We start from the raw sequence: 57,671 nt of genomic DNA, 5'->3' as shown, positions 1-57,671 counted from the left end.
ATCGACGCCATCGTGCAGCAAGCGACGGTAGGTGAATTTGCCGTGATGAAGCAGCACCGTAAATACGAGCCCATTGGCGAGCACACGCCCAATACTGGCGATCGCCATCGGTTGCAGGCCGGCGCCGCGACCGGCCGACCAGATGATCGAGTTCGTCACATACTCGACCATGTTCAGCACGACGACGATAAAAAACGCTTCCAGCAGATTCGGGAAGCAATAGCGGCTTGAATCCGGTTTCATGTCGTTCTATACGGTTTCGCAGGCGGCATATGCGGTGATCACGCACTCGGATGCCTGCGGCCGATCTCGTCGCGATCGGCATTGTTATTTATTGGAGCACCCGGCCGACGCGACTCATCGCGCCTTCGTTCTCCGATATCCAGTGACGGCACAAAAGTAACCGTTTGTTACGGAGCGAAATCGTCGCTCACCGCAGGCGCCGTGACAAGCGACATTGACCATTTTTTGCGATGGAAAAGACAAAACTTTCGATTCAGGCTGCGCGGTCGGAAATCGACAATATCGAGATATCGGCCGGATTTTTAAAATATTGAATGATTTGCGGCCCGCCATGGCCTTTAAAGCGCCGGGTATTGAATCCACCCGTCACGCGTGACCCGCGCCCACCCGCTCCGCGATCGCCGACACCACCCGCAACATCGGCTCGAACGCATCCGCGGACGTATTGCCGAAACCGAGCACGAGCCCGTTGCCGGCGCGCCCCGCATCGATCGCGAAACCCGACAGCGGAAACGGCCCGATGCCGTGCGCGCGCGCCGCTTCGACGATCGCGCGATCGCGATAACGCGCCGGCAGCCGCAGCGCGAGATGCAGCCCGCAGGGGCCACCCTCGACCTGGTGCGGCACGCTCAGGCTGCTGTCGAGCGCGGCGAGCAGCACACGCCGCCGGTCGCGATACAGCCGGCGCATCCGGCCGAGATGCCGGCCGTACTCGCCCGTCTCGATGAAATCGGCGAGCGCGAGCTGCACATGGCGCGTCCCGCCGCGCAGCATCTCCGGCAACGCGGGCCGCACGGCGGCCAGCAACGTGTCGGGCAGCACGAGAAAACCGATCCGCAGCGCCGGAAACATCGTCTTGCTGAACGAGCCGAGATAGACCACCGGCGAATCGGCCGCGAGCCCCTGCATCGCGCCGATCGGCTCGCCGGTGTGACGGAATTCGCTGTCGTAGTCGTCCTCGATGATCCACGCGCGATGGCGGCGTGCCGCATCGATCAGCGCGAGCCGGCGCGAGATCGACAGCACCGCGCCGGTCGGGAACTGGTTCGACGGCGTCGTGTAGACGAGGCGCGGCGGCCGCTCGCGCCAGTCGTCCGGTTCCGCGCGCAGCCCTTCCGCGTCGACGGGCATCGGCACGACGTCGAGGTCGGCCGCCTGCATCGCGGAGCGCGCGCCGCGATAGCCGGGCTCCTCGACCCACACCGTATCGCCCGGATTCGTCAGCAACTGCGCGCACAGCGCGATCGCGCCCTGTGCGCCTTCGGTGATCACGATCTGCTCGGGATCGCAGCGCACGCCACGCGTGACGGCCAGGTGGCGCGCGATCGATTCGCGCAACGCGGGCTCGCCGAGCGGATCGCCGTACGCGAGCAGATCGCGGCCGGCGCGGCGCAATGCGCGATCGATCGCATGCCGCCACGCGTCCACCGGGAAATGCGACAGCGCGGGCACGCCCGGCCGGAAGCCCTCCGATTCGCCGGTGCCGACGAGGCTCGGGCGAATCCGGCCGAGCCGCTGCGCGACGGCTGGCGGCGCGGCACGCCGGCGCGGCGGCGCCGGCCGCGACAGCCCGACGACCCGCGTGCCGCGACGGTCCGACTGCAGGAAACCTTCGGCGACGAGCTGCTCGTATACCGCGGCCGTCGTATTGCGCGACACGCCAAGCGTGTCGGCCAGCGCGCGCGTGCCGGGCAGCCGCGTGCCGGCCGGCATCGCGCCGCCGAGAATCGCGTCGCGCAAGCGGCGCAGCAGCTGGCGCTGCAGCGACGGGGCGCCGGGCGTACGCGCCAGCGGCGCATCGAGCGGCAGCAACGGCGTGTCGCCGGGAGGAAAGGCAGTCGTCATCGGAACATCGCGGCGTGAAGAGGTCGGAACGGGACGGATGGTGAGCGGCGTACGGCTGGCGGCTACCGACCGTGGCACCATAAATTTGCCGCACGCTGGCGCTTCTCATGGTACCTCGCCGGGACTACGATCGTCTGCATGCCGGCATGTCGCCGGCCGCCAACCGAAGCGAGATCGACCTTGCCCACGCTCACCAACGCTTTCCAGCAGCCCATCGGCCAACCCGTTCCCGACTGGTCCGCGCGCCCGCGCCCCGAGCGCATCGCGCTCGAAGGCCGCTACTGCCGGCTCGAACCGCTCGACGCCGAACGCCACGCGGCCGATCTGTACGCCGCGTACGCGCAGGCGCCCGACGGCCGCGACTGGACCTATCTGGCGCACGGCCCGTACGCCGACGCGTCCAGCTATCGCGACTACGCGCGCGGCGCGCAGGCGAGCGCCGATCCGCTGCACTACACGGTGATCGATCGCGCCACGGGCCGCGCGGTCGGCACGCTCGCGCTGATGCGCATCGATCCGGCGAACGGCGTGATCGAGGTCGGTTCCGTCACGTTCTCGCCGCTGCTCAAGCGCACGCCGGTATCGACCGAAGCGCAGTTCCTGCTGATGAAGTATGCGTTCGATACGCTCGGCTACCGCCGCTACGAATGGAAGTGCGACGACCTGAACGCGCCGTCGCGCAAGGCGGCCGCGCGCCTCGGCTTCCGCTACGAGGGCACGTTCCGGCAGGCGATGGTCTACCGCGGCCGCAATCGCGACACCGCGTGGTTCTCGATCATCGACGGCGAATGGCCGGACGTCCGCGCCGCGTTCGAAGCCTGGCTCGCGCCGGAGAATTTCGACGCCGAAGGCAACCAGCGCCAGTCGCTCACCGCGATCCGCCACGCGCAGGCCAGCGCGCGCGACGCGGCCAGCCGCGCGAACGACGCGACGCGCGTCACGGTGCGCCCGCTCGTCGCCGCCGACGAAGCCGCATGGCGCCCGCTGTGGCAGGGTTACCAGACGTTCTATGACACCGCGCTGAGCGACGCGGTGTTCGCGACCACATGGGCGCGCCTGATGGATCCGGACGAGCCGATGTTCGTGCTCGGCGCGTTCGATGCGTCGGGTGCGCTGGTCGGGATCGTGCACGCGATCTACCACCGCTCGTGCTGGACCGAAGGGCCGTACTGCTACCTGCAGGATCTGTACACGGCGCCCGACGCGCGCGGCCAGGGCGCGGGCGGCGCGCTGATCGAGGCCGTGTACGACCGGGCCCGCGAAGCCGGCGCGAGCCGCGTGTACTGGCTCACGCACGAGACCAACACGACCGCGCGCGCGCTGTACGACAAGCTCGCGAACAACGCCGGCTTCATCCAGTACCGGCACGATCTGAAGAAATGACGTCGCTCCCTGGCGGCCGATGTTCAGCCATGAACATCGGCCGGATGGCGTGGGCCACCGTCTTCCGGCGCGCCATCGTGCGCCGCACCGGCCACGCCCGGCACCGCGGCCGGACAGATCATCTCGTCGCCGTTGGCCGGCACGGGCCGCCGCACCGGCCGGAACACCGGTTCGCCCGGCTCGATCGGCTGCCCGGACAGCGCGCAGCGCCCGGGCTGCAACGCGACGCGCAGGCGCCAGCGCTGCTCGCCGTAATGACACCGGCCGCTGTCGACCCAGCGCACCAGCAGCGCGTCGTCGCCCGCCTCCAGCACCGTGACGAACAGTTGCGGGCGCAACGGCGACGCCGCGGCGGTCGCCTGCTCAGGAATCGGCGTACGGCCGATCGTCACGAGCGGATGCGCGACCGCGCCGCCGCGCGACGGCATCGCATCGTCTTCGTCCAACGCCGACGCGTCGCACGACAGGTCTTCTTCGCAGATCGGGCTTTCCATGGTGTTGAGCATGCTTGGCGGCCGCGTGCAACGGGATGCCGCACGCGAGCGCAATCGGACTGGCGCACATGATACAAATTGAAGTTAACTTCAAGTAAAGGGGTAGCGTGCGCAACGATCCGTTTCGGCGATCGCGGCAATGGCCGGCGCGACACGCGACGGCATCCTGGTCTAAGCTGGCGCCTTCGCCCTGACAACGCCGCGCCCCTACGCATGCCGACCGCCTCCCCCGCCCCGGCCACGCTGTTCCCGCTCGACGAAGCCTGGTCCGATTTCCCCCGCCGCAAGGCGGCCGTACGCGCGTTCATCGCCGGGTACTGCGCCGCGCGCGACCGGCGCGACGCGCCGCTGCACGACGGCCCGGACGGCCATGTCGTGCAGTTCGACCGCGCGATGGGCCGGCCTTTCGAGCATTTCATGATCGAGGGTGCGCCCGAATCCGGCGCCGGCCCGTTTGCCGTCGGCGCGTGGATCACGCGCTACGGCGCGGCACCGCTGCCGCCCGCGCTGCGAGGCAGGACGCGCCGGCTGACCGACGAGCATTTCATGGCCGCCGATATCGACGGGCTGTCCGGCGACGACGCGCTCGCGCAAGCGCTCGCCTGCGACACGCCGGACGCGATCCAAGCGTTCAACACGAGCGGCGCCTTCCCGCCATTCCAGCCGAATCCCGCCGCGTTCCTGTTCGCGCACCGGCTCGACGGGCAGATCGCGGCCACCGCGCGCTACGGCTTCGCGTCGCCCCGCGATATCGTCGTCGACCGCGTCGGGACGGCGGACGCATACCGGCGCCGCGGCCTCGCGACGCAACTGCTCGCCGCGATCGTCGCGCACGCGCGGCACCGCGGTGCGCGCCGCGCGTGGCTCATCTCGACCGAAGCCGGTCAGCCGCTGTACCGCGCCGCCGGATTCACGTCGCTCGCCGCGGTTGCCGTGGACGAAGTGCTCGCCTGAACGCGAAGCAGGCAACGCCCCCGTCACGTTCGTCTCGCGATTCGTCTCATCACGGTGAGACGAACGTCCCGCCGTCTCACCCCGCCCGCCGTTTCGCTATCGCAGCAGAGCCGACGCTCCGTTTCTTCTGAATCGTTGCCGGCCGCCGGAAAGCGACATGGTGCAACGCACGCCACGCGTGCTTCCGCTTGCCACGCACCGCCCTGATTCACGCTGGCCCCGTTCCTGCATACCGGTCGATCGCGCAATCGCGCGACGGGCGCACCGGCAGCATTGCCGCGCACCCGACGACAACCCGACGGAGACAGCAACGTGAGTACACCGGCATCGATCACCCCGCCCAGCATGAAGGCCGCCGTCTGGCATGGCCGCCACGACATCCGCGTCGAAGAGGTTCCCGTTCCGCAGCGCCCGCCCGCGGGGTGGGTGACGATTCGCGTGCATTGGTGCGGCATCTGCGGCTCCGACCTGCACGAATACGTCGCCGGGCCCGTGTTCATCCCTGTCGACGCGCCGCACCCGCTGACCGGCCTGAAGGGCCAGTGCATCCTCGGCCACGAGTTCAGCGGCGAGATCGCCGAGTTGGGCGCGGGCGTGTCGGGCTTCGCGGTCGGCGACCGCGTGACGGCCGACGCGTGCCAGCATTGCGGCACCTGCTGGTACTGCCGGCACGGGCTGTACAACATCTGCGAGAACCTCGCGTTCACCGGGCTGATGAACAACGGCGCATTCGCCGAATACGTGAACGTGCCGGCCGAGCTGCTGTACAAGCTGCCCGACGATTTCCCGACCGAGGCCGGCGCGCTGATCGAACCGCTCGCGGTCGGGTTGCACGCGGTGAAGAAGGCCGGCAACATCGTCGGGCAGACCGTCGTCGTGGTCGGCGCGGGCACGATCGGCCTGTGCACGATCATGTGCGCGAAGGCCGCGGGCGCCGGGCGCGTGATCGCGCTGGAAATGTCGGCCGCGCGCAAGCAGAAGGCGCTGGAGGTGGGCGCGAGCGTCGTCATCGATCCGAAGACGTCCGATGCGATCGCCGAAGTCAGGGCGCTGACGGGCGGCTACGGCGCCGACGTGTCGTTCGAATGCATCGGGCACACGGCCACCGCGAAGCTCGCGATCGACGTGATCCGCAAGGCCGGCAAGTCGGTGATGGTCGGCATCTTCGAGGAACCGGCGCCGTTCAACTTCTTCGACATCGTGTCGACCGAGAAGGAAGTGATCGGCTCGCTCGCGTACAACGGCGAATTCGCGGACGTGATCCGCTTCATCGCGGACGGCCGCATCGACGTGCAGCCGCTCATCACCGGGCGCATCGCGCTCGGCGACATCGTCACGCGCGGCTTCGAGGAATTGGTGAACCACAAGGACCGCAACGTGAAGATCATCGTCCAGCCGGCCGTCTCCTGACCGCACGCGCGCGCCTGCGGCATCCGCGGCATCGATTCGCGCCGCGGCGCGCAGGCCGCCGCTATGCCGTCGTAGCGTCGCCCCTGCGCGGGCGGCGCGTGATTCCGCCTCCCTTTCCCGCGTGGCGCGGCGCGCAACCCTCATCACCCCGGTCCGGGGCTGCCGCCATGCCGCGTTCCATCCGGACGCGGCACGCGGAAACATTCACAACCCCGAGCCCCGCGCGATTCTTCGATATACTGGACCGAACCCTTTTCAGGGCATTGTCGAGGCAACCGGGGGCGACCACGCCTTTCGCGCGTTCGCCCCGACCTGCGTGGGATGGCGCACCGTGAAACCGCGAGCCGGACTGATACTCGAACTCTTCGTCAACCTCGTGCTGCCGTGGGTAGCCTATCGGGTCGCGCATCCGTATTTCGGCGAAACCGGCGCGCTGTACGCGTCCGCGGTTCCGCCGATCGTCTGGTCGATCGTCGAATTCATCCGCTCGCGCCGCATCGACGCGGTGGCGGCCATCGTGCTGCTCGGCATCACGCTGTCGATCGTCGGGATGGCGTTCGGCGGCAGCCCGCGCACGCTGCTGATGCGCGAATCGATCGGCTCGGGCACGATCGGCATCGTGTTCCTGCTGTCGCTGTTGCGCGAACGCCCGCTGATCTACTATCTGGCCCGCGCCACCGTGGCCCGCGAGATGGACGGCGGCGCCGCGCACTTCGAAGCCGTCTGGGACGCGCAGCCGGGCCTGCGGCAGATGCTGCGGCTGATGACGTTCGTGTGGGGCGCGATCATGACGCTCGAGATGCTGCTGCGCTGGTGGATGGTCGCCAACTGGCCGGTCGAACGCGTACTCGTCGTGTCGCCGGTGATGGGCTACACGGTGTTCGGCTGCCTGCTGCTGTGGACGTTCTGGTATCGGCGGCGGATGCGCGTGCGCAACAGCGTCGACATCCCGGGCCGCGGCGGCGTCACGGAAACCGCCGGCCGCTGACACGCGGTGCGCCGGCTGCCCGGCCGATGCCGCCCGGCCGCGTTTCACGGCGCCTGCTGTATGATGCGCGGCGTCTCGTCCGCCCATCCGTTTCCCGTCATGTCCCTTTCGCTCCTTCCGTGTGCCACGATCTGGATCGCCCTGTTCGCGGCCGCCGCATTCGCATGGCACCGCCCGCTGCACGGCCTGAGCATCGGCCTCGCCGTGCTCGGCTATGCGGGTGCGCTCGCATTCGGCCAGCTTGCGCCGATCACGCTGGCGCCCTTCGCGCTGCTGATCGCGGCCGCGTGGGGCGTGCTGCCCGAGCGCCCGCTCGCGGTGCGCATCGTGGCGCACCTCGTCTTCGCCGCGCTGGCGATCGCGCTGAGCCTGCACCTGATTCCGGGCTTCCACAATCCGCGCGTGATCGGGCCGATCCGCTTCACCCCGGACGCCGCGCCATTCACGATGTACCTGAACTTCGACAAGCCGCTCGTCGGGCTGTGGCTGTTGTGGGTGCTGCCGTGGGTCGCCCCCGGCGTCGCGCTGTCGCGCGCGCTGCGCACCGGCGTCGTGGCGGCCGTCGCCACGGCCGCCGCGTGCCTGGCCGGCGCGCTCGCGTTCGGGATGGTCGGCTGGGCGCCCAAATGGCCGCCGGCGGGCTGGCTGTGGCTCGTGAACAACCTGTTGCTGGTGACGCTCGCCGAGGAAGCGCTGTTTCGCGGCTACGTGCAAGGCGGGCTGACACGCATGTTCCGCGCGTACTCGTGGGGCCCGTGGGTCGCGCTCGCGGCCGGCGCGGTGCTGTTCGGCGCCGCGCACGCGGCGGGCGGCTGGCAATGGATCGTGCTCGGCACGGTGGCCGGCGTCGGCTACGGCCTCGCGTGGCGGCGCGGCGGACTGCTCGCCGCCGCGCTCGCGCACGCGGGGCTGAACGTCGTCCACTTCGGCCTGTTCACCTACCCGATGCTCGCCGCCGCGCGCTGAACGCGGCGCAGGTACCGCCGCCGCCGTCGCTCAGTTGAACCCGGCGACCGCGTGCGGCACGTACGGGCGTTCGAGCGTGGCGATTTCATCGTCGGTCAGCTTCAGCGCGAGCGCGCCGAGCGCATCGTCCAGTTGCCGCGGCTTCGAAATGCCGACGATCGGCGCGGTCACGCCGCGCTTTTGCGCGACCCACGCCAGCGCGACCTGCGCCCGCGGCACGTTGCGCGCGGCGGCGATCGCCGCGACGGCCTCGACGACCGCCTTGTCCGCATCGGCCGTGGCGTCGTACAGCCGCTGGCCGACGTCGTCCTTCTGCTGCCGTTCCGACGATTCGTCCCAGTTGCGCGTCAGGCGCCCGCGCGCGAGCGGGCTCCACGGAATCACCGCGATGCCTTCGTCCTCGCACAGCGGCAGCATTTCGCGCTCTTCCTCGCGATACAGCAGGTTCAGGTGATTCTGCATGCTGACGAAGCGCGTCCAGCCGTTCTGCTTCGACGTGTGCAGCGCCTTCGCGAACTGCCACGCGAACATCGACGAGGCGCCGATATAGCGCGCCTTGCCGGCCTTCACGACATCGTGCAGCGCCTCGAGCGTCTCCTCGATCGGCGTGCCGTAGTCCCAGCGGTGAATCTGGTAGAGGTCGACGTAGTCGGTGCCGAGCCGCTTCAGGCTCTGATCGATGTCGGTCATGATCGCCTTGCGCGACAGGCCGGCGCCGTTCGGCCCCGGCCGCATCCGGTAGAACACCTTGGTCGCGATCACGACTTCGTCGCGCTTCGCGAAATCGCGCAGCGCGCGGCCGACGATCTCCTCGGACGTTCCGTCCGAATACATGTTCGCGGTGTCGAAGAAATTGATGCCGGCCTCGACCGCCCGCTGGATGATCGGGCGGCTTTCCGCTTCCGGCAGCGTCCACGGATGCGTGCCGCGCGACGGCTCGCCGAACGTCATGCAGCCCAGCACCAGCTTCGACACGTCCAGCCCGGTCGACCCGAATTTCACGTATTCCATTGCACGCCTCGCCAATCAGGTGGGGATTGCGGCCGGATGCGCGCCGCGCATCCGCCAGACGTCGCATGGTATCCCGCATGCCGCGAACGCGCATGACCGCGCGCCGCGTGCAGGCTGCGTGAAAGGAGGCCCCTTGAAGGATGAACCGGGTGGCCCCGGTTATCTGGCCTGGTCGGCGAGCGGTTGCAGGAACGCGGAGAAGCCGGTCAGCATGATCTGCACGCCGATGCACAGCAGCAGGAACGCCGACACGCGTTTCGCGACCTTCGTCCCTTCGCTGCCGAGGTAGCGCGCGAGCAGCGCGGAGCGGCTGTAGACCTGCCAGATCACGAGCGCGACGAGCACGGACACGGCGATCGACACGATGCTCGACAGCGCGAACTCCGACAGCTTGTGCGTGCGGTTCGCGTTCAGCGCGATCGCGGTCGCGATCGAGCCGGGGCCGACCGTCAGCGGCATGGTCAGCGGGAAGAACGCGCGCGTCATGATCGCGTTCGCGTCGATCGGCTTGACCGACGTGTCGCCGCCGCCGGGCCCGTCCGGTTCGTTCAGCATCTGCCAGCCGGCCACGGCAACCGCGAAGCCGCCGCCGATCCGCAGCGCTTCCATCGAGATCCCGAAGAAATGCAGCACCGGCGTGCCGGCGAAGAAGGCGACCATCAGCACGACGAACGCATTGAACGCGACCTTCCGCGCGAGCAGATCCCGTTCATGCGCGGTGAGCGCCTCGGTCCGTTCGAGAAACAGGAACGCGATGCCGATCGGATTGATGATGCCGATCAGGCCGGTAAAGCCGAACAGGATCTCGGAGACAAGGCGGTTGACGATCATCGTGCGAAGCATCGGTCGGGACGGGGCCGGCAGCGCGCCGGGGGTCACGCATTGTAGTGCAAGCGCCCGTGCCCGAGACGCAAAATGCGGCCGCCCCCGGTTTCCGCGTCGATCGCCGTGGATGTTCGTCGCGCAGCCTTATTCGGCGCCCGTCTCCCACGCCGGCGGCCGCTTCGCGAAGAAGGCCGCGAAGCCTTCCTTCGCTTCCGGCGTCGCCCGCACGCGGGAGATCGTCTGCGCGGTGAACGCCGCGCGCTCATCCGACGGCGGGTACTCGCCGATCGCATCGAAAAAGCGCTTGATCTCCATCAGCGCGTGCGGGCCATTGCGGCCCAGTTCCGCGAGCGTCCGCTCGAGCGTGTCGTCCAGCGCATCGAGCGGCACGGCCTGATGAATCAGCCCGATCGCGACGGCTTCGGCGGCCGCGAGCTGCGTCGCGGTCAGCGCGAGACGGCGCGCCTGGCGTTGCCCGACCGCCTCGACCAGATACGGGCCGATCACGGCCGGCAGGATCCCGAAGCGCGCCTCGCTGACCGAAAAGCGCGCGTGGTCGCTCGCAATCACGATGTCGCACGCCGCGCACAGGCCCACGCCGCCGCCGAACGCGTGGCCCTGCACGCGGGCGACCGTCGGTTTCGGGCATTGCCGGATCGCGCGCATCATCGCGGCGAACCGCTCGGCGTCGCGCAGGTTCGCGACCGCGTCGTTCGCGCTCGCCCGCTGCATCCACTGCAGGTCGGCGCCCGCGCAAAATGCGCGGCCGTCCGAACGCAGCACGATCGCGCGTACGTCGTCGCGCCGACCGAGCGTCGTGAACGCGTCGGTCAGCTCCGCGATCATCGTCTCGTCGAACGCGTTCAGCACGTCGCCGCGCTGCAGCGCGACGGTCGCGATGCCGCGCGCATCGACCTTGACGGCCAGGGTCTTCAATCCATCCATCGAACAGGTTTCCTCGGGTAGAACGGCATCCATCGACAATCAGGCGGCCTGGCGGCGATCGATCACGCGCCGCGCCTTGCCGGTCGCGCTCGCGGGAATGCCGCCGGCCGCGAGCACCGTCACGCCGGACGACAAGCCGACCATCGTCTTGATCCGGTGCTGCAGCTCGCGCGCGAGCGCCGCGCGATCGGCGTCGGAAACGGACGCCGCCGCCTCGGAGCGCAACTCGACCGCGAGGTCGAGCCGGTCCATGTGACCGTCGCGCGACAGCGTGATCTGGAATTGGCCCGACAACTGCGGCAGCGCGACGACGATCTCCTCGATCTGGCTCGGGAACACGTTCACGCCGCGCACGATCAGCATGTCGTCGGAGCGGCCCGTGATCTTCGCGAGACGGCGCATCGCGCGCGCGGTCGGCGGCAGCAGCGCGGTGAGGTCGCGCGTGCGGTAGCGGATCACCGGCATCGCCTCCTTCGTCAGCGACGTGAACACGAGCTCGCCCTGGCTGCCGTCGGGCAGCACTTCGCCGGTGACGGGGTCGATGATCTCGGGGTAGAAATGGTCCTCCCAGATCACCGGGCCGTCCTTCGTCTCGACGCATTCGCACGCGACGCCCGGGCCCATCACTTCCGACAGCCCGTAGATGTCGAGCGCGTCGATGCCCGCGCGCGTCTCCACTTCGTCGCGCAGCGCCTGCGTCCACGGTTCGGCGCCGAAAATGCCGATCTTCAGCGACGATTCGGCCGGGTCCATCCCCTGCCGCACCATCTCGTCGATCAGGTTCAGCATGTACGAAGGCGTGACGAGGATGATCTTCGGCGCGAAATCGCGAATCAGTTGCACCTGCTTCTCGGTCTGCCCGCCGGACATCGGCACGACCATGCAGCCGAGCCGCTCCGCGCCGTAGTGAATCCCGAGACCGCCGGTGAAAAGCCCGTAGCCGAACGCGTTGTGCAGCGTATCGCCCGGACGGCCGCCGGCCGCCCGGATCGAGCGCGCGGTCACGTTCGCCCACGTATCGATGTCGCGCGCGGTGTAGCCGACGACCGTCGGCTTGCCGGTCGTGCCGCTCGACGCGTGCACGCGCACGACCTGCTCGCGCGGCACCGCGAAGAGGCCGAACGGATAGTTGTCGCGCAGATCGCTCTTGGTCGAGAACGGGAACTTCGCGAGATCGGCGAGCGACTTCAGATCGTCAGGATGCACGCCTGCCGCATCGAACGTGCGCCGATAGTGCGGGACGTTGTCGTAGGCGTGGCGCAGCGACCACTTGAGGCGGTCGAGCTGCAGCGCCTGCAGTTCGTCGCGGCTGGCGGTCTCGATCGGCTCGAGGGCGGCGGCGGGGTGCGTCGGGTGAATCATCGGGGGCTCCTCCAATGGAGTGATGTCGTTATCGTGTTCGAGGTGACGAGGCGGTCACGACCGGAACATGCGGCCGGCCGCATGCAGCGCGGCGAGCCGCGGCGACACGCGATAGCGGTCCTCGCCGTAGCTCGCCGCCAGGTTCGACAGCACGCGGTGCACGCGGCCGATGCCGATTGCATCGGCCCACGCAAGCGGGCCGCACGGGTAGTTCACGCCCTTCTCCATCGCGAGGTCGAGATCGGCCGGCGAGCACACGCCCTGGTTCACCGTGTCGGCGGCTTCGTTCGCGAGCATCGCGACGGTGCGCATCGCCACCATGCCCGGCACGTCAGCCAAGCCGACGACGCGAAAGCCCGCCTGCTGAAAGAGCCCGACCGCATCGGCGTACGCGGCGTCGCCGCACTGGAGCGCGCGCGTCAGCGCGACGAGCCCGGCCTGCGCGTAATCGCGCGCGAGGTCGACGAGCACGAGATCGGCCACGCCGGTTTGCGCGGCGCGCGCCGTGGCCGTCCGGCCGTCGGTCAGCGCGATCGACGCGCGGCCGGCCGTTGCGAGCAGTTCGTCCGGCTGCGCGCCGGCCTGCCGGACGCCGTCGATACGTTCGGCCAAGCGTGCGTGCAACGCGGCGGCCGGGCCGTCCTGCGCAAACAGCACGACGTCGGCCGGCGCGGCGCGCGGCGGTTCGAGATCGGGGGCGGGCGGCGTCGCGCCGTCCGCATACGAATAGAAGCCGCGCCCGGACTTGCGCCCGAGAAAGCCCGCGTTCACGAGTTCCTGCTGGATCAGCGACGGCGTGTAGCGCGGGTCGTTGAAATACGCGCGGAACACCGACTCGGTCACCGCGAAGTTCACGTCGTGGCCGATCAGGTCCATCAGCTCGAACGGCCCCATCCGGAAGCCGGCGGCTTCGCGCATCACCGCGTCGATCGTGGCCGGCGCGCCGCCCTGCTCGTTCAGCACGCGCAGCGCCTCCGCGTAATACGGCCGCGCGACGCGGTTCACGATGAAGCCCGGCGTCGATTTCGCCATCACCGGTTGCTTGCCCCATGCAGCGGCGGTCGCAACGAGCATCCGGGCGATATCGGGCGCGGTCGCGAGCCCGCTGACCACCTCGACGAGCGCCATCAGCGGCGCCGGATTGAAGAAATGCAGGCCGGCGACGCGCTGCGGCACGCGCAGCCCGGCCGCGATCGACGTGATCGAGATCGACGACGTGTTGGTCGCCAGCACGCACGCGTCGTCGACATGGCGCTCGAGGGTCGCGAAGATCTCGCGCTTCACGTCGAGCCGTTCGGCCGCCGCCTCGACGATCAGCGCGGCGCCCGCGAAATCGGCCAGCGCGCGCACCGCGCGGATCCGGTTGCCGGCCGCGTCGGCCTGCGCCGGTTCGAGCCGACCCTTCTCCGCCAGCCGCGCGAACTGTGCACGGATGCCGGCCAGCGCCTTGTCGCCGGCCGCTTCGTTCAGGTCGTACAGCAACACCGGATGGCCGGCCGCCGCCGCGACCTGTGCAATGCCCGCGCCCATCGCGCCGGCGCCGATCACGCCGACGACGGCCGACGGCGCCAGCGCGCCCGAGTTCACCGAATGTGCAGAGGAAACAGCCATCGATTGCGATCCGTCATGAAGTGGAAGTGCGAGCGATTATAAACCGACCGGTCGGTAGATTTATGTCAGGGCGAGCCCGAATTTGTCGTGCAAGAGAGCATGACGAAAACCGCAACGACAAAGAAATCGAAAGAGCGCGGCACTTTTTGCAAACCGAAAGGTCAATGTAAGCGCTCGAATATGAGATAGCGACCCCGCAACGCCTGATAAAATTCGACAAATTGCCGGATTGAAGGGGGAAACGCGTGTCGCGCCGTCACCGCCGTCCATCGCCGGCCGTCCTTATGGGGGCGAATCGAGCCACCGGCCCGCGCGTCGCCACCCATGCTTGTCTCGCTGCCGCGGGCAGCCGCATCGAACCGTTTCGTCCCGCGACGGGCTTCGGCCCGCCCGCGCCCCTCGCCGCCTCGCGGCAGCGAACCGGGCAGCGCCATTGCGCGCTGCCGCCCTTCGGTTTCATCGTCCTCGTTCGGCGGATAGTACGGCCGGGCTTCATCAACCCGTGACGGCGCGTCGCGCGCCGCCACTCGCATAAGGAACCCCTCATGCCGCTCTCGTCCAACCAGCTCCCGCGCTGGACCCTCTGGGCCCCGCTTGCCGCCTGGCTGGTGCTCGCGCTGTCGCGCGTCGTGCCGGCCGAAGGCCTCGTCATCGCGGTGTTCGCGGCCGCGCTCGCCGGCGCCGTGTTCTCCGCCGTCCACCATGCGGAAGTCGTCGCGCACCGCGTCGGCGAACCGTTCGGCACGCTCGTGCTCGCGGTTGCCGTGACCGTCATCGAAGTCGCGCTGATCGTGTCGGTGATGCTCGGCGCGGGCCCCGAGAAATCGGGCCTTGCCCGCGACACCGTGTTCGCCGCCGTGATGATCATCTGTAACGGCATCGTCGGCATCTGCCTGCTGGTCGGCGCATGGAAGCACGGCGAACAGGATTTCCAGGGGCGCGGCGCGAGCAAGGCGCTCGCGGTGCTCGCGTCGCTGTCGGTACTGTCGCTCGTGATGCCGAACTACCTGAACGCCGCGCCGGGCCCGTTCTTCTCGAAATCGCAGCTTGCGTTCGCCGGCGTCGCGTCGCTCGTGCTGTACGGCGCATTCGTGTTCGTGCAGACCGTGCGCCACCGCGACTACTTCCTCGCCGAGCACGACAGCGCCAACGAAGCGGTGCACGCGGCGGCGCCGAGCAACCGCACCGCGGCCATCAGCATGGTGCTGCTGTTCGCGAGCCTCGTCGCGGTCGTGCTGCTCGCGAAACTGCTGTCGCCGGCCGTCGAGCATGCGGTGCTGAAGCTCGGCGCGCCCGAAGCCGCGGTCGGCATCGTGATCGCCGCGCTCGTGCTGCTGCCGGAAGGGCTCGCGGCCGTCACCGCCGCGCGTGCGAACCGGTTGCAGACCAGCATGAACCTCGCGCTCGGGTCGGCGCTCGCGAGCATCGGGCTCACGATTCCGACCGTCGCTGCCGTGTTCATCTGGGTCGGCCAGCCGCTCACGCTCGGGATCGGCGCGATGGAAACCGTCCTGCTCGCGCTCACGCTGCTGGTCAGCACGCTCACGCTGAGCCAGGGGCGCACGACGGTGCTGCACGGCGTCGTGCACGTCGCGCTGTTCGCCGCGTACCTGTTCCTGTCGATCACCCACTGACGTGCCTGTGCGCGGCCCGGCGGATGCGCTCCGCCGGGCCGCGCGCACGTCTTCAAGCCCCGCCCTCATCCCTCGCTTCACGCCGCCGTCAGCGGGCCGCCATCGCACGTCGCGCCACGCGGAACGGGCGAGCAAGCGCCGCTAGACGCCCGCGTCGTCCGTGCTTTCGGTCAGAAACCGCTCGACCATCGCGTTGAACACCGGCAGCGCCGGGTTATCGTTGTCCGCGCGCCAAGCGAGATACAGCTCCGCCGCCACGTTGACGCCCGCGAGCGGCCGGAACACCACGCCGTCGACATGAAGCTCGCGCGCCGACGCCGGCACCAGCGCCGCGCCGAGCCCCGCGCGCACGAGGCCGAGGATCGTATGCGTCTGGCCGACGTAGTGCAGGTAGTTCGGCAGCCGCCCGGCGCCCGCGAACATCCCCGAGATCATGTCGTGGAAATACTTGCCCTCGTTCGGTGAATACGCGATGAACGGCTGCCGGTCGAGCTCGTCGGGGCCGATCTGCTCGTAGGCCGCGAGCGGCGCGCCTTCCGCGACCGCGACGAGCATCGGCTCGCGCTGCACGAGCCGGTATTCGAGCGGCTGGCGCGCGGCGCGCTGGCGCACGAAACCCGCGTCGAGCATCCGCGACGCGAGCGCGTCGATCTGCACGGTCGACACCATCTCCCGCAGTTCGACGTCGACGTCCGGCAGCGCGTGCGCCGCATGCGCGAGCAGCACCGGGATCATCCGGTACGCACTGACGGCCGTGAACCCCAGCGTGATGCGCCCGGCCCCGCCGTGCGCGACACGCTGCGCGGCCTGCTCGGCGCGCGCGGAGAATTCGAGGATGTGCCGCGCATCGCGCAGGAAGCGCTCGCCGGCCGCGGTCAGGCTGACCTGCCGGCTGCTGCGCTCGAGCAGCGCGATGCCGAGCGCGTGCTCGAGCAACTGGATCTGCCGGCTGAGCGGCGGCTGGGTCATGAAGAGCCGCCGGGCCGCGCGGCCGAAATGCAGCTCTTCGGCAACCGCGACGAAGCAGCGAAGCTGGTGCAGTTCAATCATTCAAATGTTGAATCAATCGATAGTCTTTTGATGTTAGACGCATATCGATGCGATTTCTATACTCGGTTCCACCTGATGCGCGGCCCGCGCCGCGCACTACGACCGAGACCTTCATGACCATCGACATCCTGCTGACCCAGCCGCTCCCCGACGCGATCGACGCCGAACTCGCCGCCCGCTACACCGTGCACCGGCTGTATGCGGCCGAGCAACCGGAAGCACTGCTCGATCGCGTGGCGCCGCGAATTCGCGGCGTCGTGACGGGCGGCGCGAACGGCCTGTCCGCCGCGCTGATGGAGCGGCTCGGCGCGCTCGAGATCGTCGCGATCAACGGCATCGGCACCGACGCGGTCGACCTCGATCGTGCCCGGGCGCGCGGCATCCACGTGACGACGACGCCCGACGTGCTGACCGACGACGTCGCCGACATGGCGCTGGGGCTGATCCTGATGACCCTGCGCGACCTCGGCGCCGGCGAGCGGATCGTGCGCGCCGGCCGCTGGGGCAAAACGGCCCAGCCGCTCGCGACGCAGGTCACGGGCAAGCGGCTCGGCATCGTCGGGCTCGGCCGCGTCGGACGCGCGATCGCGCAGCGCGCGCAGGCGTTCCGGATGCCCGTCAGTTACTTCGGGCCGCGCGAGCATCGCGACAGCGGCTATCGCTACGTGCCCGACCTCGCCGCGCTCGCGCATGACAGCGACGTGCTCGTGATCGCGGCCTCCGCCGATCACGGCAACGTGCTCGTGACGGCCGACGTGCTCGCCGCGCTCGGCCCCAAAGGATTCCTGATCAACGTCGCGCGCGGCAAGCTGATCGACGAAGCCGCGCTCGTGCGCGCGCTGGCCGACGGCACGATCGCCGGCGCCGGTCTCGACGTGTTCGCGCACGAACCGCACGTGCCGGCCGCGCTGCTCGAACTCGACCGCGTCGTCGTGCAGCCGCACCGCGCGAGCGCCACGCATGAAACGCGCGAGGCAATGGGCCGCATCGTGCTCGCGAACCTCGCCGCGTGCTTCGCGGGTCAGCGCCCGCCGACCAGCGTCACGCACTGAGCGCGGCGCCGCCCCTTCCATTACGACACGGATGCCTCCGCACGACGGAGGCCAGGAGACACGCATGTCCAATCGATCCAGCGGCGCCGCCGTCGCCGCCTCACCCGCCGCATCGCGCACGATCGGCCGCGTCCGTTATGCGGTCCTCGCGCTGATTTTCTCGGTTACCGTCGTCAACTACGCGGACCGCGCGACGATGTCGATCGCCGGCACCGGCGTCGCGCACGACCTCGGGCTCACGCCCGTGCAGCTCGGCGTCGTCTTTTCGGCGTTCGCCTGGGCCTATGCGATCGGCCAGATTCCGGGCGGCTGGCTGCTCGACCGCTTCGGCGCGCGGCGCGTGTACGGCCTGAGCCTGTTGCTGTGGTCGGTATTCACGATGCTGCAGGGCACGGTCGGCGCGTTCGCCGTGCACGGCGCGGCCGCGACGCTGGCGTTGTTCGTCATGCGCTTCATGCTCGGGCTCGTCGAATCGCCGGCGTTTCCGGCCAATTCGCGGATCGTCGCATGCTGGTTCCCGACGGCCGAACGCGGCACCGCGTCGGCCTTGTTCAATTCCGCGCAATACATGGCCGTCGTGCTGTTCACGCCGGCCATGGCATGGCTCACGCATGCGCTCGGCTGGGAACACGTGTTCCTGTGGATGGGGCTGCTCGGCATCGCGCTCGCCGCGCTGTGGTTCGCGTGGTATCGCGAGCCGCACGGCCACCCGCGCGTGACGGACGCGGAGCGCGACTACCTGCGCGCCCACGGCGCGCTTGTCGATCTCGAGGCGAACCGTATGCGCGAGCGGCCGCGCGCGTCGTGGCACGACGTGTCGCAACTGTTCCGCCACCGGAACCTGTGGGCGATCTACATCGGCCAATACTGCATCACGGCGCTCACCTACTTCTTCATCACGTGGTTTCCGATCTACCTGATCAAGGGACGCGGAATGACGATCATGGAAGCCGGCTGGGTCGCCGCGCTGCCGGCGATCTGCGGCTTCACGGGCGGCGTGCTCGGCGGCGTGCTGTCGGACTGGCTGATCCGGCGTGGCATGCATCCGTCGAAGGCACGCAAGACGCCGTTCGTCGCGGGGATGGCGATGGCGACGCTGCTCGTGCTCGCGAACGGCGCATCGTCGAACGCGGCCGTGATCGCGCTGATGACGGTCGCGTTCTTCGGCAAGGGGCTCGCGGCGGTCGGGTGGGCCGTGCTCGCCGACACGGCGCCGGAAGGCATGGTCGGGCTGAGCGGCGGCGTCTTCAACGGCCTCGGCAACATCGCCGGGATCGTCACGCCGCTCGTGATCGGCTACTTCGTCGCCAGCACGGGTTCGTTCGCCGGTGCGCTGTGGTTCGTCGCCGCGCACGGGCTGATCGGCATGGCCGCGTACGGGTGGCTCGCCGGCCGCTTCGAGCGGATCCGCATCGCGCCGGCCGCATGAACGCCGCGGCGGCACACCGGCGCGGTCACGCGCGCAGGCGGCCGCCCGGCATGTGCTCCGTCGTCAACCGGTCGAGTTCGCGCAGATCGTTCTCCAGCGCGGGCGTGAGCGTCGTACGCAGGTGATCGAGGAAGGTGCGGATCTTCGCGTCGAGATAGCGGCGTGTCGCGTAGACGGCATAGACGCTCACCGTCTGCAGCCGGTACGCCGGCAGCACGCGGATCAGGCGCCCTTCGCGGATATCGTCGAGCACCGTATACAGCGCCACGCACGCGATCCCGCGCCCGGCACGCACCGCGACGCACAGCGCGTCCGGCACGTTGACCTGGAACGGCGCCGGCTGCAGCTCGTAGACGGTTTCCTCGCCGTCGCCGCGCTCCAGGCGCCATTCACTGGCCGGCGACGCGGGCGTGTCGAGGCGCAGGCACACGTGGTTCGGCAGGTCGTCGGGCGTCTGCGGCGTGCCGTGCCGCGCGAGGTATTCGCGCGATGCGACGAGCACGCTGCAGCTCGTGCCGCAGATCTGCGCGACATAACCCGAATCGGGCAACTGCGACGCCGTCACGATCGACACGTCGTAGCCCTCCTCGACCAGATTCGGCATCCGCTGCGCCAGCGTCAGCTCGACCGACACGTCGGGGTTGTCCTCCTGGTACCGGACGATCGACGACACGACATGACTCTTCCCGAGCCCCGTCATCGCATGAATGCGCATCTTGCCGCTCGGCCGCAGCAGCGCGTTGCGCGCCTCCGCGTTCGCGTAGTCGAGCTCCGCGAGGATCGATTTCGCGCGCTCGAAATAGCGCTCGCCGCTTTCGGTCAGGCCGAGATGGCGGGTCGTGCGATGCAGCAGGCGCGTCTGTACGTGGGCTTCGAGATTCGAGACCGCGCGCGACACCTGGGCGGTGGTCGCGTCGATTTCCTTCGCGACCGCGGTAAAACTGCCGGCTTCGACAACGCGCACGAACAGGCGCATGTTTTCGAGCATGTCCATTGAATTGGCTTGGGGAGAGTCAGTGGGGAGACGTCGGCGGCGCTCGCGTCAGGTGGGTAACGGAACGCGGGCGCGAAGAGCCACGTCGAATCGAGCGCCGTGCCGGGGAGAAGGCGGGAGAGCGGGCATCGAGGACAGGGTTCTGGCATGACGGGGGAATCGAGTGCGCCGAATTGTACGCCGCTGCGGACAAATTTGCGCGGTTACGCGTGCACAAGCTCCCATCCGATGAAAGGTTTTCGCAAGATTCGTGCATCACGCGCGGCCAACGCGCCTGATGCGGCGCGACAATTTGTATCACAACGCGATATAATCCCGTGCTTGTCGCCGCGCCTCCGCGTTGCCGTTTTTACCGCTTACCCCCATGTCGCCAGGCTCCTACCCGTCGCGCCGCACGTTGCGGCAATGGCTGCACAGCTTCATTCCCCATCCGATGGCACTCGGCTGGCGCGAACGCCTGCGCTCGTGCACCGGCGCGCTCGTGGGCATTGCGACGGTCGGCGTCACGATGCGGCTATTGCCCGGCGTGCCGGGCCTCGTGCCGCTGCTCGTCGCGCCGATGGGCGCGTCGGCCGTACTGCTGTTCGCGGTGCCGGCAAGCCCGCTCGCGCAGCCGTGGTCGATCATCGGCGGCAATCTCGTCGCGGCGACGGTCGGCGTCGCGTGCGCGCAATGGATCGCCGATCCGGTCACGGCCGCCGCGGTCGCAATCGCCTGCGCGATCGGCGGGATGTTCGCGCTGCGCTGCGTGCACCCGCCGTCGGGCGCCGTCGCGCTCACGGCCGTGGTGGGCGGCCCCGCGATCCATGCGCTCGGCTTCGGCTTCGTCCTTCAGCCGATCGCGCTGCAATCGGCGATCCTGCTGTCGGCCGCGCTCGTCTATCACGCGCTGACCGGGCACCGCTACCCGCACGGCGGCGTGCGCCCCGAAGCGAAACCGCAGGCCGGCGCCGCCGCGCCGGCGCGCGGCGGCTTCACGCGCGGCGATCTCGACGCGGTGCTCAAGCGCCGCGGCGAATGGCTCGACGTCGATCCGGACGATCTCGAAACGCTGCTGCGCGAAACCGAAATGCAGGCTTATGCGCGCACGTTCGGCCAGTTGAAGTGCGCCGACCTGATGACGAAGAACGCGATCGAGGTCGCGCCGTCCACGTCGATCACGGCCGCGCTCGCGCTGCTCGACCGCCACCGCGTGAAGGCGCTGCCCGTGGTCGACGGCGAAGGCCGCCTGACCGGCATCGTCACGCGCGCCGACCTCACGCGCCCGTTGCGCCGTTCGACCCCGCTGTGGCAACGCCTGTCCGCACGATTGCCGCGATCGTTCGGCGGCCAGCCCGCGAGCGTCGCGTCCGTGATGACGCGCGACGTCGCGGCGGTGCCGGAAACGATGCCGATCACGGCGCTCGTGCCGTTGTTCACGCATTCGGGCCACCACCATATTCCGGTCGTCGATGCGTCGCGCCGGCTCGTCGGCATCATCACGCAGACGGATCTCGTCACGGGCCTTTATCGGCAGACCCAAATGCTCGAGGCCGCGTAGCGCACGCCCCATCGCTGTCCGCGGAACGAGAAACGTGAAACGCGCCCTTTCCGCCCGATTTCGTCCATTTATATCACGTTATGATATATTTACCGCCACCGTAACCGAATGCCCGACCGCCCCCGATGAACGATACCCGACGCGCACTGACGAAAAGCGATTTCCAGCAACTGTCCGAGTTCCGCTACCAGATGCGCCGCTTCGAGCGCTTCTCCGAACGTGCCGCGCAAAGCGAAGGCGTGACGCCGCTGCAATACCTGCTGCTGCTGCACATCAAGGGCTATCCGCATCGCGAATGGGCGACCATCGGCGAACTCGCGGAACGCCTGCAGGCGCACCACCACGGCGTCGTGGCGCTGGTGACGCGCTGCGAAGCGCTCGGACTCGTGAAGCGCAAGCCGAGCGAAGCCGACCGCCGCCAGGTCGAAGTCCACCTCGAAGCGGCCGGCGAAACGCTGCTCGCCCGTCTCGCGGCCATGCATCGTGCCGAGCTGAAGTCGCTCAAGGGCACGTTCCAGGTTCCCCAAATCGATTACTGACCCCTGCCACACGGATGAACGCACCGCACAAACGCGATTTCTCGACCAACGAACGCCTGCCCAGGATCGCGTTGCTTGCCGCCGGGATCGGCCTGCTCAGCACGCTTGCCGCGTTCGTGCTGTTGAGCCTGATCCACCTGTTCGCGAACCTGTTCTTCTTCCAGCAACTGTCGTTCGCCGACCGTTCGCCCGCGAACAACACGCTGGGCGCATGGGTGATCGCGGTCCCGGTGATCGGCGGGCTGATCGTCGGGTTGATGGCGCGTTTCGGTTCGGAAAAGATCCGCGGCCACGGCATTCCCGAGGCGATCGAGGCGATCCTGTTCGGCAAGAGCCGGATGTCGCCGAAGGTCGCGATCCTCAAGCCGCTGTCGTCCGGCGTCGTGATCGGCAGCGGCGGCCCGTTCGGCGCCGAAGGCCCGATCATCATGACGGGCGGCGCGCTCGGCTCGCTGATCGCGCAATGCGTGCACGTGACCGCCGCCGAGCGCAAGACGCTGCTCGTCGCCGGTGCGGCCGCCGGCATGACGGCCGTGTTCGGCACGCCGGTGGCCGCCGTGCTGCTCGCGGTCGAACTGCTGCTGTTCGAATGGCGTCCGCGCAGTTTCCTGCCGGTCGCGCTCGCGTGCGCGGTGGCCGGTTTCGCCCGCGCGGTGTTCTTCGGCGTCGATCCGCTGTTTCCGCTGACGACGGCCGCGCCGACGCCCGTCGCGCTGCTGTCGTGCATCGTCGCGGGCGTGCTCTCGGGCCTGCTCGCGTGCGGCTTGTCGGCCGCGCTCTACCGCGTCGAAGATGCCTTCGCGAAGCTACCCGTGCACTGGATGTGGTGGCCGGCGATCGGCGCGATCGCGATCGGCGTCGGCGGCTGGCTCGAGCCGCGCGCGCTCGGCGTCGGCTACGACGTGATCGGCGACCTGCTGCACCAGCACATTGCGCTGAAGATCGCGCTCGCACTGCTGATCGTGAAGGCCGTGATGTGGGTGATCGCACTCGGCTCGGGTACGTCGGGCGGCGTACTGGCCCCGCTGCTGATGCTCGGCGCCGGTCTCGGCACCGTGCTGTCGCCGGTACTGCCGGGTGGCGATCCCGCGCTGTGGCCGCTCGTGTGCATGGCCGCGACGCTCGGTGCGACGCTCGGCGCCCCGCTCACCGCGATCGTATTCGCCTTCGGTCTCACGCACGACACCAACGCGCTGCTGCCGCTGCTCGCGGCGACGCTCGTCGCGCACGGCTTCGCGACCATCGCGATGAAACGCTCGATCATGACGGAAAAGATCGCGCGCCGCGGCTACCACATCTATCGCGAATACGGTGTCGATCCGCTCGAGCGGCACGACATCGGCGAAGTGATGACGTCGGCCGACCGGCTCGTCGCGATCGACGGCGCGGCCACGCTCGATACCGTCGAAGCGCAATACTTCGGCGCGAAACAGACGCACCGTGCGTACCCGGTCGTGCAGCACGGCCGGCTGCTCGGCCTCGCCGATCGCGCGACGCTCGATGCCCAGCGCGCGCAGGCCGGCGCCGACACGCCCATCTCGGCCGCGTTCGCCGAGCGCGCACCGGCCGTCGCGTTCGCGCACGAAACCTGCCGTGTCGTCGCGTCGCGCCTTGCGATGCTCGGCCTCGAACGCCTGCCGGTGGTCGCCGACGAGCAATCGCTGCGCATCACGGGCATCGTGTCGCGCAGCGACCTGATCAAGCCGGCGCTCCAGCACTTCGACGACGAACAGAAGCGCGAGCGCTTCCGTCCGGTCGTTCCGGTCAACCTGCGCGACGTCGGCTCGCGCAAGGCCGGCTGACATCACCCGCGTGCGCGGTGCTCTGCCGCGCGCATCGCTTCCTCGCCTCGCACTGCTCCACGATGCGGCGCGCCCGTGGCGCGCCGCATCGCCTCACTCCGTTGCTTTCGCCCGTTTAAAGTTGGTTAACAATCCGGCCGACGAAAGTTTGTCATCATCGTGCTCATGCGACGGGGCCATCCATCAGCCATTCCACTTCGTCATCCGATAAAGAGTCGCGGCGCGGCATGCGCACACATGCCGGCCGCCGCGGCCGTCACGTCACCACACCACGACCGGGTAGCGCGCCGACCGACGCATGACGTCGAGCCGTACACGACGCATGCCGCGCCGCAGCAACATGCGCAGCATTCGAGCCGCCGTTTGGCAAGCGCGTTAACAACTTGTTTCGGAATGACCGGAACCGGGCGTGCCCAACGCGATCTCACTTGCACGCAGCACTGCTGCGCATCCCACTCAATCAATCACGACTCGAGGGAGATAACGTGAACGTGAAATACTTACCGCTCATCGCATTGACCGTGGCAATTTCTGCTCATGCGGCCGAACCCGCCGTGCAGAACGTGGGACAAAGCCAGAAAGCAGCGCCGGACGTCTCGGCATGCATCGCCAAGACCTGGGCCGACAAGTCGCAACAACAGGTGATCTCGCAGAACGTGCTGGCCAACGGCCTCGCGACCGACGTGTACGCACCGGGCCAGCAGCCGCCGAATGGCGCCGCCGCGATGGTTCGTCCGTCGTGGAAGCCGGATGCGAAGACGTGGGTCGGCGTGCGCGGCGACGCAGCGGCCGCCGGCGACATCAGCGCCTGCCTGTAACGAAGGCTGGCGCACCGGATGGCCTTGCGCCATCCGCTTGCAACGGGCCCCGCTTCGGCGGGGCTTTTTCTTTGCCGCGCGAAAAGCGCGTTACAGGTAGCTGCACACGTAGTCGAGCGTCTCGATCACCTCGATGTCGAAGCGGCTCTTGCCCGGCACCGAGAACGATTCGCCGGCGCCGTAGGTCTGCCATTCGCTGCTGCCGTCGAGTTTCACGCGGCACTTGCCGGCCTGCACTTCCATCAATTCGGGCGCATCCGTGCCGAAGTTGAGCGCGCACGGCAGGATCACGCCGAGCGTCTTGCGCGTGCCGTCCGGGAAGAGCACGGTATGCGACACGCACTTGCCGTCGAAATAGACGTTCGCGCGCTTGACGACCGATACGTTGTCGAATTGGGTTGCACTGGTCATGTGATGCCTCTGATTGCTGGATGCCGGATGGCGATGGATTTGAAGGCCGGCCGAAGCGGCGGGCCGGCCGCTATGATACCGGCTCGCGCGGCGGGCGCCGCAATGGTACGCGGCCAGCGCGTGCCGGGCCCAGGATCGTCAGGATCACTACGCGATCCGCGCAAGGCGCCCTTTCATCGCAGCCCCTTGCGCCGCGCGGAATCGCGCAGGCAATCGAGCAGCATCGCCGCGGCCGGCGTCAGCGGGCTGTCGCGGCGCGTGACGACCTGCACCGATACGCCCGGCAAGCGCTCGCGAATCGGCAGCACCGCGAGCTGGTCGCGCGCCCATTCGCCTTGCAGCAACTGTTCCGGCATCGATGCGATCAGGTCGCAACCCGTCATCAGGCTGTGCGCGAGACCGAAGCTCGGGCATTCGACGACGCGCGCCGGCACCGGCAGCCCGTACGCGACGAACGAGTTGAACAGCACCTGCGTCGAGCTTTCCGGCGACGGATTCATCAGCCAGTCGGCCTCGACGAGATCGGCGAGCGACGTGGCCGACGCGAGCGGATGCCCTTTGCGCGCGACGATCAGCGAACGGCTCGCATAGAGCTCCGCATGATCGAACTCGGCCGCCAGCAGTTCGGGCACGACGACCACCACCGCAAAATCGAGCGAACCGTCGTGCAGGCGCGGCAGCGCGACACCGGGAAACCCTTCGATCAGGTTGACGCGCGCCACTGGAAAGCGGCGCCGGAACGCACGAAACGCGTCGGGCAGGATCGTGACCGCCGCCGCCGGCGTGATCGCCGCCGAGACGGAACCCGTCATCGCACCCTGCGCCTGCTCGATGTCGTCGCGGGCGCGCTGCATTTCGGCGACGATCAGCCGCGCGCGCACCTGCAACTGCTGGCCGAACGCCGTGAGTTGCACGCCGCGCGCGGTGCGCACGACGAGCGATACGCCGAGCGCGATCTCCAGTTCCTTGACCGCCTTCGTCAGCGCGGCCGGCGACACGTTCAGGCGCCGCGCGGCCGCGCGAATGCTCCCTTCCTCCGCGGCGGTGACGAACGCTTTCAGCTGATGGTATTTCATGGGGCGATGCGTGATCCGTGGAAACCCTGTGCGCCGTACCGCGCAGGGGTTCAGGGTATTCCCGAGCGGCAACCGACGGTGTGCACCAAAGCAATTTAGCAGCTTCTGGTACGCAAAAGAAATTTATATGCTTGGTCGTCATATGCGCGTCAAATGCCCCACCAGCCCCACTGGAGAGACCATGCTGCAAGCCGTGAACCCCATCATCCCCGGCATCGCCGCGATCGCCCCCGAGCTCGTCGAAGTACGCCGCCGCATCCACGCCCATCCCGAACTCGCATTCGAAGAGACGCTCACGAGCGACCTCGTCGCCGAGCTGCTCAGCGGCTGGGGTTACGACGTGCATCGCGGCATCGGCAAGACGGGCGTGGTCGGCGTGCTGCGCGAAGGGCAAGGCACGCGCACGGTCGGCCTGCGCGCCGACATGGACGCGCTGCCGCTCGCGGAAACCACGGGCCTGCCGTACGCCAGCCGCCATGCGAACAAGATGCATGCATGCGGCCATGACGGCCATACCGCGATGCTGCTGTGCGCGGCACGCCACCTCGCGGCCACGCGCCAGTTCTCCGGCACGCTGAACCTGATCTTCCAGCCGGCCGAGGAAAACTTCGGCGGCGCGAAGGCGATGATGGACGACGGCCTGTTCGACCGTTTCCCGTGCGACGCGATTTTCGCGATCCACAACATGCCGGGCCGCGCGGCCGGTGACATGGCGTTCCGCACCGGCGCCGCGATGGCGTCGGCCGACCGCGTGACGATCACGCTGCGCGGCGTCGGCGGCCACGGCGCGATGCCGCATTTCGCGCGCGATCCGATGTCCGCCGCCGGCAGCATCATGGTCGCGCTGCAGACGATCGTCGCCCGCGAAGTCGATGCGCAGCATGCGGCCGTGATCACCGTCGGCAGCGTGCAGGCCGGCGAGACGTTCAACATCATTCCGGAAACCGTCGTGATGAAACTGTCGGTGCGCGCGCTGAACGCGGACGTGCGCGCGCTGCTCGCGCGCCGCATCGAAGCGCTTGCGAGAGGCCAGGCGGAAAGCTTCGGCGTCACCGCGGAAATCGACTACGACTACGGCTATCCGGTACTCGTCAATCACGCGGAACCGACCGCGTTCGCGGCCGGCATCGCGCGCCAGATGCTCGGCGCGGAACGCGTCGAAACCGAAGCGGCGCCGCTGATGGGCAGCGAGGACTTCGCATTCATGCTCGAGGCGCGCCCCGGCTGCTACGCGTTCATCGGCAACGGAATCGGCAGCAAGGGCGGCTGCATGGTGCACAACCCCGGCTACGACTTCAACGACGACATCCTCGCGATCGGCGCGAGCTACTGGGTTCGCGTCGCCGAAGCCTGGCTCGCGGCCTGAACGCACTTCACCACGCAGTTTCGCGCTAACCGGGGGAACCCCATGGAAACGTCCGCCCTTCCGTTCGCCGGCACGCCGGTCGATGCCCGCGCCGCCGCGAGGAAACGCCGGCTGATCGCGGCCGCCGCCGTCGGCAACGCGCTCGAGTTCTACGACTTCACCGTCTACAGCTTCTTCGCGATCCTGATCGGCAAGCTGTTCTTTCCCGTGCATTCGTCGTTCGGGCAACTGATGCTCGCGGTCGCGAGCTTCGGTGTCGGCTTCGTCACGCGTCCGCTCGGCGGGCTCGTGATCGGCATGTATGCGGACCGCGCCGGCCGCAAGAAGGCGATGATCCTCACGCTGCTGCTGATGGCGCTCGGCACCGCGACGATCGCGGTCGCGCCGACCTTCGCGCAGATCGGCATCGCCGCGCCGCTGCTGCTCGTGCTCGCCCGGTTGCTGCAGGGCTTCGCGTCGGGCGGCGAAGTCGGTGCGTCGACGACGTTGCTGCTCGAACAGGCGCCGCAGCATCGGCGCGGTTTCTATGCGTCGTTCCAGTTCTCGAGCCAGGGGCTCGCCGCGCTCGCGGGCGCGCTCACCGGCGTCGCGCTGACGTCGACGCTGACGGCCGCGCAACTCGAAAGCTGGGGCTGGCGCGTGCCGTTCATCATCGGCACGCTGTTCGTGCCGCTCGGCTACTGGCTGCGCAAGACCGTCGAGGAAGTGCCTGCTGCCGCGCCTGCTGCTGCCGCACATGCATCCGTGGAAAAAGTCGCGTCGCTACCGCTCGCCGACGTGCTGCGTCATCACGGCAAGGCCGTGTTCGCAGGCCTCGGCGTGACGATCGGCGGCACGTCGATCCACTACATCATCGTGTTCTACATGGCGATCTACGGCGTCCAGGTGCTGCACCTGCCGACGTGGCTGTCGATGACGGCCGGCTGCGTCGCCGGGGCGATCCTGATGCTCGTGACGCCGATCGGCGGCCATCTGTCCGACGTGTACGGGCGCAACCGGATCGTCTGGTGGACGCGCATCGTGCTGATGGCCGCGATCTACCCCGCGTTCATCGCACTGAATCGCTGGCCGGGCGCTGTGTCGCTGCTGTCGATCATCGCCGCGCTGTCGATCGTGCATGCGATCAACATCGGCGCGACGGGGGCGATGCTCGGCGAGTTGTTTCCGCGGGCGGTGCGGGCGACCGGCGGTGCGCTCGTGTACAGCGTGGGCGTCGCGATCTTCGGCGGCTTCGCGCAGTTCTTCGTCACGTGGCTGATCGTGGCGACCGGCAATCCGAATGCGCCTGCGTGGTATGCGATCGGGTGTGGCGTGCTGACGCTGCTTGCGATTCGCTGTATGGACGAGAAGGCGGGGAAGGCGCTCGATTGAGCGTTGGGGGGATGCGCGATGTGCGAAGCGTCATTGACGTCGCGCGCGCGCATCGGGCATCATCGACCAATGCACAACGCCACGATCATCCTTTCGACCACCACGCGCACGACCGCCTTCGGCGGGCCCGTGCGGCGAGTGCGCGCAAGATCGTAGCGTCACCGATTCCCACAGGCCCCGCCGGTTCCGGACGGGGTCTTTTCGTTTCTCCGTCTGCATCGGCCACTCAGGAGAAACGCCATGTCCGAAGCGCCTCCCCGAAACGCGCACTGCTCGTGATCGACATGCAGGTCGGGCTGTTTCATGGCCCCGATCGTCCGCATGACGGCGAACGCGTGCTGGCCAACATCCATCTGCTGATCAACGCACGTTATCGGTAGCACGATGCGTAACGCCAGCTATAAGACTCGCGGCGAAAAGATGAATGGGCGATGCACGGCAGCCATATAACGGCCTGCGGCAGGCCCGGCGCACCTCGATCTGCGCGCCGGCGCTGATGTGCACGTCATAATGATCCGGCAACGCCGTAAACGCAAAAAGGCACGGACCTTCATCGCCCATGCCTTTTTCCCCTACACGAACCACCTCACTCAGAACGTATGCATCATCCCCACATACGCACCGGTCTGCGACTCGCCCGTCATCGGACTCGTCCCTGACGTCGCATCGCGCGGCGACGCAATCAGCGAAAAGTTCGAATTCCCGCCATTCCGCACATACGCGACCGTCCCATACAGGAACGTGCGTTTCGACAGGTTGTACGTGGTGCCGAGCACGTACATGATCGCGTGACCCGACGGATCGTGCGACGCATCGCCGCCGCCGTCGCCCACCTTCACGTAGTACCCGCCGCCCGTCACCGCCCATTGCGGCGTCGCCGTATACGTCGCACCGAGCCAGTAATGATCGGCACGATCGGCCACCCCCGCCGGGCTGTCCGGCGCCTGGTAGTGCGTATACGCCCCCTGGATCTTGAACTTCGACACCTTCACGTTCGCCCCGACGAAGTACTCGCGCGACGCGGTGAAGATGTTGCTGAACTTGCCGTTGTTGTCGCGCAGTTCGTCGTAGATGCCGCGCACGTCGAGCACCGGTGAGTGGTACGAGATCATGATCCCGTCCGAGCGGCCGAAATCGTCGGCCGCACCGTAGTTGAACCCGCGCGACTGGTTGCCGAACGCGTATTGCGCCTGCACGTCGAAACCGCCGATCACCGGGCTGTGATATTCGATGTTGTTGCTGCTTTGCGGCCAGTTGCGGCCGCGCACGAGCGACGCCGACGAAAACGCCTGCTGGACGAACGGATCGAATTCCCACACGCCGTCGCTGTCGATGAACAGGTTGCGGCCGGCCTGCAACTGGCCCCACGTGTCGCTCTTCAGCCCGACGTATGCGCGCCGTGACCACATGCGCCCGCCGCCCGTCTGGCCGTTCATCACCTGGAACGCGGTTTCCAGGTTGAAGACCGTCGACAGCCCGCCGCCGAGATCCTCGACGCCCTTCAGCCCGAACATGCTGGTGCCCCAGTCGCCGCTTTCCGCGCTCCAGCGCGTGCCGCTGCCGCCGTTCGGCTTCGCGATGTGGTTCAGGTATTCGACGCCGCCGTCGATCCGGCCGTACAGCGTGACGCTCGTCTGTGCAAACGCAACCGCCGGCGTGGCGGCCGCAATCAGCCATGCGAAGTATTTGAGTCGCAAAATGATGCCCCCTCGAAGTCTCGACCGTCCGACGCGCGCCCCATGCACGCGCCTCGGGTCTGCTTAGCCGCGATCGATCGAAAAACGTCCGGGGCCGGCCGCGCAGAGCGCGAGCAAGCCGCCCGAGATCGCGATGTTCTTGTAGAAGTGAATCATGTTGTTGATCTGCTCGCCGCCCGTCATCGTCCAGTAGTGATGGCCGATGATGCCGGTGCCGATCGTATACAGCGCAAGCAGCAGCGCGAGCGCGCGCGTCTGGAAACCGACGAGGATCGCGATCCCGACGAACAACTCCATCACGACGGAGATCGCCGCCGAGATGATCGGCGCCGGCGCGCCCTCGCTGCCCATGAACGCGATCGTACCGGAGAAGTCGACAATCTTCTTCCAGCCGAACATCACGAACAGGATCACGAGCAGAATGCGGGACAGCAGCAGCAGCACATCGCGCTGGGACGCGAGAAACGGTTGATTCGGTGTCATGGTGTGATCAACGAAAACGATGCGCGCGCAACCGCACGCACCGGATTGCCTGTGAACCGGAGCGGGCGGCCATCCGCGCCGCCCGCTCCGCTCTGCAACAACCGGCATCGGGGCCCGCCCGATGTGCTGTGCTCCTCCTCTTTTATGTTGTCGCCCTGCTTCGTCGCGCGCCGCGTCAGCGCAGCTTCGCGACGTCCTGCTCGGTCACCTTCGCGGCCGGATTGCCGAACTGCCCGGTCAGGTAGTTCGTCAGCGCGGCGATCTGCGCGTCCGACAGCTCGTGGCGGAACGCCGGCATCCCGACGTCCTCGCTACCGGCCTTGCGCTGCACGCCGTTCAGGATCACCTGCACGAGGTTGGTCGGATTCGACGCGCCGACCGTCGAGTTGTGGAACAACGGCGGGTAGTAACCGTCCGGCGTGCCCTTGCCCTGCATCTGGTGACAGGTCGCGCAGTTGCCGAGATACAGCCGCGCCGGATCGACACCCGACGACGCGAGCGCGACGCCGCGCAGCTTCAGGCCGTCCTCGGCCGGCTTGCCCCACGACGAGCGCGACTGCTTCGCGTCGCCGCTGGCCACGGCCGGCACCGTACGGATGTACGTCGAGATCGCGCCGATGTCGGCTTCGGTCATCTTCGAGAAGCTGTGCTCGATCGCCTCCGCCATCGGGCCGGCTGCCTGCGCGAGGCCCGGCACGCTGCCGGTGCGCAGGTACTGGACGAGCTGCTGCTGCGTCCAGCCGCCGATCCCCGCGTTCGGGTCGGACGTGATGTTGTAGCCGTCCCAGCCCGCGAGCACCGAGCCCGACAGGAAGCTCCCGCCCGTTTCGTCGAGCGACTTCTCCTGCATCGCGATGCCGCGCGGCGTGTGGCACGTGCTGCAGTGCGCGAGGCCCTGCACGAGATACGCGCCGCGGTTCCACTCGGCGCTCTGCTCGGGCTTCGGCTGGTACACACCGTCCTTCAGGAACAGCCAGTTCCAGATCTTCAGCGGCCAGCGCATGCTCAGCAGCGCGGGGATCTCGTTCTTCGGCGGCGCCTGCTTGACCGGTTCGACGCCGTGCATGAAGTACGCGTACAGCGCCCGCACGTCGTCGTCGTTGATCTTCGCGTACGACACGTACGGCATCGCCGGATACAGGTTGTCGCCGTTCTTCGACACGCCGTGACGCACCGCGCGCTCGAAATCGTCGAACGTCCAGTTGCCGATACCCGTATCGGGATCGGGCGTGATGTTGCTCGTATAGATCTTGCCGAGCATCGGCACCGGCATGTCGAGGCCGCCCGCGAACGGCTTGCCGCCTTTCGCGGTGTGGCAGGCCATGCAATCGCCGGCGACCGCGAGGTATTCGCCGCGCTTGACCTGCGCCGGATCGGCCGAATCGGCCGCGCGTGCGAGGCCGGGCAACGCAAGGCAGCCGGCCAGGAGGAAGGTGAGAGTAGATTTCCGCACGGTCAGACTTCCTTCTTCAGCGTGTCCGACATCCGCAGCGCGAGCGCCGCGATCGTCAGCGTCACGTTCACCGTACCGACGGTCGGCATCGTCGAGCTGCTCGAGATGAACAGGTTCGGATGGTCGAACGTGCGGCAGTCCTTGTCGACGACCGAGTCGCGCGCATCCGCGCCCATGATCGTCGCGCCGGTGATGTGGTTGTTCGGCGCGAACTCGTCGTTGAAGACGACGTCGGTGCCGCCGAGCACCTTCGCGGCCGTCGCGTAGACCTCGCGCGTGTGCACGGCGCCGCGCTTCACGTAATCGTCGATCGCATACGTGATCTCGGGGCGCGGGATGCCGATCGCGTCGGTGGCCGTCTTGCTCGGCACGATGCGGTTCTCGGGCTGCGGCAGGATTTCGTGAAAGCAGTCGAACTGCACGTAGCGCGCGGAACGGTCGCGGATCTGCGCGTCGAGTTCCTCGTGCTTCATCAGCTTGCCGGCCTTGAAGATCTTCTGCGTCTCCTGGTTGATGCGCGACATGTTCGACAGGTGGATCTTCTTCGCGGCTTCGGTCGCGCGGAACGGGCCGTCGCGGAAACCGATCAGCGACGTCATCTCCTGCGGGCCGCGGCCCGGCCACAGCTTCTCGCTCGCGTAGAACGACACGCCGGTGCCCGGATGGTCCATCAGGTTGCGGCCGACCATGTCGGAGCTGTTCGCGACGCCGTTCGGGAAATCGCGGTTCGCGGACATCAGCAGGATCTTCGGCGTCTCGATGCCGTTCGCGGCGAGCACGAAGTACTTGCCCTCGACGCGATGGTCGGCGCCCGTCTTGTCCTTGTAGATCGCGGCGACGATGCGCTTGTCCGGCCCGGTCTCGAGCTTGTAGACCACCGCGCTGTCGATCAGCTTCGCGCCGGCCTGCTCGGCCTTCTCGACGTGGACGATGCCGTTGTACATCGCGCCGATCGGGCAGATCGGCATGCAGTTGTTGTTCCCGCAACAAGTCGGCCGGCCGTCGTACGGGCGGCTGTTGCGCGCGACGGGCTCGGTGACCACGTGGAACTTCGGGTCGTAGCCGTTCAGCGCGCTCTTGATGGTCTGCTCGTTGAACGACAACGGCAGCGGCGGCATCGGGTACGCCTGCTTGCGCGGCGAGTACAAATCTTCCTCGGGGCCCGGGCCCCACACGCCGAGCTCTTCCTCGGCACGCTGATAGTAATGCTCGAGATCGTCGTACTGGATCGGCCAGTCGCGGCCGACACCGTACACCGTCTTCATCTTGAAGTCGTTCGGGATGAAGCGCCACGCCGACGCGGCCCAGTGCCACGTCGTGCCGCCCACCGCGCGGATGTACTGCGAGTTGAACTTGTGCTCGCCCTTCAGGATCAGGTAGTCGTTCGGCGGGCCGTATTCCGGATGCGGGGCCCACGGGCTCGACGGGTACGGCGCCATGAAATCCGTCTTGTCGGGCTGGTTGCGAAAGCGCTCGACGATTTCCCAGCGCGGCATGCGCGGGCCGGCTTCCAGCAGGATCACGGACTTGCCCGCCATCGCGAGCTGGTGCGCGACGATCGCGCCGGCGACACCGGACCCGACGACGACGATGTCGGCCTTTTGCGTATCGGTATCGGCCATCAGGCTTGCCTCTCGATCGGTTTTTCGGCCCAGAAGCCGGGTTTGTTGGGGCAATACGAAGGGATCACGAGGGTATCGGACACCACGCTGAACATTAATGCTTCTTCGTAGGTAATCACGACGTCGTCGACGATGCCGAGATACCACGCGCCGAGAATCGTCAATGCGAGCGATTCCTGGTCGGGATTCAGCGAGCCGGATGCGAGCGCGCCGGCAAGTTGCGGCAGGCTGTCGGCCGTCTTGAACGAGCCCTTCTGCAAGGCCTGCAGATAGCGCTGACCGGTCACGCGGCTCAGCCCTTTCTTGCCGGTCAATGCTTCGGAAAGCGTCATGAACGTATCGAGCGGCGCGGTGCCGGGATCGTCGGCCAGGGCCCGCAACGCCAGCGAGCCGGTGAGGCCCGCCGCCGTCAGCGCCAGTGCGCCCTGCAGCCATTGACGCCGCGTGATGCCGGTTGCGGCTGCGTCGTCACGACGCGATTGGGGGGTGTTGTCGTTGTGCATGTTTCCTTCTCTCGAACACCGGATTCGGGAAAACCACGCTTGATATTTCTCAAACATTGGCGCGGACCTGAAATGTACGCGCACAAATCGAATCGAACAATCTTTTTATAGTTCATTAAATGTTCCGCAATCCGGCGTAATCGACATTTCGCTGCATTTTTGTGTCGTCGACGCGACAAATCTGCGGCACGCCTGCCCGTGTCGCGCGCCGACCACACACTGCCCCTGCACGCCGCGCTGCGCGCGCACGGCGGTCGGTTAGAATCCCGTGCAATCAAACAGAAAGCTTCCCTCCGAGGGCAATCGAGCGATGAAGCAACGCGACAAGCACAACAAACAAACCAACCAGACCAACCACACGATCCGGCTGCTCTGGCGCATCGGCGCCGTCGCGGCGCTCGGCGGCGCCATGGCGCTGTCGCTGCATGCGGGCGCGGCGCGCACGGTGAGCGTATCGCCGCAAGGCACCGTCACCGAAGTCCGGCAGAGCGTCGTCAAGTTCGACGAAGCGATGGTCGCCTTCGGCTCGGCCTCCGCGCCGAATCCGGCGCGCATGACCTGCAACGATTCGACGGCCGCGCGCGGCCAGGGCCACTGGCTCGACGACAAGACCTGGGTTTACGATTTCGAAAGCGACCTGCCGCCCGGCGTGCGCTGCTCGGTCGCGCTCAACGACACGCTGCGCTCGGTCGCCGGCAACGCGGTCAGCGGCCCCCGTCGCTTCACGTTCCAGACGGGCGGCCCGTTTCCGGTATCGGTGCGCCCCGGCTCGCGCGAGATCGAAGAGCGGCAGGTCTTCGTGATGAAGCTGAACGGCCCGGCCGAGCCGCGCTCGGCGCTCGCGAACATCTGGTGCGAAGCGGCCGGCATCGGCAACCGCATTCCCGTCACGGCGGCCGACGACGAGACGCGCAACGCGCTGCTCGATCACTTCGGCTGGAAGAAGGAAGCGGCGCGCGTGCTGACGCTGTCGTGCTCGCAGGCGCTGCCGGCGAGCGCGAAGATGCAGCTCGTGTACGGCAAGGGCGTCGCGAGCCCGAGCGGCATCGCGAACGACACCGAACGGCGCTTCGATTTCACCGTGCGCGCACCGTTCGCCGCGAGCTTCTCGTGCGAACGCGAAAACGCGAAGGCGCCCTGCACGCCGCTGCGCCCGCTCACGCTGTCGTTCAACGCACCGATCTCGCGCAAGCAGGCCGAAGCGATCAAGCTGCGCGGCCCCGACGGCTCGCTGTCGCCCACCTTCGCGGCCGACGATCGCAGCGAGGAAGTGACGACCGTCACGTTCAACCCGCCGCTGCCCGCGCAGGCCGGCCTGACCGTCGAGCTGCCGTCCGGCCTGCGCGACGTGACCGACCGGCCGCTGTCCAATGCCGACCTGTTCCCGCTCGCGACGCGCACCGCGCCGATGCCGCCGCTCGCCAAATTCTCGTCGGGCACCTTCGGGATCGTCGAGCGCTTCGCCGAACCCGATACGCCCGCGCTGGTGCCCGTCACGCTGCGCAACGTCGAGGCCGACCTGCATATCGCCGGCCTCAATGCGGGCGGCGCGCAATTCGCGAACCTGAAGGTCGAGAACGACACCGCGATCCGCCAATGGATGCGCACCGTCGATCGCTTCGACAACTGGTCGATGACGGCCGGCTCGATCGACGACCAGATTCCCGGCCTGCTGGAACGCAAGGGCCAACACCCCGTGTACGTGCCGCTCGAGGCCGGCGAAAAGCAGCCCGCGCCGAAGAACCGCCGCATCGACGTGCGCTCGCTGTCGCTGCTGACGGGCGAGCCCGGCGCGCAGGTGCTGACGCTGCCGAAGGCCGACCCGAAGACGCTGCGCCCGTTCGAGGTGGTCGGCGTGCCGATCGACAAGCCCGGCTTCTACGTGCTCGAACTCGCGTCGCCCGCGCTCGGCCGCTCGCTGCTCGCGAAGCCGTCGAGCATGTACGTGCGCACGACCGTGCTCGTCACGAACCTCGGCGTGCACCTGAAACAGGGCCGCGAGAACAACCTCGTGTGGGTCACGACGCTGGACAAGGGCAAGCCGGTGCCGAACGCGCAGATCCGCGTGTCGGACTGCAACGGCGACGAGATCGCGGCCGGCAAGACCGACGCGCAGGGCCTGCTGAAGATCGACGGGCCGTTCGAGCCTAAGCGCGCGTGCAACGCGTCGGAAACCTTCAACGACTATTTCGTATCGGCCCGCGTCGACGATCCGAAGACGGGCCCCGACATGGCGTTCGTCAGCTCGGGCTGGAACCGCGGGATCGAATCGTGGCGCTTCAACGTGCCGACCGACACCGACAGCGCGCCGACCGTGCGCGCGCATACGGTGTTCGACCGCACGCTGCTGCGCGCCGGCGAAACCGTGTCGATGAAGCATTTCATCCGCACCGAGACGCTGCAGAGCCTCGCGTTCCCGTCGCAATACCCGACGCGCGTGACGATCCGCCACCTCGGCACGGGCCAGACCTACAAGCTGCCGCTCACGTGGGCGGCCGACCACAGCGCGGACTCGCAGTTCACGCTGCCGGCCGCCGCGAAGCTCGGCGAATACGGCGTCGAGCTCGAAGGCGGCCCGGAAGATGCGCCGACCGCCACCTACTACAGCGGCAGCTTCCGCGTCGAGGCGTTCCGCCTGCCGGTGCTGAAAGGCTCGATCGGCGCGCGCGACGCGCAGAAAAGCCCGCTCGTCGCCGCGAAGGAAGCGCCGCTCGCGGTGCAGATCGACTACGTGTCGGGCGGCGGCGCATCGAACCTGCCGGTGCAGGTGTCGGCGCTGATGAAGTGGGCATCGCCGCCGTTCGCCGATCGTTTCGAGGATTTCAGCTTCACGCCGTATCGTCCGGACACGAACGACGGCAACGCCGACGACGATGCGCAGGACGGCGACAACACGTCGTCGTCGGCATCGAGCAACGATCCCGACGCGACGAAACTGATCGCCGACAAGCTGCCGCTGACGCTCGACCGCAACGGTGCGGGCACGGTCACGCTCAAGGGCCTGCCCGACGTCGACGCACCGAAGCGCATCTCGCTGGAGGCGACGTTCGCCGACCCGAACGGCGAGGTGCAGACGATCCGCGGCGACACGATCCTGTGGCCGGCCGCGGTGGTGGCCGGCATCAAGGCCGGCCGCTGGGTGTCGGTCGGCCAGCGCGTGCCGGTGCAGGCGCTGGCGGTCGACCTGCAGGGCAAGCCGCGTGCGTCGGTGCCGATCGAGATCAAGGGCATCGCGCGCATCACGACGTCGTCGCGCAAGCGCATGGTCGGCGGCTTCTATGCGTACGACAACAAGAGCGATACGCGCGACCTCGGCGTGCTGTGCTCGGGCAAGACCGACGACAAGGGCCGCATGGCCTGCGACGCGACGCTCGAGCAGGCCGGCAACGTGCAGCTGATCGCGGTCGCGAAGGACGGCGACGGCCGCACGTCGAATGCGTCGACGTCGGTATGGGTCACGCGCGAGGACGAACTCTGGTTCGGCGGCGACAACACCGACCGGATCGACGTGATCCCCGAGAAAACGTCGTACGAACCGGGCGAAACGGCCCGCTTCCAGGTGCGCATGCCGTTCCGCTACGCAACCGCGCTCGTCGCGGTGGAGCGCGGCGGCGTGATGGAAACGCACATCGTCGAGCTGAACGGCAAGAACCCGACCGTCGACCTGAAGGTCGGCGAATCGTGGGGGCCGAACGTCTACGTATCGGTGCTCGCGCTGCGCGGGCGGATTCGCGAGGTGCCGTGGTACTCGTTCTTCACGTGGGGCTGGAAGGCGCCGGTCGAATGGGCGCGCGCGTTCTGGCGCGAAGGTCGGCACTATGAGGCGCCGACCGCGTTCGTCGACCTGTCGAAGCCCGCGTTCCGCTACGGGCTCGGCGAGATCAAGGTCGGCACCGGCGTGCATCGCCTCGGCGTGACCGTGACGACCGACGCGACGCGCTACACCGTACGCGGCAAGGCGCAGGCGCACGTGAAGGTCACGCTGCCGAACGGCCAGCCCGCACCGGCCGGCACGCAGATCGCCATCGCGGCCGTCGACGAGGCGCTGCTCGAACTGATGCCGAACAACAGCTGGGACCTGCTCGACGCGATGCTGCGCCGGCGCGCGTACGGCGTCGAGACGGCCACCGCGCAGATGGAGATCGTCGGCCGCCGCCACTTCGGCCGCAAGGCCGTGCCGGCCGGCGGCGGGGGCGGCAGCGCGCCGACCCGCGAGCTGTTCGACACGCTGCTGCTGTGGAACCCGCGCGTGACGCTGGATGCCAACGGCAGCGCAACAGTCGAGGTGCCGCTGAACGACGCGCTCACGCGCTTCCGGATCGTCGCGATCGCGGCGGTCGGCCCCGACCGTTTCGGCACGGGCAGCACGTCGATCCGCAGCACGCAGGATCTGCAACTGATCTCCGGCCTGCCGCCGCTCGTGCGCGAAGGCGACGCGTTCCGTGCGCAGGTCACGCTGCGCAACACGACCGACCGCGCGATGCAGGTCGTCGTGACGCCGCGCGTGACGGGCCTCGACGTCGCGCCGCAGACCGTGTCGCTGGCGGCGAATGCGGCGACCGAGGTCGCGTGGACGATCACCGTGCCCGAGCAGGCGCTCGATGCGGCCGGTGCGCTGAACTGGCGCATCGAGGCGGCCGAGCAAGGCGGCAAGCGCGCGTCCGATGCACTGGCCGTCGCGCAGAAGGTCGTGCCCGCGCTGCCCGTCACGGTGCAGCAGGCGACGCTCGCACAGGTCGACGGCACGTTGACGGTGCCCGTCGCGGCCCCGGCCGGCGCGGTGAGCAACGCACAAGGCGCACCGCGCGGCGGCATCGCCGTGTCGCTGCAGTCGAAGCTCGCCGACGGCCTGCCCGGCGTGCGGCGCTGGTTCGAGCGCTATCCGTACCGCTGCCTCGAACAGCAGACGTCGCGTGCGATCGGGCTGCGCGATGCCGCGCAATGGCAGGCGCTGATCGCGCGCATGCCCGTCTACCTCGACAGCGACGGGCTGGCGAGCTACTTCCCGCCGTCGTCCGACGATTCGCACCACGGCAGCCCGACGCTGTCGTCGTACCTGCTCGTCGTGTCCGACGAAGCCAGCCGTCTCGATCCGCGCTTCGCGTTGCCGGAAGACCTGCGCACGCAGCTCGAGGCCGGGCTCGCGCGCTTCGTCGACGGCCGCATCGAGCGCAACGCGTGGGCGCCGCGCCAGGATCGCGACCTGCGCAAGCTCGCCGCGATCGAGGCGCTGTCGCGCTACGGCGCCGCACAGGGCCGCATGCTCGGTTCGATCGAGATCGCGCCGAACCAATGGCCGACGTCGGCGGTGATCGACTATCACGCGATCCTGACGCGCGTGAAGGACATCCCGCAACGCGACGAGAAACGCGCGCAGGTCGACCAGATCCTGCGGGCGCGCCTCACGTACCAGGGCACGCAGCTCGTGTTCTCGACCGCGCGCGACGACGACCTGTGGTGGCTGATGACCAGCAACGAGACCAATGCCGCGCGTCTCGCGCTGGAATTCGCGGGCGACCCGGCATGGAAGGATGAAATGCCGCGCGTGACGGCTGGCCTGCTTGCGCTGCAACGTCAGGGCGCATGGCAGACGACGACGTCGAACGCGCTCGGCCTGCTCGCGGTCGAGCGCTTCTCGCGTACCTACGAGAGCACGCCGGTCACCGGCGCGACGAAGGTGGCGCTCGGCGGCGACGCGCGCACGATCTCGTGGTCGCAGCCGGCATCGGCCGCGCCCGCCGATGCGCCCGCGTCGGCCACGCCGGCGACCCGCGCGGCCGCCGCGCGCAGCGTGCTGATGCCGTGGCCGCGTGCGTCGCAGGGGCCGGCCACGCTGTCGGTCACGCAGGACGGCACCGGCCGCCCGTGGGCAACCGTCGAGAGCCTCGCGGCCGTGCCGCTGCGCGCGCCGTTCGCGGCCGGCTACCGGATCACGAAGACCGTCACGCCCGTGTCGCCGGCCGTCAAGGGCGTGCTGACGCGCGGCGACGTCGTGCGCGTGCATCTCGACATCGATGCGCAGAGCGACATGACGTGGGTCGCCGTCAACGATCCGATTCCGGCGGGCGCGACGATCCTCGGGTCGGGCCTCGGCCGCGATTCCGAAGCCGCGACGCAGGGCGAGAAAACGCCCGACGGCGCATGGCCGACGTTCATCGAGCGCGACTTCGACGGCTACCGCGCGTATTACGACTATTTGCCGAAGGGCAAATTCTCGGTCGAGTACACGGTGCGGCTGAACAACGTCGGCACGTTCGGGCTGCCGCCGACACGTGTCGAGGCACTGTATGCGCCGTCCGTGTACGGCCTGTGGCCGAACCCGCCGATGACCGTGAAGCCGGCCGACGCGGGCAAGTAACGAGACCGCGATGATCGATCTGGCTTTGCCGCGGCCGGCGCGTTTCGCCGGCCGCGTATTCGTCGCCGTCGTGCTGGCCGCCCCGCTCGTCGCGCATGCGCTCCCCGGCTACGACGACGTGCGCCGCACCTGGCGCAGCTCCGACTGGGTGCTGCTCGCGCGCGACGGCACGCCGCTGCAGCGCACGCGCGTCGACCTCACCGAGCGGCGCGGCGACTGGGTATCGCTCGCCGACGTATCGCCCGCGTTCCGCGAGGCGATCGTCGTGTCCGAGGACAAGCGCTTCTACGAACACAGCGGCGTCGACTGGCGCGGCATTGCCGGCGCCGCGTGGGGCAACCTGTGGAACGAGCGCACGCGCGGCGCGTCGACCGTCACGATGCAGCTCGCGGGGTTGCTCGGCGATTCGCCGCGCCGCTCGGGCCAGCGCTCGCTGCCGCAGAAGGCCACGCAGGCCGTGAACGCGCTGTGGCTCGAACGCAGTTGGCGCAAGGACCAGATCCTCGAGGCCTACCTGAACCTGGTGCCGTTCCGCGGCGAGACGATCGGGCTCGGCGCGCTGTCGCAGGTGCTGTTCGGCAAGGCGCCGTCGGGCCTCGACGCGCGCGAGGCCGCGATCGCCGCCGCACTCGTGCGTGCGCCCAATGCGGCGCCGGCGAAGCTCGCCGAGCGCGCATGCCGGATCCTTCGCGACATGCAGGCCGGGCAGGCATGCGCGTCGCTCGACGGCTACGTGCAGCTCGTCGTCGCACGTCCGGCCAATGCCGTACGCGACGAGGGCGCCGCCCTCGCCCCGCACTTCGCGCGGCGCATCGCGGCCGAGGTCAGGCCCGCGGCCGGCGCGCAGGTCCGCACGACGCTCGACGCGCCGTTGCAGCGCTTCGCGCGCGACACGCTGATGCGCGCGCTGACCGAACTGAACGCACCCGCGCACCGGCGCAACGTGCAGGACGGCGCGGTCGTCGTGATCGACAACGCGACCGGCGAGATCCGCGCGTGGGTCGGCTCGTCGGGGGCGCTGTCGAGCGCGCGCGACGTCGATGCCGTGCTCGCGCCGCGCCAGGCCGGCTCGACGCTCAAGCCGTTCCTCTACGCGCAGGCGATCGATGAAAAGAGGTTGACGGCCGCGTCGCTGCTCGACGATGCGCCGATCAACCTCGCCGCCGGCGGCGGCCTGTACATTCCGCAGAACTACGACAAGGATTTCAAGGGCTGGGTGAGCGTGCGCAGCGCGCTCGGCGGCTCGCTGAACGTACCGGCCGTGCGCACGCTGGTGCTCGTCACGCCGCACCGCTTCGCGCGCACGCTGACCGCGCTTGGCCTGCCGCTCGCGCAGGAAGGCGATTACTACGGCTTCAGCCTCGCGCTCGGCAGTGCGGACGTCACGCTGCTGTCGCTGACCAACGCCTACCGTGCGCTCGCGAACGGCGGCGTCGCGCGCAAGGTCGTCGACCTGCCGGCCACGGCACCCGCGCCGGCAGCCGGCGCATCGGCATCTGCGCGGCCGGACGCCGGCACGCGCGTGTTCAGCGAGGCGGCCAGCTTCGTCGTGACCGACATCCTGTCCGACAACAACGCGCGCGTGCGCACCTTCGGCTTCGACAATCCGCTCGCGACGCGCTTCTTCTCGGCGGTCAAGACCGGCACGAGCAAGGACATGCGCGACAACTGGACGATCGGTTTCACGTCGCGCTATACGGTCGGCGTGTGGGTCGGCAATGCGGACGGCTCGCCGATGTGGGACGTGTCGGGCGTCACGGGCGCGTCGCCCGTGTGGTCGGCCGTCGTCGGCTACCTGCACCGCGACCTGCCGAGCCGTGCGCCGCGTGCGCCGGCCGGCGTCGAGACGCGCCGGATCGCGTTCGAGCGCGACATCGAGCCGGCCCGCAACGAATGGTTCGTCGCGGGCACGGCGGTCGACACGATCCGGCTCGCGGCGCCCGCCACGCCGGGCAAGGACGGTGCGCGTGCGCCGCTGACGATCGGCGCGCCGACCGACGGCACGATCTTCGCGATCGATCCGGACATTCCGCCGAAGAACCAGCGGATCTGGTTCGAACGCTCGGCCGGGCGCGCGACGAAGTTCGCGTGGCGGCTCGACGACAAGGTGATCGGGCACGCAGACCGCGTCGCGTGGCTGCCGTGGCCCGGCAGGCACCGGCTCGAGCTCGTCGATGCGCGCGGCAACGTCGCCGATGCGATCGGCTTCGAGGTACGCGGCGCGTTCGCGAAGCCGGCCGCGCGCAAGCCGTGAGGCGGCGGGCCGGTCTTGCTGGCCGGCTGCATTCGCTTTTACGCCGGTTCACGACATAGAATTACAGTAGCGTCGCATTCCCGATGCGCACCGGTTGCCTCATTCTCTCGATCGCCCGCGACCATGAACCTTCGCCTTACGCGCTTCACCCGCCCCGCGCTGGGCGCCTTGTGCGTCGCAACGCTCGCCGCCCTCCAGGCCTGCAACGGCGAAGCCTGCTTCGGCGTCGACGCGTGCTTCAACGACAACACGCAAACCGTCTCGCTGTCGGGTACGGCCGCGACGGGCGACGCGCTCGCGAGCGCGCAGGTGGCCGTCAATTGCGCGGCGGGGTCGGCCACGACGCTGACGGACGGCGGCGGTAACTACCGGGTGACGCTCAACGCCGCGCTGCCATGCGTCATCACCGTGGCGGCGGGCGGCGCGAGCCTGCATTCGCTCGCCTACGCGGGCGGCACCTTCAATACGACGCCCGAGACCGAGCTGATGCTCGTCTATCTCGCGGCGCAACTCGGGACGAACACGGCCGGGCTGATCGGCAATTTCCAGGGCACCCTGCGCTACCAGCGGGCGATGAACAGCCCGGACACCGTGCAGGCCGCGCAATCGGCCGTGGTGACGAACCTGCAGCAGCGCTATGCGGTCACGCTGGCCGCACCGGCGTTCCTGACCACGTCGTTCGTGGTCGGCCAACCGGGCGTCGACAGCGATCTCGTCGCGCTGGCCAAGGCTGGGGCGATCGATTCGAACGGACTGCCGGATCCGGTTGCCGTGTCGCTGTTGCAGCAGGCCGGCGCCGCGCATCCGCTGTAAGGAACACGAGACGAGACGGGACAGGAATCGACCGTCAGGCGTTCGCTTCGCGCGCGTCGTCGGCCAGCAGCGCCCAACGCTCGTGGTCGCGCCATTCGCCGCCGATGCGCAGGTAGCGCGGCGAAAGCCCCTCTTGCCTGAACCCGAGCCGTCGGACCAGCGCAATCGATGCATGGTTGCCGGGCTGGATATTCGCTTCGAGCCGGTGCAGCCCGAGTTCGCGGAACGCGACGTCGACCGCCGCGCGCACCGCGTCCGTCATCAGCCCCTTGCGGCTGAGATTCGCCATCCCGTAGTACCCGAGATAAGCGCTTTGAAACACCCCGCCGACGATCTCGTTGAGATTCACCACGCCGACCACCGCGCCCGACGCCCGCTCGCGCGCGACCAATCCGACGTTCGGCCCCGTCAGGCAGCGGGCGAACCATTGATCGAACCCGGTCTGGTCGATGAACGAATCGACCCACGGCATATGGTGACTCCGGCTCGCGCGGTTGGCGGCGATGAGGTCGGCGGCGTCGGACCGGGCGACGCGACTCAGCAGGATCCGGTTCATCAGTCGGTCGGTCGCGAGCCGGCGCTTACGCCGCCTCGCCGCTCCCGCACACGACCGGTGCCGCCTGCTGCCGCGACAGATGGCGCAGCAGCTTCGTCACCATCCACACGACGATGAACGACAACGCGACGAAGAACACCGCAAGCGGCGTCAGCACGCGAATCGACACGAAACCGGCCAGGCCCATCATCGCGGACGACACGAGCAGCAGCGCGCAGCCGAGAATCGCGCTCGTCAGGCCGGCGATATGCGGAAACAGCGAATTGCCCTTGGCCATCAGCGTCGGATACATCGCGCCCGCGCAGAAACCCATCACGAGCACCGGCGTCGCGAGCGTCCACACGCGCAGGCCGACGCTCAGCGCCAGCACCAGCATCGCGATCGACGCGCCCGCCATCACGCGCGCGCCGATGCGCAGCCGCTGCTCGGCGCTCGGCAGCCCGCGGCCGTGGATCCGGTTCGACAGGCCGCCGAGGAAATACATGAGGCCGATGCCGAGCGCGAGGTAGCCGAAGAAGGTCGGCGGCTTGTGCAGCGTGGTCTGCACCATGAATGGCCCGACGATGTTGAACACCAGCAGGATGCTGTAGCACAGCCCCTGTGCGAGGAAGCAGCTCTGGAACACGGGGCTCGCCAGCACCTTGCCGGTGTTCGCCATCAGCGTGCGCGGCTCGAGACGCACCGGCTTCGGCAAGGTTTCGCGGTAGCGCCACAGCAGCGCCCACATCGCCAGCGAGTAGACCAGCAGGAACACGAGGCACGCGCGCCAGCCGAACCATTCCTGCAGGTGCGCGCCGATCACCGGCGCGATGATCGGCGCCAGCCCCCATGCGATCGACATGTACGTGAACGCATGCATCAACGCCTGGCCGGAGAACGAATCGGTGATGATCGCCTTCGCCAGCAGGTTGGTGGTCGCGATCCCGAAGCCCTGCAGGCAGCGCGCGAGCACGAACGTCTCCAGGTTCGGCGCGCCGAGCGACAGCAGGCAGCCGATCGTGTAGATCACGAGCCCGAACGCGAGCACGCGCTTGCGTCCGTACGCATCGGCAATCGGCCCGAAGATCAGCTGGCCGAGCGCGTAAGCGGCCATGTAGCCGGACACGCTCGACTGGATCGCCTGCGGCGTGGTCGCGAACGAACGTGCCATGTCGGGCAGCGCGGGCACGTAGATGTCGATCGCGAGTTGGCCGGCGGACGCGAACAGGCAGATCAGGAACAGCAGGAAGCGCGGCGAATTCGACTCGCGCGCCGGAGTGAGCGTGGCGTTCATGACTGGGAAGGAGGTCGGGCAGCAGTGCCGCGCCGTCAATGTTCGTATGGCGAACATGCGTGCGGGGGTGGCGAATTCCGTATTGTGCCTGTTGTTGCACCGGGCGACAGGATTCCCCCTGGCGCGGGCGAGGTTGAATGCCGATCGCGGCACGTCCCGACATGCGCCGATCGGGCCGGCGGGCCGCGATTTTAATGTTGATTTAAGCCGACGGCCGCATTGTCTCGGATGGCTCACTCCGTGAGCCGTACGTCATTGTTGATTCGATCAGTCTCGTTCGATGGAGATACGAAGATGCGATTCCGTTCGTATATGGCGGCGGGCGCGCTGGCGCTGGTGCCCGTGTTCGCGCTGGCCGGGCAAGCCGGCGCGGCGGCCGCCGCCCAACCGATGTTCGTCAATGTCAACGGGCAGGCCGTGCCCGTGAAGGCCGAAACGCGGGTCGTCCAGACGGCCGTCGGCCCGATGAAGGTCAGCACGTGGAGCTGGCACAGCCCGCAAGGCGGCGCGAGCTTCGAGATGCAGACGGCGTCGTCGGGCGGCATGCCGCCCGCGGCGGCGTTGCGGCAAATCCAGGCCGCGCAGTACCGGATGCAGGCGGCGCAGGCGCAGATGGTCGCGATGCAGCAGCAGATGATGGCGCTCCAGCACATCGCGCTCGCCAACGCGTTCGCGATGCCGATGCCGCAGCCCGTCGGGTTCGCGATACCGGCGTGGGCCGCTCCTCAACCGGTGCTCGTCATCGTCCCGGCGCAGTCGCCGATGCCGTCGGCGGCCCCGGCAACGCCGGCCGCTCCCGTCGCACCGGCCGCACGCGGCCCGGAAATCAAGGCCTGACGCGGTTCGCGCCACTCGGCGCGCCGCGCCCGAACCGCCGGCACGTGCCGGCGGTTTTTCTTTGAGACGGCCGGATCAATACTGCGCCTGATCCGTCGGATTCTTGAACAACTGCTTCATCTCCGGCGACAGCGGATAGTTGAGGCTCACGCCCTTCGGCGGAATCGGCCGCATGAACCACTGATCGTAGAGCTTCTCGGCCGCGCCCGAGGTCTGCATCTTCGCGATCACGCCGTCGACGACGCGCTTGAACGCCGGATCGTCCCTGCGCATCATGCATGCGTAGTTTTCGTGAACGAGCGGCGTGCCCGCGACCGTATACGCGCCCGGGTTGCGGTCCTTCGCGATCTCGCCGTACAGCAGCGGCTCGTCCATCACGAACGCCACCGCGCGGCCCGTCGTGACGTTCATGAATGCTTCGGCGTGATCCTTCGCGCTGATGATCGTCATGTTCATCGCCTTCTCTTCGTTCAGCTTGCGCAGCAGGCGCTCGTCCGACGTGCCGGCCGTCGTCGCGACCGTCTTGCCGGCCAGGTCCGCGAAGTCCTTCACGCCCGAATCCTTGCGCGTGCTGAAGCGAATGCCGTACAGAAAGATGCTGTTCGAGAACGCGGCCTGCTTTTGCCGCTCGAGCGTGTTCGTCGTCGACCCGCATTCGAAGTCGATCGTCCCGTTCTGCAGCAGCGGAATGCGGTTCTGCGACGTGATCGGGATTTCCTTCACCGCGAGGTTCGGCAGGTTCAGATCCGTCTTCAACTGGTCGATGATGCGCGACGCGATGTCCCGCGAGTAGCCGATGTTCTTCTGCTGGTTGTCCGAATACGAGAACGGCACCGACGACTCGCGAATGCCCAGCGACACGACGCCCGTGTCCTTGATCTTCTTCAGCGTACCGGTAAGGGCCTGCGCGTGCGCGGCGCCGGCCAGCGCACAGGCCAGCGCGACAGCCAGCCAACGGAAGCGGTGATCCATGCTTTTCTCCTGAAGAAACCTTGATCGAATCGCGATCCTACGCCTGACAAAATTCGCCCCGCATCGGGGAAAGCGTCAAGCGCCCTCAGTCACGCGCCTCACCGTGAGGCATCGTTTCCGCGACGCGCAAAAGCGCCTGCGGCGCACGTTTCGCCGGCTCCCTGCCTGCAATCTTGCACCCCATGAACAACTCGCCCGTTCCAAACGCGCGCTCATGCTGCAAGACAGCATCGCAATCGTTTGCGTCTCGCGCCTTTTTCGCACAAAACATACTCAAGAAGCCGCCTCATCAGCCGTTACCCAATGCATGGCGCGTCGCAGCAGCGCTGCGTGCGCCCGACAAGAACAAGGTCCGGTTTACGCCGGACCAGGCACCACCACCGGCACGACGGTTATCTACGAGGATCGACTTTCAACATGAAAGCCAAACGCTTCAATTTCGCGCTGGCCCGTTCGGCCCATGCGCGCATGCTCGCCGGTATGCTGTCCGCCGCCGCGCTCCTGCCCCTCGCCGGTTGCGGCGGAGGCGGCGGCGGCGGCAGCGACCCGTCTCCGTCCAACGCGTCACCCGCACCGGCGCCCGCGCCGACGCCCGCTCCCACGCCGGCACCCGCGCCCGCCCCGACCACTCCGCCGGCGTCGTCCGGCGGCAATGCGTGCTCGTCGCAGCAGGCCGCCGTGCAGATGGCCGCGCAGACGGCGCCGGTCGAGCCGCCGGTCGATCACCTCATCGTCAAGCTGAAAACGCTGACGGCCACGCGGGCGATGGCGGCCGTCGACGACGGTTCGAGACTCGACGCGGTGATCCAGCGCGCGATGACGCGCTGGACGGCGCCGGTGACCGGCAGCGCACGCGCGTACGCGAGCACCGTCGCGCAAACGCCGGTGAACGTTCAGGTCGAGCGAACGATCTCGAACGGCGCGGCCGTGCTGTCGCTCGGCCAGCGCATGGCCGCCACCGATGCCGCCGCGCTCGCACAGGCGTTCGCGGCCGACAGCGACGTCGACTACGCGGAACCGGATCACCCGATGCAGATCCGCGACACGCCGAGCGACCCGCTCTACAACCAGCAGTGGTACCTGTCCGATCCGACCGCCGGCATCAACCTGCCGCCCGCATGGAACGTGACCAAGGGTTCGCCGACCGTCGTCACGGCCGTGCTCGATACCGGCTACCGGCCGCACGGCGACCTCGTCGGCAATCTGATACAGCAAGGCTACAACTTCATCAGCAACATCAACACCAGCAACAACGGCTCGACGCGCGGCCCGGACGCAACCGATCCGGGCGACTGGGTCACGCAGCAGGAACTCGACGACGTCAACGGCCCGTTCTATCACTGTGCGAGCCAGCCGAGCAACAGCAGCTGGCACGGCACGCGCGTGATGGGCGTGATCGGCGCGACCGCCAACAACGGCACCGGCGTCGCCGGCGTGTCGTGGCTCGGCCAGATCCTGCCGGTGCGCGTACTCGGCAAGTGCGGCGGCGTGACGAGCGACATCGCCGACGGCATGCGCTGGGCAGCCGGCATTCCGGTGTCCGGCGTACCGACGAACCCGCGCCCGGCGAAGATCATCAACCTGAGCCTCGGCGGGGTCGGCGCGTGCAGCACGACGTTCCAGCGGGCGATCGACGACGTGACCGCGAAAGGCGTGACCGTGATCGTCGCGGCCGGCAACGACGGCCTGTCGACCGGGCTCGACCAGCCCGCGAACTGCCGCGGCGTGATCACCGTCGGCGCGACCGACGCGACGGGCCGACGCGCATCGTTCAGCAACTTCGGCGCCGACGTCGCGCTGAGCGCACCGGGCGTCAACATCCTGTCGACGTCGAACGCCGGCACGACGACGCCGGGCTCGGACACCTATGGCCCCGCGACCGGCACCAGCCTCGCGACGCCGCAGGTGACGGGGGTTGCCGCGCTGATGCTGTCGGTGAACGGCAACCTCACGCCCGCGCAGATCATGCAGAAGCTGCAAGGCGGCACGCGCGCGGCGAAGCTCTCGGCCGGCACGTCGTGCACCGCGATGCCGGCAGGCTCGGGCATCCTCGATGCAGCGGCCGCCGTCGCGACCGCGAACCAGTAACCGGCATCTCGTTCGACGCGGCCGCGCGCATGCCGACAAGGTGTGCGCGCGGCTGTTTCATTGCGGGTTGTCGGGCGCGACCGCGAACATGCACCCACGCGATCAAGCATCTCGAAATAACGCCCGACAAAAGGGTTGACGCTTCGCACGGCGAGCCATTACCATCGCCCCCGTCTAGTTACATGGAGTGTTCTGTGAACACCGATGCGAGTTGTAGTTGGTGCATGACCAACTTGACTGCTGCCTGAGGAAAACGCGCAGAGCCTCGTCTTCTGCCGCATCCCGGGAAGCAGGATGCGGCGCCCTTCCGGCCTGACTACCGGCCCGATCTCCCGCCGAATTTTCGATGTTGTCGAATGCACGCGACGCGCCGTCGCGCGTGTGCGTTCGTGCCGCGCGCGGCGCCAGCCGCGTGCGCCCTCCGTTCGCGTGCCGTCCGGCCGCGCGCCTCGTGGCGCGCGCCGCTGCCGATCGCCCGTGCCGACCATTCGCAACCGACAGGAGTGCAGATGAACTCAGACGACAGTAGTCGATTACCGCTCGCCGGTGCGACGCCGCGCATCGACACGCCGTGCGCCGCGCGCGCGCCGGCGAGCGTTCCCGCCTTTACCGATCCACAGCCGATCGCGCCTGACGCGACGCGGCGGGGAGCGTTCGTGCGTCGATAACGTCACGGCCGCTCCCCGCCCGCCGCCTCGTGCGCAAGGAGCGACTCATGACGACACGACACAACACCTCGCACAACAAACAGCGCGGCTTCATCAAGGCCGGCGCCGGCCAGCAGAACGAACCGCGCATCATGCGCGCCGCGCGGGAAGCGGCCCGCCCGCTCGAAGACACGCTGAAGTCGCTGCGCACCAGCACGCGCGGCCTCACCTACGATCAGGCCGCCGACCGCCTGCAGCATGACGGCCCGAACGAAATCGCGCACGACAAGCCGCCGCACTGGACCCGCCAGTTGCTGCTCTCGTTCCACAACCCGTTCGTCTACGTGCTGCTGGTGCTGGCCGCCATCAGCTTCTTTACCGACGTCTACTTCGCGGCGCCCGACGATCGCGATTACGTCGGCATGACGATCCTGCTGACGATGGTCACGATCAGCGCGCTGCTGCGCTTCGTGCAGGAATTCCGTTCGCTGCGCGCGGCCGAGAAGCTCAAGGCGATGGTTCGCACGACGGCCACCGTGCAGCGCGCGGTGACCGACACGGCCGAGCCGTCACGCCGCGAAGTGCCGATGCGCGAGGTCGTCGTCGGCGACATCGTGCATCTTTCCGCCGGCGACATGATCCCCGCCGACGTGCGCCTGCTCGCGTCGCGCGACCTGTTCATCAGTCAGGCCGTGCTGACCGGCGAGGCGCTGCCGGTCGAGAAGTACGACACGCTCGGCGCGGTGGCCGGCAAATCCGCGGGCGCGCCCGCGGCCGGCGCGGCCAACGACGCACCGGCGTCGCTGCTCGATCTCGAGAACGTCTGCTTCATGGGCACCAACGTCGTCAGCGGCACGGCGACGGCCGTCGTCGTCGCGACCGGCGAGGACACGTACTTCGGCTCGCTCGCGCGCAACGTCGTGAGCCACAAGCGCATCGAGACGAGCTTCGACCGCGGGGTGACGAGCGTGAGCTGGCTGCTGATCAAGTTCATGTTCGTGATGGTGCCGATCGTGTTCATGATCAACGGCCTGACCAAGGGCGACTGGCTGAGTGCCCTCACGTTCGCGCTCGCGGTGGCCGTGGGCCTCACGCCCGAGATGCTGCCGATGATCGTCAGCGCGAACCTGGCGCGCGGCGCGGTCGCGATGGCGCGCCGCAAGGTCGTCGTCAAGCGGCTGAACTCGGTGCAGAACTTCGGCGCGATGGACGTACTCTGTACCGACAAGACCGGCACGCTCACGCAGGACAAGATCATCCTCGAACACCACCTCGACCTGTCCGGTCACAAGAACGAGGACATCCTGCGGCTCGGCTGGCTGAACAGCTTCCACCAGAGCGGCCAGAAGAACCTGATCGACATCGCGGTCGTCGCGCGCGCCGACGAGATCGGCGAACGCGTGAAGCCGCAGGGTTACAAGAAGATCGACGAACTGCCGTTCGATTTCGTGCGGCGCCGCCTGTCGGTCGTCGTCGAGGACACGCGCGGCACGCACCTGCTGATCTGCAAGGGCGCGGTCGAGGAAATGCTGGCGGTCTCCACGCACGTGCAGGACGAAGACGGCGTGCGCCCGCTCGACTTCGTGGCCCGCAAGCGATTGCTCGAACAAGCCACCGCGTACAACGAGGACGGCTTCCGCGTGCTCGTGCTCGCGACGCGCACGATCCCGCGCGGCGACGAACGCGCGCAATACCGCACCGCCAACGAACGTGATCTCGTCGTGCGCGGCTTCCTGACCTTCCTCGATCCGCCGAAGGAATCGGCCGCGCCGGCGCTCGCCGCGCTGCGCGAGAACGGCGTCGCGGTGAAGGTGCTGACGGGCGACAACGCGACCGTCACGATGAAGGTGTGCCGCCAGGTCGGCCTCGCCCCGGGCAAGCCGATGCTCGGTACGGAAATCGACGCGCTCGACGATGCGACGCTCGCGCAGGCGGTCGAACGCACGACCGTGTTCGCGAAGCTCACGCCGCTGCAGAAGGCGCGCATCGTCAAGGCGCTGCAGGCGAACGGCCACACGGTCGGCTTCCTCGGCGACGGCATCAACGATGCGCCCGCGCTGCGCGACGCGGACGTCGGCATCTCGGTCGACAGCGGCGCCGACATCGCGAAGGAAACCGCCGACATCATCCTGCTCGAAAAGAGCCTGATGGTGCTGGAGGAAGGCGTGATCAAGGGCCGCGAGACGTTCGGCAACATCCTGAAGTACCTGAACATGACGGCCAGCTCGAACTTCGGCAACGTGTTCTCGGTGCTCGTCGCCAGCGCGTTCCTGCCGTGGGAGCCGATGCTCGCGACGCAACTGCTCGTGCTGAACCTGATCTACGACACGTCGCAGATGCTGCTGCCGTGGGACAGGATGGACCCCGAGTTCCTGAAGAAGCCGCGCAAGTGGGAAGCCGGCAACATCGGCCGCTTCATGCTGTGGGTCGGGCCCACGTCGTCGGTGTTCGACATCACGACGTACGTCCTGATGTGGACCGTGTTCGGTGCGGGCGCGCTGTATCACCTGAACGGCGGCGCGAGCGGCCAGATCGTGATGAATTCGGGCTGGTTCATCGAGAGTCTCGTGTCGCAGACGCTCGTCGTGCATCTGCTGCGCACGCAGAAGATCCCGTTCCTGCAAAGCACGGCGTCGCTGCCGGTGCTGCTGTCGACCTTCACCGCGATCGCGATCGGCTGCTGGCTGCCGTTCTCGCCGTTCGCGGAGGCGATCGGCTTCATGCACCTGCCGGGCACCTACTGGCTGTGGCTCGCCGCGACGATGGTCGGCTACATCGTGCTCGCGCAGATCGTCAAGACGATCTACGTGCGCCGCTACAAGCAGTGGTTCTGATGGCGCGCCGATGACGACGTGCCGGCCCGTGCACTACCCGCGCGGGCCGAACGACCCGACCTGCCGTCGTTCGGTGATGAACGGGCCGCCTCAGCGGCCCGTTTTTCATTCATTGGGCGTCGTTCGCGCCGAACAGTTGCGCGCACACCGCGCGCCCTTCGTCGGTCAGCGTCGCGCTGCCGGTACCGTCCTCGTTCAACGTCGTCGCGCTCAGGCCTGCTGCGTCCAACTGCGTGAGCACGCGCCGCAGCGTGCTCATCGGCAGTTGCGTGCGCTTCGCGATCTTCGACAGCGACCACGTCTTGCCGGCCGGATCGCTCGCGGCTTCGTTCAGCGTCGCGAGCGTGGCGACGAGTGCGGGATCGAGCGGGAATTCGTCGGATTCTGAAGTCATCGGTTCGGGTTCGTCGGCCGGCGTCGGGCCGGCATGCATGGAGAAAACGATCGCGGACACTATACGCCGCGTCACGCGCCCTTGAGCGCCGCGCGCATGAACGACACGAAACGCGCGGTGACGGGATCGTCGCGCTCGGACCGCCATGCGAGCCCCACGCGCCACTTCGCGTCCCGGCCGTCGAGCGGCAGCACCGTCGCGTCGCGCAGCAGATACCGCGCGCTCGACGGGATGAACGCGACGCCGACGCCGGCCGCGACCGACGTCAGCACCGACTGCACGTCTTCCGCCTGCTGCATCACGTGCGGCACGAAGCGGCGCTCGACGCACCACCGGTCGATCTGCGCGGCCAGCCCCGGGCCGCGCGCACGCTGCAGCGCGATGAAGCCGATTTCATTGAGCACGTCGAGGTTGGCTGGCACGCGCTTGAAGCCGAGATGCGGCGGCACCGCGAGCGCGAGCGCCTCGTCGGTCACCTTGAACGACGACAAGCCTTCGTCGGAAGGCAGGCGCAGGAAACCGGCGTCGAGCTTGCCGGCGCGCAGCCGGCGCGTCTGTTCGGACGACGACAGGTCGCTCAGCGTCACCGCGATACCCGGATTGCAGCGACGGAATTCGGCGATCAGTTTCGGCACGAGCGTCAGCACCGACAGGCAGATGCCGAGCCGCAAATGTCCGCGCTGCCCGCTCGTCGCTTCCCGCGCACGCGCCAGGATTTCGTCGGCATCGCGCACGAGCGCCTGCGCGTCGGGCAGGAAGCGTTCGCCGAACGGCGTGAGTTCCGCGCCATGCCGGCCGCGCTCGAACAGCTTGCCGCCGAGGCTCGCCTCGAGTGCGCCGATCTGCTTGCTGAGCGCGGGCTGGCTCATGTGCAGTGCATCGGCCGCACGGCTGAAATGGCACAGCTCGGTGACCGTCAGGAACGTGCGCAGCAGTTTCAGTTCCATTCTTTCGTGGAATCGTAACGATTGAAATATTCATTTTACCGATCGAACGCAATGGCGTTCAATACGGACATGCCCTTCCCGGAACCCACTTTCATGTCCGTCGATCAAGCTGCCGACTGCGTAGCCGAGCCACCATGCGATGTCGCGGACGCAAACGCATGCGTCGTCGCCGCCGATACGCGCGCACCGAAACGTCGTACCGAACGCACCGACGGGCGCAGCCGCCGCTTTCGCTTCGGCGATGCGCTGGACGACACGCCGCCGCGCGCGGTGACGGGTTCGATCGCGGTCAGTTTCGCGGTCGTGTCGCGGCGAAACTGGCCGCGCTGACCCGCACATCTGCTCGCCTTCTGTTCGCGTTCTGTCCCACGCGCACCGCTGCCCGACAATTCGAAAACGATCGGAATCCTCCCGTATCGCGCGTCATTGCGCGTCATCGAATCGTCATCGCTCCGCGATCGACCGTATAATTTCCCGCACCCGCCGACCGCCCATGCATCCGCGCAGCCGCATCGCGCGTGAAAAGGAGACTTTCGCTTGACCGGCCTCATCGCGCGCGTGCCTCGCGCCCGGATCACCCTGATCCTCGCCCTGTCGTTCCTGCTGCTCGCATTCGCCACGAACGCGTCCGCGCAGCGCGTGCAGCCGCATCGCACCGCCCATGCGCAGCCGCATGCACACACGAAGGTCGTCACGAAGCAACCCCATCGCAAGAAAAAGGCCGTCAAGCATCGCCGCTCGCGCGTGACGCATCAGGCGGCCAAACGCCACGCGGCACCCGCGCCGCAGCAGCGGCGCGCGAAACGCACGACCGCCGTGCGGCCGCGCCCGGCCGCGAAACCGACATTGCTCGCCAGCTGCGGCTACACCCCGCGCGCGGTGGGGACGCTGCATTCCCGCGCGGCCTACGTGCTCGACGTCGATTCCGGCACGCCGCTGCTGGCCCGCCACGCACGCACCGTGCGGCCGATCGCGTCGATCTCGAAACTGATGACGGCGGTCGTCGCGCGCGACGCCGATCGGCCGCTGAACGGCGTGCTGCGCGTGACCGCGCGCGACCGCGACACGATCAAGTTCACCGGTTCGCGCCTGCAGGTGGGCTCGGAACTGTCGCGCCGCGAGATGTTCCATATCGCGCTGATGTCGTCGGAGAACCGCGCGGCCGCCGCGCTGAGCCGCGACTACCCGGGCGGGCGCGCGGCATTCGTCAACGCGATGAACCGGAAAGCGCGCCAGCTTGGCATGCGGCATACGCATTTTCGCGAACCCACCGGCCTGTCTCCGCACAACGTGTCGACGGCGGAAGACCTCGCGCGGCTCGTCGACGCGGCCGCGCGGGATCCGCTGATCCGCTATTTCTCGACCGATCTGTCGACCACCGTGCGCCCCGGCGACGGCGAACTCGTGTACGTGAATTCCGACCCGCTCGTGCGCTACCGCCGCCTGCCGATCCGGCTGCAGAAAACCGGCTTCATCAACGAATCGGGGCACGGGGTCGTGATGCGCATGCGCGTGAAAGGCCGCCGCGAAACGGTCGTGCTGCTCGGCGCACCAACGCGTGCCGGCGTTTCGAGCGACTCAATCAGGATCCATCGCTGGCTGTCCTGTTCGATCCAGTAAACGCGTACGGGCAGCCGGCGCGTTCACGCCACCGGAGCGACGCCATGCAGCACAAATACCGCTTCAACGCATTCGGCCGGCTGCTCGCCGTCGTGCGCACGGACGGCCGCTGGGCCGTGTTCGATCTCGGCGCCGAAGGCAAACGGCGCCCGGCCAATCTGCAGATTCCGTCCGCGCTCGCCGCGGACGAACTCGGCCAGTACCTCGGCGATCTGCTGCACGAAAACGCGACCCCGCGATACAGCGAAGTCGTACCGGTCGTGCATCGGCGCATGTAATCGCGTGCTGACGGTGTCGCCAGCCGGCGATCAATTCGACAGCTAAACTTGCAAGTTTAGCTGTCGTGTTCTAAGATTCGCCGCATGAACCCGCCACGCAAACCCGGCGTTTCCGCCGAAACCGTCGCCGCCGACCTGACCCTCGCGGTCGGCCAGCTCATCCGCCGGCTGCGCTCCGAGGTCGATTCCGGAGGGCTCGGCATGTCGCAGACGAGCGCGCTCGCGCGGCTCGATCGGCACGGGCCGATGACGACCGCCGATCTCGCGCGCGCCGAAGCGATGAAGCCGCAGTCGATGAAGGCGATCCTCGCGAGCCTCGAGGAAGACGCGCTCGTCGAGCGCGAGCCGCATCCGACCGACGGCCGCCAGATCCTGTTCAAACTCACCGCGGCCGGCCTCGACGCGCGGCGCAAGCGCAATGCCGCGAAACACAAGTGGCTCGGCGCGGCGATCGAACAACTCGATCCGCAAGACCTCGACACGCTCGCCGCGGCCATCCCGCTGATCCGCCGCATCGGCGAGCAATGAACCCGGCCGGTGCGCCGCGCGGCATGCGCGCGCCCGGCTTTCTTCGCCCTTTCCCCGGAGCCCCATCATGAGCGCAACCCGTCTCGACACGAACACGGCGCTGGTCGTCATCGACCTGCAGAAAGGCATCGTCGCCCTCCCCACCGCGCATCCGGTCGCACCGGTGATCGCGCACGCCCGCGAACTGCTCGACGCATTCCGCAGCCGTGGCCTGCCGGTCGTGCTGGTCAACGTCGCGGGCGGCGCGCCGGGCCGCACCGAGCAACCGCCGCGCACGGCGCAACTTCCCGCCGACTGGACCGAACTCGTCCCCGAACTGAACCGCCAGCCAGGCGACCACGTGGTGACGAAGCACACCTGGGGCGCCTTCACCGGCACCGGTCTCGACGCACATC

47 protein-coding genes (2 of these 47 cut by a window edge) are annotated in these 57,671 nt (G+C 68.3%); 25 read left to right on the top strand and 22 right to left on the bottom strand.

Annotation, left to right across the window (positions count from 1 at the left end; genetic code table 11):
- Positions 1 to 243 carry the beginning of a CPBP family intramembrane glutamic endopeptidase gene (locus tag LGM42_RS01555; protein ID WP_226231389.1) on the bottom strand. The gene continues 603 nt to the left of window position 1, outside the view, so the window shows 243 of its 846 coding nt (coding positions 1-243); it begins with the start codon at positions 241 to 243; the stop codon falls past the left edge of the window.
- A gap of 366 nt (positions 244 to 609) precedes the next feature.
- Positions 610 to 2,088: a PLP-dependent aminotransferase family protein gene (locus LGM42_RS01550; protein ID WP_060310866.1), complete on the bottom strand. Its 1,479-nt coding sequence runs from the start codon at positions 2,086 to 2,088 to the stop codon at positions 610 to 612.
- Between the two features lie 180 nt (positions 2,089 to 2,268).
- Between LGM42_RS01550 and LGM42_RS01545 the strand changes: the two genes are divergently transcribed.
- The gene (locus tag LGM42_RS01545; protein WP_226231388.1) at positions 2,269 to 3,471 is read left to right on the top strand and encodes a GNAT family N-acetyltransferase; all 1,203 of its coding nucleotides are present in this window, start codon (positions 2,269 to 2,271) and stop codon (positions 3,469 to 3,471) included.
- A 23-nt stretch (positions 3,472 to 3,494) separates the two neighbouring features.
- Here LGM42_RS01545 and LGM42_RS01540 read toward each other — a convergent pair whose 3' ends face one another.
- Complete coding sequence (locus tag LGM42_RS01540; protein ID WP_060310864.1) at positions 3,495 to 3,977, bottom strand: DUF3331 domain-containing protein; 483 nt, start codon at positions 3,975 to 3,977, stop codon at positions 3,495 to 3,497.
- A 201-nt stretch (positions 3,978 to 4,178) separates the two neighbouring features.
- Between LGM42_RS01540 and LGM42_RS01535 the strand changes: the two genes are divergently transcribed.
- The 4 genes from LGM42_RS01535 to LGM42_RS01520 all read left to right on the top strand — a co-directional run bounded on the left by LGM42_RS01535 (position 4,179) and on the right by LGM42_RS01520 (position 8,283).
- Positions 4,179 to 4,919, top strand: coding sequence for a GNAT family N-acetyltransferase (locus tag LGM42_RS01535; protein ID WP_060968847.1), 741 nt, complete (start codon positions 4,179 to 4,181; stop codon positions 4,917 to 4,919).
- A gap of 345 nt (positions 4,920 to 5,264) precedes the next feature.
- Positions 5,265 to 6,329 carry a 2,3-butanediol dehydrogenase gene (locus LGM42_RS01530; RefSeq protein ID WP_059585032.1) on the top strand — a complete coding sequence of 355 codons (1,065 nt, stop codon included), beginning with the start codon at positions 5,265 to 5,267 and terminating at the stop codon, positions 6,327 to 6,329.
- 331 nt (positions 6,330 to 6,660) lie between these two features.
- Complete coding sequence (locus LGM42_RS01525; RefSeq protein ID WP_059585133.1) at positions 6,661 to 7,317, top strand: VC0807 family protein; 657 nt, start codon at positions 6,661 to 6,663, stop codon at positions 7,315 to 7,317.
- 99 nt (positions 7,318 to 7,416) lie between these two features.
- Positions 7,417 to 8,283, top strand: coding sequence for a CPBP family intramembrane glutamic endopeptidase (locus LGM42_RS01520; RefSeq protein ID WP_226231387.1), 867 nt, complete (start codon positions 7,417 to 7,419; stop codon positions 8,281 to 8,283).
- 30 nt (positions 8,284 to 8,313) lie between these two features.
- Here LGM42_RS01520 and LGM42_RS01515 read toward each other — a convergent pair whose 3' ends face one another.
- From LGM42_RS01515 to LGM42_RS01495, 5 genes are all read right to left on the bottom strand, one after another.
- Positions 8,314 to 9,294: an aldo/keto reductase gene (locus LGM42_RS01515; RefSeq protein ID WP_060310862.1), complete on the bottom strand. Its 981-nt coding sequence runs from the start codon at positions 9,292 to 9,294 to the stop codon at positions 8,314 to 8,316.
- 159 nt (positions 9,295 to 9,453) lie between these two features.
- Complete coding sequence (locus LGM42_RS01510) at positions 9,454 to 10,125, bottom strand: MarC family protein (RefSeq protein ID WP_226231386.1); 672 nt, start codon at positions 10,123 to 10,125, stop codon at positions 9,454 to 9,456.
- Between the two features lie 138 nt (positions 10,126 to 10,263).
- The gene (locus tag LGM42_RS01505) at positions 10,264 to 11,064 is read right to left on the bottom strand and encodes an enoyl-CoA hydratase-related protein (RefSeq protein ID WP_226231385.1); all 801 of its coding nucleotides are present in this window, start codon (positions 11,062 to 11,064) and stop codon (positions 10,264 to 10,266) included.
- Positions 11,065 to 11,103: 39 nt separating this feature from the next.
- Positions 11,104 to 12,426 carry a phenylacetate--CoA ligase PaaK gene (gene paaK / locus LGM42_RS01500; RefSeq protein WP_226231384.1) on the bottom strand — a complete coding sequence of 441 codons (1,323 nt, stop codon included), beginning with the start codon at positions 12,424 to 12,426 and terminating at the stop codon, positions 11,104 to 11,106.
- A gap of 54 nt (positions 12,427 to 12,480) precedes the next feature.
- Positions 12,481 to 14,037 carry a 3-hydroxyacyl-CoA dehydrogenase gene (locus LGM42_RS01495; protein ID WP_226231383.1) on the bottom strand — a complete coding sequence of 519 codons (1,557 nt, stop codon included), beginning with the start codon at positions 14,035 to 14,037 and terminating at the stop codon, positions 12,481 to 12,483.
- A gap of 545 nt (positions 14,038 to 14,582) precedes the next feature.
- Here LGM42_RS01495 and LGM42_RS01490 point away from each other — a divergent pair.
- A complete protein-coding gene (locus tag LGM42_RS01490) occupies positions 14,583 to 15,671 on the top strand; it encodes a calcium:proton antiporter (RefSeq protein WP_059639561.1) in 1,089 nt (362 codons plus the stop codon).
- Between the two features lie 141 nt (positions 15,672 to 15,812).
- Here LGM42_RS01490 and LGM42_RS01485 read toward each other — a convergent pair whose 3' ends face one another.
- Entirely contained in the window at positions 15,813 to 16,721 is a 909-nt protein-coding gene (locus tag LGM42_RS01485) for a LysR substrate-binding domain-containing protein (RefSeq protein WP_059585024.1), read from the bottom strand.
- Between the two features lie 113 nt (positions 16,722 to 16,834).
- On the opposite strand from LGM42_RS01485, the gene LGM42_RS01480 reads away from it, so the two are divergent.
- Both LGM42_RS01480 and LGM42_RS01475 read left to right on the top strand, forming a co-directional pair.
- On the top strand, positions 16,835 to 17,773 hold the full coding sequence (locus LGM42_RS01480) for a 2-hydroxyacid dehydrogenase (RefSeq protein ID WP_226231382.1): 939 nt from the start codon (positions 16,835 to 16,837) through the stop codon (positions 17,771 to 17,773).
- Between the two features lie 64 nt (positions 17,774 to 17,837).
- On the top strand, positions 17,838 to 19,202 hold the full coding sequence (locus tag LGM42_RS01475; RefSeq protein WP_226231381.1) for an MFS transporter: 1,365 nt from the start codon (positions 17,838 to 17,840) through the stop codon (positions 19,200 to 19,202).
- Between the two features lie 25 nt (positions 19,203 to 19,227).
- Here LGM42_RS01475 and LGM42_RS01470 read toward each other — a convergent pair whose 3' ends face one another.
- Complete coding sequence (locus LGM42_RS01470; RefSeq protein ID WP_059585023.1) at positions 19,228 to 20,196, bottom strand: LysR family transcriptional regulator; 969 nt, start codon at positions 20,194 to 20,196, stop codon at positions 19,228 to 19,230.
- Between the two features lie 364 nt (positions 20,197 to 20,560).
- On the opposite strand from LGM42_RS01470, the gene LGM42_RS01465 reads away from it, so the two are divergent.
- From LGM42_RS01465 to LGM42_RS01450, 4 genes are all read left to right on the top strand, one after another.
- Complete coding sequence (locus LGM42_RS01465) at positions 20,561 to 21,736, top strand: HPP family protein (RefSeq protein ID WP_099317532.1); 1,176 nt, start codon at positions 20,561 to 20,563, stop codon at positions 21,734 to 21,736.
- Positions 21,737 to 21,861: 125 nt separating this feature from the next.
- Entirely contained in the window at positions 21,862 to 22,275 is a 414-nt protein-coding gene (locus LGM42_RS01460) for a MarR family winged helix-turn-helix transcriptional regulator (protein WP_059585021.1), read from the top strand.
- A gap of 14 nt (positions 22,276 to 22,289) precedes the next feature.
- Positions 22,290 to 24,077 carry a chloride channel protein gene (locus LGM42_RS01455; protein ID WP_226231380.1) on the top strand — a complete coding sequence of 596 codons (1,788 nt, stop codon included), beginning with the start codon at positions 22,290 to 22,292 and terminating at the stop codon, positions 24,075 to 24,077.
- A 485-nt stretch (positions 24,078 to 24,562) separates the two neighbouring features.
- Positions 24,563 to 24,895 carry a hypothetical protein gene (locus LGM42_RS01450; protein WP_179231799.1) on the top strand — a complete coding sequence of 111 codons (333 nt, stop codon included), beginning with the start codon at positions 24,563 to 24,565 and terminating at the stop codon, positions 24,893 to 24,895.
- A gap of 90 nt (positions 24,896 to 24,985) precedes the next feature.
- On the opposite strand, the gene LGM42_RS01445 is transcribed toward LGM42_RS01450, so the two are convergent.
- On the bottom strand, positions 24,986 to 25,306 hold the full coding sequence (locus LGM42_RS01445; protein ID WP_040140021.1) for a pyrimidine/purine nucleoside phosphorylase: 321 nt from the start codon (positions 25,304 to 25,306) through the stop codon (positions 24,986 to 24,988).
- Between the two features lie 173 nt (positions 25,307 to 25,479).
- A complete protein-coding gene (locus tag LGM42_RS01440) occupies positions 25,480 to 26,382 on the bottom strand; it encodes a LysR substrate-binding domain-containing protein (RefSeq protein ID WP_059585018.1) in 903 nt (300 codons plus the stop codon).
- Between the two features lie 181 nt (positions 26,383 to 26,563).
- Here LGM42_RS01440 and LGM42_RS01435 point away from each other — a divergent pair, with 181 nt between their 5' ends.
- Both LGM42_RS01435 and LGM42_RS01430 read left to right on the top strand, forming a co-directional pair.
- On the top strand, positions 26,564 to 27,748 hold the full coding sequence (locus tag LGM42_RS01435; RefSeq protein WP_226231379.1) for a M20 aminoacylase family protein: 1,185 nt from the start codon (positions 26,564 to 26,566) through the stop codon (positions 27,746 to 27,748).
- 42 nt (positions 27,749 to 27,790) lie between these two features.
- Positions 27,791 to 29,119 (top strand): MFS transporter, encoded by a 1,329-nt coding sequence (locus LGM42_RS01430; RefSeq protein ID WP_226231378.1) that lies wholly within the window; start codon positions 27,791 to 27,793, stop codon positions 29,117 to 29,119.
- A gap of 590 nt (positions 29,120 to 29,709) precedes the next feature.
- Here the strand turns inward: LGM42_RS01430 and LGM42_RS01425 are convergent.
- From LGM42_RS01425 to LGM42_RS01405, 5 genes are all read right to left on the bottom strand, one after another.
- A complete protein-coding gene (locus tag LGM42_RS01425) occupies positions 29,710 to 30,816 on the bottom strand; it encodes a porin (protein ID WP_226231377.1) in 1,107 nt (368 codons plus the stop codon).
- Positions 30,817 to 30,879: 63 nt separating this feature from the next.
- Positions 30,880 to 31,299 carry a DoxX family protein gene (locus tag LGM42_RS01420; protein WP_060310849.1) on the bottom strand — a complete coding sequence of 140 codons (420 nt, stop codon included), beginning with the start codon at positions 31,297 to 31,299 and terminating at the stop codon, positions 30,880 to 30,882.
- Between the two features lie 175 nt (positions 31,300 to 31,474).
- Positions 31,475 to 32,752 carry a c-type cytochrome gene (locus tag LGM42_RS01415; protein ID WP_226231376.1) on the bottom strand — a complete coding sequence of 426 codons (1,278 nt, stop codon included), beginning with the start codon at positions 32,750 to 32,752 and terminating at the stop codon, positions 31,475 to 31,477.
- Between the two features lie 2 nt (positions 32,753 to 32,754).
- Positions 32,755 to 34,374: a GMC family oxidoreductase gene (locus tag LGM42_RS01410; protein ID WP_059585012.1), complete on the bottom strand. Its 1,620-nt coding sequence runs from the start codon at positions 34,372 to 34,374 to the stop codon at positions 32,755 to 32,757.
- A complete protein-coding gene (locus LGM42_RS01405; RefSeq protein WP_059639572.1) occupies positions 34,374 to 34,877 on the bottom strand; it encodes a sugar dehydrogenase complex small subunit in 504 nt (167 codons plus the stop codon). The genes LGM42_RS01410 and LGM42_RS01405 overlap by 1 nt, the downstream gene beginning before the upstream one ends.
- A 310-nt stretch (positions 34,878 to 35,187) precedes the next feature.
- On the opposite strand from LGM42_RS01405, the gene LGM42_RS01400 reads away from it, so the two are divergent.
- The 3 genes from LGM42_RS01400 (at position 35,188) to LGM42_RS01390 (ending at position 44,302) form a co-directional block, all read left to right on the top strand.
- Positions 35,188 to 41,235, top strand: a complete 6,048-nt coding sequence (locus LGM42_RS01400; protein WP_226231375.1) for an alpha-2-macroglobulin family protein — start codon at positions 35,188 to 35,190, stop codon at positions 41,233 to 41,235.
- Positions 41,236 to 41,245: 10 nt separating this feature from the next.
- Positions 41,246 to 43,489, top strand: a complete 2,244-nt coding sequence (gene pbpC / locus LGM42_RS01395; protein WP_060310846.1) for a penicillin-binding protein 1C — start codon at positions 41,246 to 41,248, stop codon at positions 43,487 to 43,489.
- A 123-nt stretch (positions 43,490 to 43,612) separates the two neighbouring features.
- A complete protein-coding gene (locus tag LGM42_RS01390) occupies positions 43,613 to 44,302 on the top strand; it encodes a hypothetical protein (RefSeq protein WP_059585008.1) in 690 nt (229 codons plus the stop codon).
- A gap of 34 nt (positions 44,303 to 44,336) precedes the next feature.
- Here LGM42_RS01390 and LGM42_RS01385 read toward each other — a convergent pair whose 3' ends face one another.
- Positions 44,337 to 44,858 (bottom strand): GNAT family N-acetyltransferase, encoded by a 522-nt coding sequence (locus LGM42_RS01385; RefSeq protein WP_226231374.1) that lies wholly within the window; start codon positions 44,856 to 44,858, stop codon positions 44,337 to 44,339.
- Between the two features lie 25 nt (positions 44,859 to 44,883).
- The gene (locus tag LGM42_RS01380; protein WP_226231373.1) at positions 44,884 to 46,131 is read right to left on the bottom strand and encodes a multidrug effflux MFS transporter; all 1,248 of its coding nucleotides are present in this window, start codon (positions 46,129 to 46,131) and stop codon (positions 44,884 to 44,886) included.
- Positions 46,132 to 46,425: 294 nt separating this feature from the next.
- On the opposite strand from LGM42_RS01380, the gene LGM42_RS01375 reads away from it, so the two are divergent.
- Entirely contained in the window at positions 46,426 to 46,968 is a 543-nt protein-coding gene (locus LGM42_RS01375; protein WP_226231372.1) for a hypothetical protein, read from the top strand.
- A gap of 75 nt (positions 46,969 to 47,043) precedes the next feature.
- Here LGM42_RS01375 and LGM42_RS01370 read toward each other — a convergent pair whose 3' ends face one another.
- Positions 47,044 to 47,940 carry a glutamate/aspartate ABC transporter substrate-binding protein gene (locus tag LGM42_RS01370; protein ID WP_059585004.1) on the bottom strand — a complete coding sequence of 299 codons (897 nt, stop codon included), beginning with the start codon at positions 47,938 to 47,940 and terminating at the stop codon, positions 47,044 to 47,046.
- A gap of 417 nt (positions 47,941 to 48,357) precedes the next feature.
- On the opposite strand from LGM42_RS01370, the gene LGM42_RS01365 reads away from it, so the two are divergent.
- Complete coding sequence (locus LGM42_RS01365; RefSeq protein WP_226231371.1) at positions 48,358 to 50,028, top strand: S8 family peptidase; 1,671 nt, start codon at positions 48,358 to 48,360, stop codon at positions 50,026 to 50,028.
- A 715-nt stretch (positions 50,029 to 50,743) separates the two neighbouring features.
- Positions 50,744 to 53,509, top strand: coding sequence for a magnesium-translocating P-type ATPase (gene mgtA, locus LGM42_RS01360; protein ID WP_226231370.1), 2,766 nt, complete (start codon positions 50,744 to 50,746; stop codon positions 53,507 to 53,509).
- Positions 53,510 to 53,618: 109 nt separating this feature from the next.
- Here mgtA and LGM42_RS01355 read toward each other — a convergent pair whose 3' ends face one another.
- Positions 53,619 to 53,903 (bottom strand): transcriptional regulator, encoded by a 285-nt coding sequence (locus LGM42_RS01355; protein ID WP_226231369.1) that lies wholly within the window; start codon positions 53,901 to 53,903, stop codon positions 53,619 to 53,621.
- Positions 53,904 to 53,974: 71 nt separating this feature from the next.
- Complete coding sequence (locus LGM42_RS01350; RefSeq protein ID WP_059585000.1) at positions 53,975 to 54,850, bottom strand: LysR family transcriptional regulator; 876 nt, start codon at positions 54,848 to 54,850, stop codon at positions 53,975 to 53,977.
- A 51-nt stretch (positions 54,851 to 54,901) separates the two neighbouring features.
- Between LGM42_RS01350 and LGM42_RS01345 the strand changes: the two genes are divergently transcribed.
- From LGM42_RS01345 to LGM42_RS01325, 5 genes are all read left to right on the top strand, one after another.
- Complete coding sequence (locus tag LGM42_RS01345) at positions 54,902 to 55,180, top strand: hypothetical protein (RefSeq protein WP_059584999.1); 279 nt, start codon at positions 54,902 to 54,904, stop codon at positions 55,178 to 55,180.
- A gap of 207 nt (positions 55,181 to 55,387) precedes the next feature.
- Positions 55,388 to 56,470: a serine hydrolase gene (locus tag LGM42_RS01340; protein ID WP_226231368.1), complete on the top strand. Its 1,083-nt coding sequence runs from the start codon at positions 55,388 to 55,390 to the stop codon at positions 56,468 to 56,470.
- A gap of 44 nt (positions 56,471 to 56,514) precedes the next feature.
- Complete coding sequence (locus LGM42_RS01335; protein WP_226231367.1) at positions 56,515 to 56,748, top strand: hypothetical protein; 234 nt, start codon at positions 56,515 to 56,517, stop codon at positions 56,746 to 56,748.
- A gap of 84 nt (positions 56,749 to 56,832) precedes the next feature.
- A complete protein-coding gene (locus LGM42_RS01330; protein WP_226231366.1) occupies positions 56,833 to 57,276 on the top strand; it encodes a MarR family winged helix-turn-helix transcriptional regulator in 444 nt (147 codons plus the stop codon).
- Positions 57,277 to 57,343: 67 nt separating this feature from the next.
- Positions 57,344 to 57,671 carry the 5' portion of an isochorismatase family protein gene (locus tag LGM42_RS01325; protein ID WP_226231365.1) on the top strand. 236 nt of this gene lie beyond the right edge of the window, so only the first 328 of its 564 coding nucleotides appear in the window; its start codon is at positions 57,344 to 57,346; its stop codon lies off the right edge, out of view.

The organism is Burkholderia sp. AU39826, from assembly GCF_020419965.1.
Lineage (GTDB): Bacteria > Pseudomonadota > Gammaproteobacteria > Burkholderiales > Burkholderiaceae > Burkholderia > Burkholderia semiarida.
The sequence above is the reverse complement of the archived record's forward strand: the minus strand, read 5'-3'. Positions and strand labels throughout refer to the sequence as shown.

Bases quoted from the DNA above. Each gene is read 5' to 3' on its own strand.
- LGM42_RS01550 (WP_060310866.1), bottom strand. From the start codon at position 2,088: ATGACGACTGCCTTTCCTCCCGGCGACACGCCGTTGCTGCCGCTCGAT.
- LGM42_RS01540 (WP_060310864.1), bottom strand. From the start codon at position 3,977: ATGCTCAACACCATGGAAAGCCCGATCTGCGAAGAAGACCTGTCGTGC.
- LGM42_RS01535 (WP_060968847.1), top strand. From the start codon at position 4,179: ATGCCGACCGCCTCCCCCGCCCCGGCCACGCTGTTCCCGCTCGACGAA.
- LGM42_RS01530 (WP_059585032.1), top strand. From the start codon at position 5,265: ATGAAGGCCGCCGTCTGGCATGGCCGCCACGACATCCGCGTCGAAGAG.
- LGM42_RS01520 (WP_226231387.1), top strand. From the start codon at position 7,417: ATGTCCCTTTCGCTCCTTCCGTGTGCCACGATCTGGATCGCCCTGTTC.
- LGM42_RS01515 (WP_060310862.1), bottom strand. From the start codon at position 9,294: ATGGAATACGTGAAATTCGGGTCGACCGGGCTGGACGTGTCGAAGCTG.
- LGM42_RS01510 (WP_226231386.1), bottom strand. From the start codon at position 10,125: ATGATCGTCAACCGCCTTGTCTCCGAGATCCTGTTCGGCTTTACCGGC.
- LGM42_RS01505 (WP_226231385.1), bottom strand. From the start codon at position 11,064: ATGGATGGATTGAAGACCCTGGCCGTCAAGGTCGATGCGCGCGGCATC.
- paaK (WP_226231384.1), bottom strand. From the start codon at position 12,426: ATGATTCACCCGACGCACCCCGCCGCCGCCCTCGAGCCGATCGAGACC.
- LGM42_RS01495 (WP_226231383.1), bottom strand. From the start codon at position 14,037: ATGGCTGTTTCCTCTGCACATTCGGTGAACTCGGGCGCGCTGGCGCCG.
- LGM42_RS01490 (WP_059639561.1), top strand. From the start codon at position 14,583: ATGCCGCTCTCGTCCAACCAGCTCCCGCGCTGGACCCTCTGGGCCCCG.
- LGM42_RS01485 (WP_059585024.1), bottom strand. From the start codon at position 16,721: ATGATTGAACTGCACCAGCTTCGCTGCTTCGTCGCGGTTGCCGAAGAG.
- LGM42_RS01480 (WP_226231382.1), top strand. From the start codon at position 16,835: ATGACCATCGACATCCTGCTGACCCAGCCGCTCCCCGACGCGATCGAC.
- LGM42_RS01475 (WP_226231381.1), top strand. From the start codon at position 17,838: ATGTCCAATCGATCCAGCGGCGCCGCCGTCGCCGCCTCACCCGCCGCA.
- LGM42_RS01470 (WP_059585023.1), bottom strand. From the start codon at position 20,196: ATGGACATGCTCGAAAACATGCGCCTGTTCGTGCGCGTTGTCGAAGCC.
- LGM42_RS01465 (WP_099317532.1), top strand. From the start codon at position 20,561: ATGTCGCCAGGCTCCTACCCGTCGCGCCGCACGTTGCGGCAATGGCTG.
- LGM42_RS01460 (WP_059585021.1), top strand. From the start codon at position 21,862: ATGAACGATACCCGACGCGCACTGACGAAAAGCGATTTCCAGCAACTG.
- LGM42_RS01455 (WP_226231380.1), top strand. From the start codon at position 22,290: ATGAACGCACCGCACAAACGCGATTTCTCGACCAACGAACGCCTGCCC.
- LGM42_RS01445 (WP_040140021.1), bottom strand. From the start codon at position 25,306: ATGACCAGTGCAACCCAATTCGACAACGTATCGGTCGTCAAGCGCGCG.
- LGM42_RS01440 (WP_059585018.1), bottom strand. From the start codon at position 26,382: ATGAAATACCATCAGCTGAAAGCGTTCGTCACCGCCGCGGAGGAAGGG.
- LGM42_RS01435 (WP_226231379.1), top strand. From the start codon at position 26,564: ATGCTGCAAGCCGTGAACCCCATCATCCCCGGCATCGCCGCGATCGCC.
- LGM42_RS01430 (WP_226231378.1), top strand. From the start codon at position 27,791: ATGGAAACGTCCGCCCTTCCGTTCGCCGGCACGCCGGTCGATGCCCGC.
- LGM42_RS01420 (WP_060310849.1), bottom strand. From the start codon at position 31,299: ATGACACCGAATCAACCGTTTCTCGCGTCCCAGCGCGATGTGCTGCTG.
- LGM42_RS01410 (WP_059585012.1), bottom strand. From the start codon at position 34,374: ATGGCCGATACCGATACGCAAAAGGCCGACATCGTCGTCGTCGGGTCC.
- LGM42_RS01405 (WP_059639572.1), bottom strand. From the start codon at position 34,877: ATGCACAACGACAACACCCCCCAATCGCGTCGTGACGACGCAGCCGCA.
- LGM42_RS01400 (WP_226231375.1), top strand. From the start codon at position 35,188: ATGAAGCAACGCGACAAGCACAACAAACAAACCAACCAGACCAACCAC.
- pbpC (WP_060310846.1), top strand. From the start codon at position 41,246: ATGATCGATCTGGCTTTGCCGCGGCCGGCGCGTTTCGCCGGCCGCGTA.
- LGM42_RS01390 (WP_059585008.1), top strand. From the start codon at position 43,613: ATGAACCTTCGCCTTACGCGCTTCACCCGCCCCGCGCTGGGCGCCTTG.
- LGM42_RS01385 (WP_226231374.1), bottom strand. From the start codon at position 44,858: ATGAACCGGATCCTGCTGAGTCGCGTCGCCCGGTCCGACGCCGCCGAC.
- LGM42_RS01380 (WP_226231373.1), bottom strand. From the start codon at position 46,131: ATGAACGCCACGCTCACTCCGGCGCGCGAGTCGAATTCGCCGCGCTTC.
- LGM42_RS01375 (WP_226231372.1), top strand. From the start codon at position 46,426: ATGCGATTCCGTTCGTATATGGCGGCGGGCGCGCTGGCGCTGGTGCCC.
- LGM42_RS01370 (WP_059585004.1), bottom strand. From the start codon at position 47,940: ATGGATCACCGCTTCCGTTGGCTGGCTGTCGCGCTGGCCTGTGCGCTG.
- LGM42_RS01365 (WP_226231371.1), top strand. From the start codon at position 48,358: ATGAAAGCCAAACGCTTCAATTTCGCGCTGGCCCGTTCGGCCCATGCG.
- mgtA (WP_226231370.1), top strand. From the start codon at position 50,744: ATGACGACACGACACAACACCTCGCACAACAAACAGCGCGGCTTCATC.
- LGM42_RS01355 (WP_226231369.1), bottom strand. From the start codon at position 53,903: ATGACTTCAGAATCCGACGAATTCCCGCTCGATCCCGCACTCGTCGCC.
- LGM42_RS01350 (WP_059585000.1), bottom strand. From the start codon at position 54,850: ATGGAACTGAAACTGCTGCGCACGTTCCTGACGGTCACCGAGCTGTGC.
- LGM42_RS01345 (WP_059584999.1), top strand. From the start codon at position 54,902: ATGGCGTTCAATACGGACATGCCCTTCCCGGAACCCACTTTCATGTCC.
- LGM42_RS01335 (WP_226231367.1), top strand. From the start codon at position 56,515: ATGCAGCACAAATACCGCTTCAACGCATTCGGCCGGCTGCTCGCCGTC.
- LGM42_RS01330 (WP_226231366.1), top strand. From the start codon at position 56,833: ATGAACCCGCCACGCAAACCCGGCGTTTCCGCCGAAACCGTCGCCGCC.